Raw genomic sequence first — 49,745 nt, 5'->3', positions numbered from 1 at the left:
AAAAAAAATGGAGCGGGTGAAGGGAATCGAACCCTCGCGACCAGCTTGGAAGGCTGGGGCTCTACCATTGAGCTACACCCGCAAATAAAAAATGGTCGGAGCAGCAGGATTCGAACCTGCGACCCCCTGGTCCCAAGCCAGGTGCGCTACCAAACTGCGCTATGCCCCGTCATTAATTACTTTGCTATTATAGCAAACCCGGTAGTTGATGTCAACCACTACTCTTGCTGAGTTCTTACTCTCTTGAGTATCGCTCTGCAACGAAAATTATTATATCATTGATAGAAACTAGTGACAAGTACTTTTTTACAACTTCATTAATTTTTTTACTGATACATTAATACATTCTTTAATATATATCTATCCTTACTTCTATTATCCTATATGCCTACGCCTCTATATCATTTTAATCTATAGATTATTCGCCCTAATAGTATAAAGCCAATCATATACTTAATCGATCATATAAAAACATGCACCCCTTTCGAGGTGCATGTTGTATTGTTCTATGGTTATATAAGATTATAAAATGCTAGTAAATCAAATAAATTAACCTTCGTAGCTACCATCTTCTATTGCTTGAGGATTTTTAGCAATACCTTGTTTTACAGCAACTTCAGCAACTGCTTTAGCAACAGCTGGAGCTACGCGAGGATCGAATACGGATGGCATTACGTTTTCTTCGTTCAATTCACTATCAGGAATCAAGTGAGCCAAAGCGTCAGCAGCAGCTAATTTCATTTCGTCAGTGATTTGAGACGCACGAACGTCGATAGCACCGCGGAATACACCTGGGAATACTGCTACGTTGTTGATTTGGTTAGGAGCATCGGAACGACCTGTACCAGCAACACGGATACCAGCAGCTTTCATATCAGCATATGTTGCTTCTGGATTAGGGTTAGCCATTGCAAATACAATTGCATCGTCAGCTAAGCTTTCCAAAATTTCTTTTGTAAAAGCACCCGCTGCAGATACACCAAGAAGAATATCAGCACCTTTAGCATTTTCAGCCAAATCGCCATGTTTTTCTTCAAGTTTAAGTAAATCGATTAATTCAGCTTGTAAAGAGTCAAGACGTTTGTAGTCTTTATGCAATACGCCAGAGGATACCAATAATGTAATATCACGAGCACCTGCAAGGTATAATAAGCGAGCAATATTAGCACCTGCCGCACCAGCACCGTTTACAACGATTTTAGCAGTAGCTAAATCCTTTTTAACCAAACGAAGAGCGCCTTTTACACCTGCTAAGCATGCGATAGCAGTACCGTGTTGGTCATCGTGGAATACAGGGATTTCTAACTCTGCTTTCAAACGATTTTCAACTTCATAGCATTTAGGAGAGGAAATATCTTCCAAATTAATACCAGCAAAGTTTTTTTGCAACAATTTTACTGTATTGATCAATGTATCAGCATCTTTTGTATCTACAACCAATGGAATGCAGTCTACATCACCGAATTTTTTGAACAATAAGGATTTACCTTCCATTACTGGCAATGCTGCTGCAGCGCCAATATCACCAAGACCAAGTACACGAGTACCGTCAGATACAACGGCAACCATGTTGGAACGGCAAGTTAATTCGAAGGATTCTGCTTCATTATCTTTAATACGCAAACATGGTTCTGCTACACCTGGTGTGTAAGCTACAGATAAATCATGAGCGTCTTTTAATTCATATTTAGTTCCTACAGTAAGGAAACCTTTTAATTCACGTTTTTTTTGTACAGCTAATTCACGTACGTCCATAACAATTCTCCTTTGTGGATACACTCGGACTCTTTAGAGTCGGTAATTTATACCTTTAACTAATTGTATTATACAAAATGCTAAATCATAATTCAAGTTTTTTCGATATAGTTTCTCGAAAATTTTAAAAACAACTATCATTAAGCTCCTATAATAATAAAGATTAAGCTTCAACAGTGATAAAGTAAATTATAAAAAAGTAGATAAACCATATAAGGCTTATCTACTTCAAGTCTATCTTCGTATTATACGATAAAAGCTGTCACAACAATGTTATAAAAGCTGTCTTTAAGCTTTTACAGATGGCAAATTGCGTCCATAGAAGATTTCCATCATTTCTTGTTTTAATTGATGTTTAATTTGCTTGATTTCGCGATCGCTCAACTCTGACTCAGTAATGCCAAAAAGATAATTATCTAAATCAAATTCTTTTAACATCATCTTAGTATGGAAAATATTTTCTTGATATACATTTACATCAATCATATTGTACATGTTGCGGGTTTTTGCACTGATGTAATTTTGAATAGAATTGATACGATGATCAATATAAATTTTCTTACCAGACACGTCCCGAGTAAAGCCACGTACATGATAATCCAAGGTAAGAATATCAGAGTCAAAACTTTGAATTAAGTAATTAAGTGCATTTAACGGAGAGATTTGTCCACATGTAGACACTTCAATGTCGGCACGGAATGTACTAATCCCTTTGTGCGGATGGCTTTCAGGATACGTATGTACAGTAAGATGCGATTTATCTAAATGCATAACTACATCTTCTTTTTCAATTTCCTCTTCAGAAATTAAAATCGTAACAGAAGCACCTTGTGGATCATAATCTTGTTTCGCTACATTAAGGATATTAGCGCCGATGATATGGCTAACCTCCGTCAAAATAGCCGTTAAACGATCCGCATTGTATACTTCATCAATGTACTGAATGTATTGTTTTTTCTCTTCTTCCGTACGAGTATAACAAATATCATAAATATTAAAACTCAATGTTTTCGTGAGATTGTTAAAACCATATAACTTCATTTTAGGCTTTGCTTTAACTGGTGTATCCATGATATGTCATAACCCTTTCCATGCATAGACTTACTATTCCTTTTGAAAGTTTCAAAACCGAAGCTTTCACCATATAACTAAACAATATCTTGTTTATACACAAACTCTACATCAAACTGTCCATTATCGTAGGTAACGATGGCAAAGGTACCACCGGAGCGATCACGAGCCAAAGAAATACTACCAGGATTTACAAATACCGCATCACGGGCACGAACCTCCCCATGATGATGGCTATGACCGGACACGATGAGTCGTGCACCCATGTCAGTTCCTAACTCAATCAGTTTTTGTATTCGATTATAATATGATACCTCATGTCCATGTGTCATGTAAATATAGGTATCTTCAAGAGGAATTAATTGCTCTCGTGGTTCAAGCGGTTGCACACGGTCGTTATTCCCACGCACAGCATATACAGGAATATCCGTATGTTCCTGCATATAGCGTGCGTCATCTCCAAAATCACCAGCGTGAAGCCACATATCGATGTCTTGATCAGCCGTAGCAGCCAAGACGAGGTCGATATCCTCTAGATACCCATGAGTGTCACTTAAAATGCCAATTCGTTTCATTGTATTTAATCTCTAATGCCACTATATTATATATTTATATGAACTATACCATATAGTTCGAAAATATCAAAGCTTGTTAATTAATTCACGTAGTGCACGGCCACGATGACTAATCGTTTCCTTCTCTTCTATACTTAACTCTGCCATAGTCTTTTTAAACTCAGGCACATAGAAGTACGGATCATAGCCAAAGCCATTCTCCCCTTTTGGCTCATCTTGAACGAGTCCATCACAATAGCCTTCCGCAGTAACTTCTCGGCCATCAGGATATACAAGCGCTAAAGCGCATACATAATGACCTGTACGGTTACTTTTCCCTTGTAGTTCACGAATTAACTTCTCGTTGTTTGCATTGTCATCACCATGACGACCTGCATAACGCGCAGAATATACACCTGGTGCACCATTGAGGACATCAACCGTAATGCCAGAATCATCAGCAAGGCATGGGCGATTCGTAGCCTTCGCATAGTAACGAGCCTTCAACAGAGCATTTTCCATAAAGGTTGTACCAGTTTCCTCAGGCTCCTCAATGGAAATCACAGCTTTTACAGGTACACAATCGATAGATAAATGGGAAAAAGCCTCAGAGAACTCACGAATTTTTCCTTTATTGCCTGTAGCAAGCACAATTTGTTCCATTTTATACCTCCGGAGCTGTAGGATACTCTTTACCTACTTTATCTGCTGTCGCACCAAGTACTTCACGTTGTTTAGCCATGAGCTCATCTGTAGCAGCCTCTGCTAAATCAAGTAAAGCGTTGAGCTCATCACGATTAAATGTACCGTGTTCACCTGTACCTTGTACTTCAACCATATTACCAGAACCGGTACGGACTACATTCATATCTACAATGGCGGCACTATCCTCTTCGTAACAAAGGTCCGTAATAGGACCATCTGGACCAATACCTACGGAGATGGCTGCACAGAAGTCAGTAATTGGAAATTTTCCAGCTCCGCCAAAAGTGAAGTCCACCGCATCAACGAGAGCTACAAAGGCACCTGTAATCGAGGCTGTTCGTGTACCGCCATCCGCTTGAATCACATCGCAGTCGATAGTGATAGAACGCTCTCCTAATGCTTCAAGGTCCACAACAGCACGCAATGCACGACCGATAAGGCGTTGAATTTCTACAGTCCGTCCTGTTTGTTTTCCTTTTGCAGCCTCACGGCTCACGCGAGTTTGTGTTGAACGTGGCAATAATGAGTATTCCGCAGTTACCCATCCTTGCCCAGAACCTTTTAGCCAGCGTGGCACAGAATCTTCAACAGTAGCTGTACAGATAACCTTGGTCTTACCACACTCAATAAGTACAGAACCTTCTGCAAACTCTGTAAAATTCCGTGTTATTTTAATAGGTCGCAATTGACCCGCTGTTCTATTATCGCTGCGCATAGGAACCTCACCATTCTAAAACTAAATATTAGAACGCCCCTTACACAAAGGGGCGTTATTTCTTATATTATATCATAATTTTTCTATTTTTCAGCATTACAAATCATATTATAATTTACGATTCTAACATAATAACTCGCATTATCTACGGAGATTAACATTATAGTTCATATTGTCCGTCACCGAGTGGATCTACCACAACGTAACGACTAGCTCCCCCTTCTGCTTTAGCTCGTTTTGCTTCTGCAATAGCATCTTGACGCGTCCCTTCATCTGCTTGCCAAGGGATAAACATCGCATATACACTTTGCGGCCCATACGGGCCGTATTGTCCTCGTGAAAGCACGCTATGCCAGCCTACCTTGTCTTTGTACATGCGCACCCTTTCAAGGCGCTCCTCTTGTACGCCCGTTTCATCGTAATACACATTGTAACGATTTGACCAAATATCACCTACACCAGCACGTTCTTCTTCTGCTATACGATATCGATTAGCCCATTGTACCTTCCACTTAGCGATTAAATCATCTATGTAACTAGTTACATTTTGACTCTGTTTGTATTTAACAGGGTCAAAAGCAGGTTCTACGACCTTGCTGTAATCAAGGCCTGCCATGGATAAAATGATACCTGTATTCACATATGGCAATGCTTCCTGTACGGAATATCCCCCTTCTAAGACTGCTATATCTGCTTGTAATAAATCGACTAGCTCTGCATAGCCCTTTGCAGTTACCTGCATATTGGCTAATGGATCGCTAAAGTGATTATCTTGCCCAGCCGAGTTAATGACGATATCTGGATTAAACTCTTCAAGGATAGGCAATACAAGCTCACGCATGACCTTCATCAAGCCTTCGTCACCCGTACCAGGCGGTAGTGGAATATCGATGTTACCACCGATGGCCTGAGGTCCACCAAATTCATCCATAAAGCCTGTACCAGGATATAAAGTACGTCCATCTTGATGGAAGCTAATATACAACGTATCAGGATCATGGTAAAACACATCTTGAGAACCATCACCGTGATGTACATCGGTATCTACTACGGCAACGCGTTTGATTCCATAGGTTTGACGTATGTGTTGAATCATAACGGCTTCAATATTAATCGTACAGAAGCCACGAATACCATGAACCATAGCCATCGCATGGTGACCTGGTGGTCTTACTAACGCAAAGGCGCGATCTACTTCACCGCGCATGACCGCATCAGCTGCCGCAATAGCACCTCCAGCAGATACTCGATGAGCTTCAGTCACCCAAGACTCTAAATCTGGAGCACCAACATGAACCCGCTCTATTGTATCCCAATCAGCTACTATTGGATTATATTCTCTAATATTCGGTATATCTAACAAACCTTCTTCTACAATTTGATCACGCGTATAGAGTAAACGCTCTTGTCGTTCAGGATGTGTTTCAGAAATTTTCCAATCAAACGCAGGGAAAAAGACAAGACCTAAACTGTGATGATATTTAGCCTTATCAATAGTAGAATTCACGTCGTCATTCAGTTTCGTGTTCGTATCCTTTTCTATAAGGCCATGACGCTCTCGATAGGATAGTCCTTTATTCCACATAGTGTTTCACCCCCGCCGCTAGTTGTACTTTCACCGTAATTAAACGCTCCATAGATTGCCAGCCCTCTACCACAGGGAAATCTTCAATGCTAATAACCTCGATTTCTTGCGCCGTATCTAAACCTAAACGTAAAGCCTCTTCACTGAGAGCCTCTTTAGCTCGTTCTACAACTTGTTCCGCTCGTTTTAAAGTACAATTTTGCTGTTTAATACCTAATTCAGGAATGACAAACAAACGACATTTTGTATCTACATGAGCAATGAGCTCGATGGTAGATAGGGCTAGCGCAGCACCAATAGCATTCGCCACAGCTGCATTTTCTGGAATCGTAATAGGTAATTCCAAATACTCACCAATACTTGGACCTAAACTTGGCGCTGTGCCCCCTACTACAACAATATGTTCAGGCACAAATATATCAGGATTCACAATATCTGCCACCACATAAATAGGACGTTTATTCTCAGCCTCTACGACCTCATCAATACCATGTTGAATCGTTTTCAGTGCATTTTGTACGATTAGCCTTGCTACATCAGAGGCGGTCTTAATATGAGCTAGTTGATTGTTTGAGGTATTTACATTATTAAATTGCAACGTAGCCTGTATAGCATCCGTTAAATCTTGTAAAGCTCGTGATGCCAAATTAAAGTCGCCATAGTTTGCGTGACCGAGCACGATAAGTGCATCCCCCAAGGTAGGTTCTACACCACCTAGAGCTACCGATGGTCCCACTCGTTCAGGACCCACGGTAAGATTACCATTTTTAAGGCGAACTACAGATTCCCCACCAATACCGACCGAGGTAACGGCAAAGGATCGTACTGCACTTGGATACTCACGAATAGATACACCATTTTTTGTCATCAATTGTCTACCATGCTTCCAAAGGGATATATCCGTTGTAGTACCTCCAATATCTAGAGCCACTGTATGCTGATTACCTATAACGCCAAGAGCAGATAGTCCAAGAACTGTTGCGGCAGGGCCTGTAAAAGCTGTTTCTACGGGTCGACTTACCATATGTTCTATTGGAAGAGAGCCTCCATCTGCTTTTAAAATGTAAAGTGGGGCCACTATATCCCGTGCACTGAGAGCATCTTCAACATTTTTCTTAAACACCGTAAATACTGGTGTTACAGCGCTATTAAAATAAGCGCTAATAGTACGCCGAGGGAAATTTAAAGAACCACTTAATAAACTACCATTAGAAATTACATGATATGTGTTTTTCAATTCTTCTGTTATAGATAGTTCTTCTTGAGGATTCCGCACCCCAAATTTAGCGGACACAGCAGCCAAATCAGTACCACTACGTGCTTGAACCATGTTGGCTATACCACGTACAGCATCAGCAGGGGTATGCTCTACAACGATACCTCTATGATCTGTATAACCTTGAAGGTATATAGGTTTCACAGGGAATATATCATCTACATTACGGCCTGGACCTGTAACCACATAGAGATCTACTACTTGCTCCTTCTCTTCTACGATGGTATTCGTCACCACGGTAGTAGATAAGGTTACTTGTTCAATATTTGATGTATCATAACCCTCCAAAACCGCATCTAAGGCCTCACCTATACCATTCATTAGATTATCCTTTGTAGTCCGCCTCTTGGCAGTTGCCACTACACGATGGCCATCAATGATAACAGCATCGGTAAAAGTACCACCTACATCTAACCCTAGTAACATATAACCTCCTTATTAGTATTAATAAAGAATCTATACAAACTCAAAACAGAGTAAAGAAAACTCAATTTAAGCTAGCATATAATCTCTATTTGAACTAATATGCAATTCCTATTCAACCCTGCGTATAGTTCGTATTCAATCTCATTATATATAAAAAAGCTGTACCCATCTCTATGTGATGAGTACAGCCTTCTGTTATTTACCAGATACAGATGCGTAATTTTTGATGATAACAATCGGAGTCATTTGGCTATCATTACCAAATGGATTATCAATCAACAATTGTGCAATTTTTTTAGCGTCAATGCCACGACTTGTACCTAAAATAGCGGACCGTTTCAAGTCATTAACGTCAGCTACAACGGCACCATAACAACCTGTGCGAGATACAATTTTCTCAGCCACTTTATCAGGATCCTTTGGACCAAATACAATGTGCTTATCAAATGGAGGCATAGTCCCCGTTACATCATCGGTTAATGATGCAGCACGAGCAATTGCATAGAACACGCCAGGTTTACGGAAAATTTTAGCAATAGCACCTAAAATAAAAGCACCTAACACCTTCCATTTACCGTCCAAATTCATAGCCGATTGCATACCATAAATAGATGCCATAGAGCCATCTGGATGGATAAAACGATTAATTAAACGAGCTTGCCAGCACACATTTAACTCTTCAGGACGTGTAAAACGGCCTTGCGTAATAGCTACTACAGATTCAGCAACACATACGATATCTTCAGGTCCAATATTATGACCCCCAAATTCAACGATAGCATCAACGATGTCATCATTATCTGTAAGAATACGTGTTGGCACACATACTAACTCTAATTCTGCCATTGTTATGCCTCCTTATTGAACCATTGCTGCTTGAACTTCTTCAGCAGTCAAACGAATACGCTGTTTATCGATATGATAGTCTGTCCGACCTACGATTTGGTAGTAAATATCGATGTCCATATAAGGGAATCCCTTAATATCTTCTCGAATATTGCCAGTTTTACCTGTTAATGTAACATATACACGAATTGTGCCACCTTTGCGTGGTTTGATAATTATAGCTTCAAAGTATCCATCTTGACGCGGACGATTAATATCCATAGCCCAGGCATTTACCTTAACTGCATCAAAATGTTCTTCAGGTAATAATGGACGTGGAAATAAGTCCATTATTGTGCCCAATTGGCGCCCTTTATTTACAAATGGTATATCACAGAACAACGTAATGGACTCAAAATTACGATCAGATACTTGAAAGTTCGTTGCTCGTTTCGCTAATAAGACAATATTTTCATTACCTTGTTTCAATACAAACAAACGGAATAATAAGTACAGAGCTGCAACAGCCACAATAATAGCTATTACTGCACTGAGGATGTTATAAAACCACATAGGGTATCTCCTTTATAATGTAATATGTTCAATGGTACGACGGCTTGTATCAAGGAAGGATGCACTCAATGTATCACCAAGTTCGACATCCTTTGTAAAATACAATGTCACGGTGCCTACAGTATCTTGAGGATTGAAAAGATTTTTACGCTCAAGTCTGTGACGAACCAATTCACTTGTTTCAAAAGCAGGATCAATGAACTGAATGCGACATGATGTTAGTTTCTCTAGTAAAGGTTGTACAAATGGGAAATGAGTACAGCCCAAAACGACTACCTCAATTTCTCGAGATAATAAAGGTTCTAAATAATCCTTGCATACTTCACGAACAAAGTAATCATCTAAATGACCTTGTTCAATAAGCCCCGCCAACTCTGGACAAGGTTGTTCCCAAACCAAAACCTCATGATCAACTTCTAAAGCCACATGCTTATGAATATGACTATTTACAGTGGCTACGGTTGCCATAATACCGATAGTCTTGCTTTTACTTTTATTAATGGCTGTTTTCACACCTTGTGATACACCAATAACTGGCACAGATACAAGTTCACGGACCGCATCAAGAGCCACAACGGTGAAGGTGTTACAGGCAATCACCATCAACTTAACAGGCTGCTTTTCTAGCGTCTCCGCAATACGACACGCCAAATAAGTGATTTCATCATCACTGCGATTACCTACAGGATTATTCGCATTATCACCGATATAGATGAAATCTTCGTTAGGAAATTGTTCTTGTAACACCTTTAACACAGATAATCCGCCTACACCAGAGTCAAATACACCGATAGGCAATTGTTGTACATTACTCATGCGGCATCTCCTCAACAGCTGCTAACATAGGCAGATAAAAAGTATCGTCTAATCGCACAATTTTTCCTGTTAATTTTGACATAAAGGCGTTCTTAGTTTCCCCCGTAGCAAGTAACGCTCCATCACTAGCACGGCGCATGCGATAGCGAAACACCATTTGAGCCCTTGTCATCTTAACCAAATACGTTTCGATGTGAAGTTCATCATCGAAATTCGCAGGTTCTTTATAATTACAAGATACATTCATGATAGGAAATACAATATCCTCATTCATCATATCCCACAAAGTGACACCGATCTTACGAAGGAATTCAATGCGCGCCATTTCAAACCATCTAAAATGATTACTATGGTGAGCAATCCCCATCATATCAGTTTCATAAAATCGTACATTTACTGAAGCAATATGCATAAATTCTGTCCTTTTTAAATAGTATACAATTTTTATTCTATATCTATTACTTTAGTGTGTCAAATAAATAAAGGCAGTTCAATCACTGTGGATCAAACTGCCTAAAATGGTAAAAGTTAGCGACTGCTACCAAATGGAAAGAATTTTTTTGCCTCTTCTTGATGACTCGTTTTGATATAACGATTCGCAATCTTAAAGGCTAATCCGAGTACTGCCACATCATCTACCCAACCTAATACAGCAATCGCATCCGGCACAATATCAATAGGTAATACCAAATACCCTAAGGCACCTGCAATGACCGCTTTTACATATTTGGGAGTATCCTTGTCACGAAAACAAAGGAACAAGGTTACTGCTTGTTGTACAAAGGCAAGTTTCTTACCATATCGACCAAGAAACCCTAAAAATCTTGATTCGCTAAAATACTTACCATATTTAATAATATTAAATGGATTCATAGTAATAATAATCCTTCAGCGTTTATTTACGCAAACCGCCAATTTTTTCTTTCGCTGTATTAACAGTGTTTGTAGCAACATCTTTTGCTGTCTCTACGGCATCAGAAGCTTTAGTTTTTGCAGTTTCTACTGCTACTTGTGCAGAAGCTTTTGCCACTTCTACACCACCTTTTGCGAATTCTTTGGCTACTTCAATACCTTCTTTAGCAGAATCAATTTTTTCTTTCGCTGCATCAGAAACCTTTGCTACAACCTCTGCTGCGTTATCATGGATTTGGTATTTTGTTTCATTATTCCATTTATTGATGGCAGGTGTTACTTTTTCATCGTAAACTTGCTTTAAAGATTCTTTAGCAAGACCTGTTTCGTTAGCAATCCCAGCCCATACGTCACGTTGACCTTGAGTGAAAGGAATGCTAGCACTTGCATCACGAACGATTTCAGAAGCAATAGCTTTGCCATTTTCAAGGAATTCAGCAACCATCGGTTTGTAACGTTCGATATCAGAAGGCATGCCATCTTGAATCCAAATATGTGCAATTTTACCAATAGCATAAGTTAAACCGATAGCTACAGGAACGCGAACAGCTTTAATTGGAATTAAAAGGGATACTGCAGCTGTACCTACAGCTGTGCTAAGACCACCTACTAAACCAACTACAGCACCTGCTTGCAATTCTACATCATAAAGATGAGCAATGCGAGTTACCATGTACGTAGCATTGGCGCACAAAGCGACACTGCTGAATTTAGAGGATAATGCCAATGCTGCCGCACGACCTGCCCCCCAGAAGATAAATTGTTCAACTTGATAGTCACGATCTTGAGATCCATCCGTAAGGGGCTCAAGTGTTACGCCATTATATTCTGCCATAAGTATTCTCCTTTGTTGTGAACCAACTATAGGTCTTATTATTAGTATTATTATACCATTCTATTGATAGAAGTGAAATGAATTTTTCTAATTATCCATATATAATAGCTTCTAATATTTTCTATATTACCAACTTGTGAGTCCTCCATCGATTGTCCAGGCTGCACCTGTCACAAAAGACGCCTTATTACTCAACAAAAATACAATTACTTCTCCAATTTCATGAGGCTTAGCAATACGACCTAATGGGTAATGTTGGCCCATTTCAGCCTTAGCAGCCGCCGCATCTTGGTGGGCATTAGCAATCTGTTTATCTACTAATGATGTATCTACATCACCAGGACACACACAGTTTACACGAACACTGTGAGGTGCCATTTCAAGAGATAGAGATTTTGTAAAGCTCACTACAGCTCCCTTTGACGCACCATATACAGAACACGCTACATTACCTTGTAAACCTGCATCACTAGCGATTGTTACAATACTGCCCTTTGAGGCTCGTAAATAGGGAAGCGCCGCTTGACATAAGAATACAGTACCTTTTACATTGGTCCCAAACATTTCATCAAAAGCTGCTTCTGTAACATCAGCTAGTAACTCTTCTTCATAATAGCCTGCAGCTGTTACAAGAGCAGACACCCCACCAAATAAATCTACTGTTTCTTTTACAATTCGCTGACAGTCCTCAATTTTAGATACATCACCTTGAATATATTGTACCTTAGAGGAATAACGACGTAGCTTAGTTTTAGCCTTTTGACCAACTTTTTCATTTCGACCATTGATGACTACACACCAACCTTCTTTAAGTAAAAGCTTTGCCGTAGCAAATCCAATACCCGATGTACCACCACTAATCAAGGCCACTTGAACATCACTTTTATGAGGCATACCTTGCCCTCCTATAATGTTGAAATATAGTCATAGACTAATTTCAACAACATAACTGTCGTTACCGACAAGAATACAACTCGCACCAAAGATGAGCCCTTCGCAATTGCCAAATGCGAGCCTAAATAAGCACCTATAATTTGACCTGCCCCGGTGGCAAGACCATACTTAATATTGACGTGTCCTAAATATAAAAATACCAATAAAGACGCCAAATTACTAGTAAAATTCAATATTTTTGCATTAGCAGATGCATGTAAAAAATCAAAGCCTGTAAAGATAAAGCCCATAATCAGAAATGTACCTGTACCAGGACCAATAAAGCCGTCATATATACCAATGCCAAGAGCAAAAGCCATACAAATATATAGCGCTTTTCCTGTTACCTGAGATGTACGATTGATTTCACCCCAGTCTTTTTTGAACACCACAAAGAGTGTTACACAAACAAGTAATATGATAATAATAGGCTTTACATATAGCGGTGGTAAAGAAACAACCGCCAAGGTACCAAGCATAGAACCCACAAAGGTAAAAGGCAGTAATTTGCGAACTAGGGAAAAATCAACCATGTGATTTCTCAAAAATGTAATCGATGCACTGCCAGCACCAAAAATACTAGATAATTTATTACTGCCTAGAGCCACACTAGGTGGAAGATTTGTTAATAACATGGCAGGTACAGAAATGAGGCCTCCCCCGCCTACAATGGAGTCTACAAAGCCAGCAAACGCACCAGCTACGGCAAGTAAAACGAGTATAAGGATATCAAATGGTAAACCTGTTACCGCAATGAGCCACTCCATAATAAACCTCCTACAGATAGCACATCAACGGTCGCCAAAGGCCACCGTTGTCATGCTAATTTATTTTATTTTGCACCTAGACGATCGAGGGCCAATGTATAACCATCCGCACCATATACTAAACAGCGCTTTACACGACTAATCGTAGCAGTACTCGCACCCGTTTCTTCTACGATTTTCTCATAGCTATCCCCTGCGCGAAGCATTTTTGCTACTTGTAAGCGTTGAGATAATGCTTTTAATTCGTTAATCGTACAGATATCTTCAAAAAATGCATAGCATTCCTCTGTATTTTCAAGCGTTAAAATGGCGGTGAACAATTCGTCATTTTGTTGACTTCTCAATTTTTCATTGATACTCATAGGATCCTCCTACTTCTTATTCATCGCTTTAGACCAAGCATCACCAATCATTTGTACAACTTGTACCAATACAATCAAGATGATGATTGTAGCGATCATAATATCTGCTTGGAAACGTTGGTAACCATATCGGATAGCAATATCCCCAAGGCCACCACCACCAATAGCACCAGCCATCGCAGAGTAACCGATGAGGTTAACGATAAGAACCGTTACATTGTCAATAATTGTTGGCAATGCTTCTGGTAATAATACTTTCCAAATGATTAGTAATGGGCTTGCCCCCATAGATTGAGCCGCCTCGATAACGCCAAAATTGATGTCCTTAATAGACGTTTCTACAAGGCGTGCCAAAAACGGAATTGCCGCAATGGTCAACGGCACACATGCTGCAGTTGTACCGATGGATGTACCTACCACCATACGAGTAAACGGAATGATAGCAACCATCAAGATGATGAAAGGTACAGAACGTGTAGCATTGACAATGGCACCCAATACTTTATTGAGTGCTACATTTTCTAAGATATGACCTTTAGAAGTAACAACCAAAACAACACCAAGAGGAATACCTAATAACATTGCCATTACGGTAGAAATTATCGTCATTTGCAATGTATCAAGGGTACCAGTTATGAGTAGATTAATGATTTGCTCTGACATAACCGATCACCTCGCTTTCAATTGGTAATGTTTTGATGTAGTCCAAACCTTCTTGCGCATTTTCTGGGTCACCATTCAAGATAACGATGAGGCGACCAACGCTCGTATTTTGGATGTAATCAATGCCGCCAAAAAGGATGCTTACATCTAAATTAAAGCGTCTTACAAGGCCTGCTACTACAGGCTCATCTGTTGCTTGTCCTGTAAATTTGAGACGAACTAAGGGCGCGGTCCCTGCAATCCATTGATCATGCAACTCTAGATGTTCCAATGCTTCTGGAGGTAAGTTATCACTCACTACAGAGCTAATAAACTCTTTTGTCGTATTTTCGCGAGGATGTGTGAATACTTCAATAGTACTACCTTCTTCGAGGATGACACCACCTTCAATAACCGCCACGCGATCACAGATTTCACGGATAACGTGCATCTCATGTGTAATGAGCACAATAGTGAGCCCCATCTTCTCATTAATATTTTTCAACAATTTCAAAATAGAATCTGTTGTTTGAGGATCAAGGGCAGATGTAGCTTCGTCACAAAGGAGGACCTTTGGATTAGACGCTAAAGCACGAGCAATACCAACACGTTGCTTTTGACCACCAGACAATTGAGATGGATAGTTGTTCATCCGGTCTGTAAGGCCTACGATATCAAGAATCGGCGTAATGCGTTCCTTGATTTCAGATTTGCTCATTCCTTGTAGTTCCAACGGAAATGCCACATTGTCATATACGGTACGAGAGGACAATAGGTTAAAATGTTGAAAAATCATGCCAATATCTTTTCGCGCTTTACGCAAATCAGATTTGCTAAGTGTAGTTAAGTCTGTACCATTTACGATAACAGAACCAGATGTAGGTGCTTCGAGCATATTGATGCAACGAATCAATGTGGATTTACCGGCACCAGATTGGCCGATAATGCCAAAGATTTCGCCTTCTTTCACATTTAGGCTAATATCTTTCAACGCTTCCACACGAGTAGCGCCTTCATAGACTTTACTAATGTGTTCTAATTGTATCAAAATAATTTCCTTTCTTAAGGTAAATATGTATTATTTGATGAAAGCAGCTTATCTATCAAGGTAATCCTTCTTCCATCAATTTTTCTAGAGCTTCGCGTAGACGAAGTGTAATAGCACCTGGTTTACCACCAGATACTGGATTTCTGTCTAGCTTAGTAATTGGAATGACACCACCAATTGTATCGGTAAAGAATAGTTCGTCCGCTTCATCTACAAAGGTGCGGTCAAATTCTTTCTCAATAATGGTAATACCTAAAGATGGTGCTACACGGGTTAAGATCATTTGGCGCGTAATACCTTTTAAGATATGATTATCCGCTGGATGCGTGTACAAGATACCATCTTTAACAGCAAACACATTAGATGTAGCGCCCTCTGTACAAATGCCATCACGGAACAAGATGGCTGTATAGGCAAATTTCTTTTCTGCTTTTGTTTGCGCCAAAATATTCGGGATCAAGTTAGTAGTCTTAATATCTACATGTTCCCAACGTTCATCAGACAAAGCTATCGCTTTTACACCTTCACCCAATTTATTGACTTCATCTAAATCCAAGGTGCGGATAGACATAAGCATTTGTGGTTCTAATTTGGAGCGATCATAAGCATGATGACGTGGTGCTACACCACGAGAGATTTGTAAATAAATATAGCCCTCTTTGATTTCACTTTGCTCGATCAAAATTTCGTGCAATTCTGTCAAATCATCAGGGGTCATTTTTACAGGGATATCCATTTCACGCATAGAGCGATACAAGCGATCTTGGTGGTAAGACAAAGCGAAGCAACGGCCTTTTACGACGCGAACAACTTCATATACAGAGTCACCAAATAAATAGCCACGATCATCAATGCTGATAACTTTAGCACCTGGTTCGACGAATTCACCGTTAAAATATGTTAATTCTTGCATAGGAGCACCTCTTTTTCTATTCCGTTACTCTATCAAGTGGTAATCATCATGGACTTATTATAACACAATTACTTTCAAATTTTCACACTTTACTTTGTGAAAGATAATAATTCGATATACAAAAATCCGCTAGGATACCATAGTTAAAAACTATATCCTAGCGGATGTATAACAAATATTATGTTTATACTAAATCAGCACTACAAAACTAACTAAAACTACATACACCATTAACGTACTAGCACCAATTAGGTCTCTCAATATAATAGTTCTCATACTAAACTAATGCCCCAGTATAAATTTACGGATAGATTTAGGCACATAATTAAGGCCCACTGTAGTCAAATAAGATAATGCTAACGCCATACCATACATAATTAGCACGTTGGTCACCGTATACAAGAGATTATATTTAGCCATCACACCAGAAATGATTAACAACCAAAATGGATGCGCTAAATAAATACCATACGATTTATCGCCTATCTCAGACCAAATGGACTCCATAGTCACATTCATAGGTAGCCTTTGGAATAGGAATAAACTAAACATCGTTCCCAATCCTGTATAAAGAACGCCCATAGGACTCATTTGATGTACCGTGTAAATTGCTTCTAACACAGTATAATGCCATACGTCCATGACATAGTAATAAGAGCCAAGCATCAATAATATAGAGCTTACCGCACTGACGCCTAAAAGGTAACGATAACGCCACATATATTCGCAGACGATTTCATATCGTTCAGCACATACGGCACCTAAAAGGAAAATCCACACATAATGAATAACCCAATAGTTGAGTCGCATATCAAAAAGATATTTAAGAACTGGCTGATTGCTTAGATTTTCTGTTACCCAACGGCCAAGCATGTAAGACGAAACATAATCGATACCAACTTGGATGACAAATAGTAACACCAGCCAAAATACAGGCCGTTTTAAGATGACTTTCACCATGGCCCGCCATAATGGCATCATCACGTAGAACCATAGCAAAATAACCATAAAATATAGATGATACATAGAGGTACCAAAGAGTAGATTTATCGCCAACGGCCCTGGATGTAAATTGCCAAGGTTATGAGCTGTCATCCCTGTATATAGCAAGTAAAAGATGGACCACGTAATATATGGAAATAGCACCACCTGAATGCGGCGGTGCATAAATTCCTTATATGAGAATGGTCCCTCTACCGAGGTATGATAAAACAAGCCAAATGCAGAGAGGAAGAAAAACGCAGGCACTCCAAAGCGAGAGAGAATTTCTAACACGCTGATGAGTTCTAAATTTACAAAAGGATTTTGCAATGCGTAAGATCCTACATGAATGCCGATAACACCGAGCATACAGAGGCCTCGCATATAAGTAATTTCCGGTAAAAACGCTTTTTTCATAGCCATTGCCTATTCACTATTGACCAGGTGCCACTGTAGGTGTCGGTACCACACGTGGACCTTGAGACTCTGTAGCTGGTTGTTTAACTACAGGAGGTGTAGATGTAGGTGTTTGAGGCGTTGCAGCTTTTTCAGGTTGTGCGGCTTGTGCTGGTACAGCCTGACCATTTGCTTTAGCAGCCGCTTCTGCCTTAGCCTTAGCTTCTGCTTCAGCCTTAGATTTTGCTTCAGCTTCTCGTTTCAAGCGCAATTCTTTTTCAAGTGGTACCACTGGTTTGGCATAAACAGTGATATCCGTTTCAAATAGACGACCCCATGGGAATGTAGCTTTTACTGTACGAGGATTGATTTTAAGGTATTTTTCAGCGAAATCTTGAATGCGTTCACCTAAGTAACTTTCAAGACGTTCATTTAATTCACCAGAGTAACGAACATTGTCTGTTCTGATAGAATCTTGCATACGATAAATATCTTTACGAATATTTGCTTGATATGCCCAGTTATCCAAATATTGTTGCGTCAACATATCACGATGACCTTCTGGACTCATAGATTTAAGCAATAATCCTTGAGCAATAGCGTAACCTACTGTGTTACTTGCTGTATTCCAACCATTATACGCACCGATTTTGTACAACAAATCTCGTTTATACATAGCGGATACCAATGTATTATCTGCGCCATTATTGAAAGCAATATCTGCAACGCTTACGTTCACACCAGAGTCAACAGCTTGCTGAATGCGATCTACGAAAGCATTTGTAGAGTTAGAGATCATTGGGAAGTTTTCGAAGTTTTCAGACTCGCCTGTACTCGTAGTAAGAGGTGTATTAACAGCCAATAATACAGTTGGTTTACCTTGTGTCACCATTGTGCCACCTACAGCCTCAACGTGTTGAGCAATTGTTTTATCAATCGTTTGATCTTCGTAACCTGGCAATGTTTTACCTCCGCCACCGAGTGGATAAATTACGGAGAATGTAGGTTTTTCTGTGCTCACATCGGTACGGGAACGCGCCATCAACAAGAGACCAAGTTGGTCAGCACCAGGGAAGCTACCGTATTTTTCAACAGAAATATCCTTGGAATATTTGTTAAGGTAACGACCTTCTAGAGCGGATTGAGATAATTGAGATGTATCATCATGACCTAATGCAAAGTAGTCGAATACACCACTGCGAGTTTCATCAATCAACTCTTTGTTGATTTTCATATTTTTTTGACGGCGGTCAAACCAGTCTTGCAAGTATTCCACAGGAACAGAGGCTTGTAGGCTCATCAATTTTTGAGTTTCTTCTTGCGTTAAAGAGCCAGAATCTAATTTATCTTGTAATGCAGCGATTTGGAAGATAGTTGGGCCATATTCCGCATAGTAGGCCGGTTCAGTACCACCACCACTCGCGCGTGGGGAACGCATTACGGTACCAAATCCATAGATGCGTACATTTTTATTACGCGCTTTTAAACCTTCAATACGTTTCAAGCGATTTTGCAATGTGCTAAGAGGAATATTATGTTTACGAGAATCTACAAGACCTCCATAAATAAGAGTATCTGTACTTAATACCATAACATCAGCACGACCTGCATTTTGCTCTACCCAAGCCATAATTTGATCAGCTTGACCTTGGTACGTCTTACCAGAAATCAAGTGTTGAGGTGGTGTCAACACAGTCATACCCGCCTCACGAGCTGTATCAACTGTATATTGCAAACTTACAGGACGATCATCTTGAGGTACATATAATACGGTTTCTGCATCAATTTTGATGGATGTACCTGTAGCAATGGCTGTAACCATTAATGCTACTTTCAACCATTTATTTGTCATAAAGCAAATCTCCTTCTGTGTACACGAGTACTCTCGACTCGAAAATTAACTTTTATATAATACTCTTTTTTTCTGACACTTTTATGAAATACTTAATAGTATAATTATATCATTTACCTGTTATTTCTCAAATGCAGTGCCTTTAGCTTTAGCGCACTTTGGGTAAGCTCCAATTATATTTAATAGCTAGTAAACGGATAACTAGTACAACGGTAAACGCACCATATACAGCCTCTCCAACCCAGTTAGAAATAACCATTAAGTAATAAACGATGCCCCCAATAACACTAGGCAGAGCGTACACATCTTCTTTCAAAACAGACGGAATCCGTTGAGCCAGCATATCTCGGATAATACCACCTCCAACAGCAGTAATAGTTCCTAATAAAACAATGAAAATTGGCAACTCTGGATATAGTTTAAACCCTGCAGATGCTCCAGTTACTGTAAAAGATGCCAACCCAACTGCATCGGCTAATAAATAGCTTGCTCGGCTACGAGGGCCCATAGCATGCTTGCGATAACGGCTGTTATAGATAATAAATACGATAATTGTTACGGAAATAACCACAGTTACATATACAATATTGCGTAACGAATTCGGCGGAAAATACCCCAAGAGAACATCACGTACAATTCCACCACCGATTGCCGTGGCCAGTGCCAATACAGCCATACCAAATATATCCATTCTCCGCGCCACCCCAACAAGTGCTCCGGAGATAGCAAAGGCAATAGTGCCAATCATATCAAATATGTACCAAATAATATCCATAATACCCTCACACAATCTATTCGCATAACTTCGCACACTATGATAGACTTTATGTAAGATATTATACATTAAGAGGTATGAGAATGACAAAGAACATTACACCTATAGAGATTAAAAATATGGATGAGCGTAGCCGTGATGAATATTTTATGGGTTTTGCCCTAGAGGAAGCCCACAAAGCTTATGCCCTAGGAGAAATTCCTATCGGCGCCATTTTAGTTCAAAACAATACAATCATTTCACGCCACCATAATCGCCGTGAATTAGATCACGATGCAACGGCTCATGCAGAGCTGCTCGTCATCCGCGAAGCATGCGATGTACTCAAGCGCTGGCGGTTGACTGGTTGTACCCTGTATGTTACGATAGAGCCGTGTCCGATGTGCGCTGGAGCCATCATCAACAGTCGTATTGACCGTGTTGTATATGGTGCAAGTGATTACAAAGGAGGCGCTGTAGAGTCTCTTTTCAATGTACTCTCTCACCCTGGTTTAAATCATGAACCCGAATTAGCATCGGGGGTCCTTGGTGATGAATGTAGTCAAATCATGAAAGACTTTTTTAAAGAGCGCCGTAAAACACGGAGGAGTACCCAAGAGGCTGAAGGGTCCGCACTCGAAATGCGGTAGGTCGGGCAACCGGCGCGGGGGTTCAAATCCCTCCTCCTCTGCCATATAAAATATATAAAGCGCTAACCATGGTTAGCGCTTTTTTGCGAAGGGACCACTACTATGAAAAAATATTACCCTTATCTCATTACGGTGAGTCATATGATTAACGACTCCTGTCAAAGTGTATTACCTGCCCTCTTGCCATTATTTATCTACACTTATGGACTTAGTTTAGAGCAGGCAGGCTTTCTTATATTAGCCAATACAGCATTATCTTCATTGTTACAGCCATTATTAGGTTATGTCTCTGACAAGATCAATCAGCCACGGCTCATCGCCTTAGGTGTTCTGCTCTCAGCTTGTAGCACAGGTGCCATGGGGTTTGTAACCTCCTATGAAAGCTTACTTGTTTGTGCTACCTTAGCCGGTGTAGGCTCCTCTATCTTCCATCCTGAAGGAGCGAAAATCATGAATCGCCTTGGAGGTGGCAAAAAAGGTAAAGCCATGGGTACCTTCGCCATCGGCGGCAGCTCTGGTTTTGCCATCGGCCCACTCTTTGCTGGCTCTATTGCCTATACAGTAGGCCCTCATGGACTGGCAGCTTTCACCATAGTGGGGCTTATTATCTCAACAGTTTTATTCCTCCTCATGCCGCGCATAGTAACTTGTGCACGCACTATCGACCAAGCGGTAGCTATGGAAAACCCTACACTAGTGGCTAAGCCGCTAAAAAATTACTGGAAATACTTTGGTATCTTGTTTATTATCATCCTAAGCCAATCGGTAAACTTCCGTGTTATCAATGCATTTATTCCTATCTTCTGGACTCGTGAACTCGGCACTAGCCCAGAGCAAGGTAGCTTTGCATTAACCATATTCTTTAGTATCGGTATCTTCATGACATATATTGGCGGTCTATTAGGCGACAAATATGGCCCCATTAAAATCATTAGACTATCCCTATTGATTTGGTTACCAGCCATGTTCCTATTAACAGAAGTACCAACCTTCTCCCCTGTTATCATGATGCCTATAGCGTATATGTTACTACTCATGATTGGCGCTGCTAAAGCCCTTAGTTACAGCCCAGTTATCGTACTAGGCCAAACCTACCTCGCTAAAAGCATCGGCTTTGCGTCCGGTATCACCCTCGGGGTAAGCCAAACTATCGGCGGTATCATCGCACCTGTAGTAGGCAACCTTGCGGATACCTATCCTCTACCTGCCGCTATGATGACACTCGTACCATTCCTAGTAGTAGGTCTTGGGGCTTCATTGATACTTAAAGATCCTAAAAAATTACAGTAAACAAAAAAGAACCCTTCACGTGAACTGTACCCCCAAAATTGGACACAATTTTTGAAGGTACAGACCAACGAAGGGTTCTTTTTATATTCAGCTAACCACGTCACTTGCAGTTTAGTGTTTTAGCATTTCATTCAATATAACTACGTCCGTTTCTTTCATGCCTTGTGCCACAGCGCCAATACTGCGGATAGTTTCATCAACGGAGTATGCTACAAGTCCATCGCCTTTTTGGTAGTTTTTGTTAAGGCGAGCTTGTTTATATCCCATAAAAGCGCCATCAAGGGAGATTGCAATTTTTCCTGCACAGGATGGTTTCGCCCCATCACATACGATACCAGATAAACTTGCAAGACCATTTACAAGAGTGTTCTCGATTATATCTTTACTATCACCCTTCAAGAAGGCAATACCTGCTACACTTACCACACCGGCAGATACAACCCCGCAGTATGCGGATAGTTTACCAATACCAGATTTAACATAAAGCGTTAGCAAGTTAGCAAAGACGAGCGCTCGATACAATTCATCATCACTTTTACCAAGTTCCTCGGCAGTCGTAATGATTGGTACAGACACGGTTAAACCTTGATTACCAGAGCCAGAGCAAATAACAACAGGCAATGGACAGCCACTCATACGCGCATCAGAGCCAGCTGCGGCACGAGCCTTACATTTCGTTTCGAGAGATGGATTTTCTTCATCTAACAATAACAATTGTCCAATATTAGATCCATAATCATTGGACAGACCTTCCTTAGAAATTGCAGTATTATACTCAACTTGCTGTTTAATTTGAGGTAGGATACCAGAAATATCACCGGTTAAGACAAATTCGTAAATGCTATCGAAGGTCATGGCATATTCTGTTTTAGCCGCTTTCTTGATTTCATTGACTGTTTCAGAGACAATCTCACCATCTACTGATACATAGGTTACATTCGTATGGTCATTTTCAATGCGAACAACCGCTGTATGTTCATCTGTTTCTGCAGTGATTTCTATATATAGATTATCTACGCCTTCAGCAAGTGAAACGGTACAGAAGTTAGCATCAAGCAATGTACCAAGCCATTTGCGATCTTCGTCTGTAGCAGATTCCAACACCTCTAGTTCACGCTCTGGATGACCTACAATAGCACCCAGTGTAGCGGCCGCCGTTAGGCCTTTTCGCCCTCCAGAATTTGGAATGACTACAGATTTTACATTTTTGATAATATTCGCGCTGCATCTTGCGTGAATATGGTTAGGAAACTCATCTAAAACAGAGACTGCCTTCGCAGCCGCATAAGCCAATGCAATTGGCTCAGTACAACCGAAGGCAGGACGCATCTCTGACTGTAACAAAGAAATATAATCCATCTTATACTTCCGCAATAATTTCCACTTCTACAATAACGCCTAATGGAAGGTCTTTTACTGCTACACATGAACGAGCTGGTTTAGAAGTGAAATATTTAGCATACACTTCATTAAATGCTTTGAAATCACCAATATCAGCTAAGAAGCAAGTTGTTTTAACAACCTTGGAAAAGTCTGTACCAGCTTCAGTCAATACGGCTTCAATATTTTTGCATACTTGTTCAGTTTGCTCTACAATGCCCCCTTCAACAACTGTACCAGTTGTAGGATTGAGTGGAATTTGACCAGAAGCAAATAATAAACCGCCAACCACTTTAGCTTGAGAGTAAGGGCCTACTGCTGCTGGTGCTTTGTCTGTAGAAATTGTTTTCATGATAAATCTCCTTTTATAAATAAATATAAATTAATATGACTATATTTAAGGCGCGAAACTCATGTTGATGCCTCGATATATATGACTTACCTCAATATATCACATATAAAATAAAAGTACGTATATAACCAATTATTTAATTGATTTGAATGCATTGTCAAATATTGGTTTGAAATAATCACGTTGTACATCAGTTGTTATACCTACATACAACACTGGCTTTCCTGCCTTCAACACAAATGCAGCATTTGCATAGAGTGGAGTTTGTACACTTCCATCTGCATATAACAAGCGAGAGCTTGCTGCATATGTTTGATATTTTGTGCCACCCACCGGATGTACTTGTTCTGCATTTTCTACGGTTAGAGTTTTAAGTGTTTTAGGCATAATCGTTGCTTTTTGGGGATCACGACTAGACACATTAATAGGTCTATTCAAAGGAACTACTGTTGTGCTAGTGGGAATCTGTTTATTTATTGTTCCTAATAGAAGTTGCTCTGTTACAGGATCAATTTGACCTTTATCAAGAGCGGCCATTGTCGCTATAAACATAGGGTCATTAGCCTTTTCTTTAGCCACTTGTTGCGCTATTTGTTTAACATCTACAGCTACTACGAATGCATCTTTTTGACCAGTTTTATCTGCCCCTTGCAATTGGTATACATCAAAATTAGTACCAAAGTTTTGGAAAAATTCCTTTGCCATCATATTCGACATCGTAGATTTTGAAGGTTCTTCATTTAATTGTTTTTCTACAAAATCACGTGTATTTGTTTTGGATGCAGAAACAACAGTTACATTGTTAGGCACTACCATGGATCCTGCAATTGTTTGTACATCCTTAGCAAAACCTACGCCAGATACAGTACCCATTAAGCAAGCTGCACAAGCCAATACTTTCAAAGATTTCATATTATTTACCTCCCTTGAGAGATTGTGTTTGATACATATGATTCAACTCATTAGCCCAATAATCATAGCTAGAGTCATCAGACATTAAAAGCTGTAAAGATACACCTTTATCTGTAGGAACAGCATATCCAATTAAGGAGTACGTATTTCTAAAGCCATCATATTTTAGACTACCGCGTAAATCGCCTGCCACAGCTGTACCATAGCGTGTTTGCACAGGTTTATAGGCCACATGCGTTGCATCTAGGCTCACTTGTTTTGCCATAAAGTCTACATAAGAACGGACCTCTTCTATACTTTTAGGAGATGATTTCTTATCTGTGGCAAGCATTTTATCAAAGGTACCTATAATTTGAGAAGGTAACTTATCATTTATCGTTTTTAGATCTTTAGCTAATTTAGCACCTTCAATAGTATTGCTCTTCATGCCTTGTAATTGTTGTTGGGCCGTCTCTTTAGAGTAAGATTCTACATGTTTAGAGATAGAGTGCTTTAATGCAGCTTTTTCCGCATCTGACCCCTTCTCTAAAATAGTCTTATTCATACCTATAACTTGATCAATTGCATTTTTAGAATAGTTAATAACAATTAAACCACCTATATGATGTCCTTGTTTATCAGTACCTTGCAATTGATAGAAGGAGTAACCATCAAGAAAGTCCCCCTTCACTGGTTCAACAGCTACACCAGTCTGTACTTTCACAACATTATTAATAGTATCAACAGCAGATTTATTTGCTACTTTAAGAAATTTATCTTGTTCTTGATTACGCAATCTTGTATCAGTAGAAATATGCATAACTTCTACAGCTTTCACAGTTGGGGAAGTTGTGCCGTACATACCATAACCTAAATCTACCGTATCAGCACATGCCACTGCCCCCATACCCACAGTTAAACAGGTGGCACAAGCCAATGTCATCAACTTTTTATTGAGAGTTCTCATAAGACACCTCACCTTTTTAACAATACACTATGTATAGATTGTTAGATAATCTGTGCAGTATATATTAAGAGTTTAAAGGATAATCTATACTGCATATATTAATTATTATACTATATCGACATATATAACTGTATAGTATAATTTACAAGCTTACCTTTCTGCTATACAATACATAAATAGACATGTAAAGATGATATATGTATGAGAAATGGAAAGGAGTGCACACTCGGTGTGCTTTTAACATGATACAAGAATTAATTCCCCTCACTAGGCCTCGCACATTAGCTGCTGCATTGGGGCCTACCATTTTAGGTGCCGCCTTTAGTTATTACGCATTTGGTGCTGCTCAGGGTACAGGTCTTGCCATTTTCCATACAGTGCTCATATTTTTAGCTGTTGTAACAGCCCAAATTGTAGCTAATTTATGGAATGAATATAAAGACTTTAAATCTGGACTCGATGCTGGTCAAAAGGTAGGTAATGCTGGTTCTATCACACGTGGCGTTATAACACCAGAGCTCATTATAACGATGATTAAAGTACTCATGTTTGTACCCATTATTATTGGTCTTTATTTATCTGCTACTATAACTTGGTACTACATTCCTGTAGGCTTCTTATGTATTCTAATTAGTTTTCTTTACTCTGGCGGTCCAAAACCAATTTCTCGAACACCATTTGGAGAAATTTCCTCTGGTATCGCCATGGGTTTTGCTATCGTACTCATTACAGGCTATGCCTGGATACGAGAATTATCCTTAGCCCTGTTAATTCCTGCAATTCCATCTACATTGCTAGTTGGTTCCATCATGTTGACGAATAATATCCGAGATATTCGTAATGATGAAAGCCATGGACGTCACACGTTGCCAATCGTGCTTGGTCGTGAAAGAGCACTCAGCTTAATGAGTATCTCATATATTTTCAATTTTATTTGGATCATTGCTTGGATTATAGTAGGCCATATGACATGGTTCGCCTTATTAGCGTTCCTTGCAGCACCACTAGCTTTCAAAACAATTCATACATTATCTACCAATACAGATGAGTTCCAATTAGATAAGGCTATGGGTACTACCGCTGGGGCCGCTATGATTTATCAACTAATGTGGGCGATTGGACTTATCATGGGCAAATTATTTTAAAAATGAACATACTTATATTATAGGTTCTCCATAGTTTTTAGTTATGGAGAACCTATAATAATTCCTTCTTGATAGATAGGAAGTTATTTAGTACTATAGATTTAATATTTTATATGTAATTATTGTATAAGGAGTGTGTCTAATGAGAAAATTTTTAGCATTGGCAGCTACTGTAATCCTTGGCGGCGCTTTATTAATCGCAGGCTGTGGTAACGACAACAAACAAGCTGCTAGCGATGGCAAACAAGTATTAAAAATTGGGGCAACAGCAGTACCTCACGCAGAAATTTTGGAACAAGTTAAACCAATCTTAGCAAAAGATGGTATCGAATTAAAAATCACTGAATTTACTGATTACAACACACCTAACTTGGCTTTAGGGGACAAAGAGATTGATGCCAACTTCTTCCAACACGTACCTTACATGGAGGAATTCGCAAAAGCTCACAAACTTGACTTAGTATCTGCCGGTGGTGTTCATCTTGAGCCAATGGGTTTATACTCCCGTAAAATCAAAGATTTAAAAGATCTTCCAAAAGGCGCTAAAATCGCTATTCCTAATGACCCTACAAACGGTGGTCGTGCATTATTGTTGTTACAAAAACAAGGTCTAATTACATTAAAAGACTCCACTAACATCTTATCTACCGTACAAGATATTACTGCAAACCCTAACGAATATCAATTCGTAGAATTAGAAGCAGCACAAGTACCTCGTTCCCTTGACGATGTAGCCTTAGCCGCTATCAATACTAACTTTGCATTAAACGCAGGTCTTAACCCTGGCAAAGATGCATTGGCAATTGAAAATAACGATTCCCCTTACGTAAATATCGTAACTGTACTTAAAGGCAATGAAAATGACCCTCGCATCAAAAAATTGATGGCTGCACTTCATAGTCCTGAAATTATCAAATTCATCCAAGAAAAATACCAAGGTGCTATTGTTCCTGCATTCTAAGGTATACCAAAAAGAGACCACATCAACGTGGTCTCTTTTTTACATGTTATCGGCCCCAAATCTAAAAGGTAATAAACCTTCTAATTCAACAACTGTATAGTCCCCTCTTAAATTCGCCATTATAATACGAGGTATTTCAAATTCAGAAATCACCTGACGACAAGCACCACATGGTGCACAAGGCCCTTCCGTATCAGCAACTACGGCAAGGGCTTTAAATTTTGTTTGCCCTTCCGACACTGCCTTAAATATAGCAGTTCTCTCCGCACAATTAGTTAATCCATAAGAAGCGTTTTCTATATTACACCCTTCATAGATGGTTCCATCTTCGCAAAGAAGGGCTGCGCCCACACCAAAATGTGAATAAGGACTATAGGTTTTGTCGCGAGCCACAATAGCACGATCGATGAGCTTTTGAATATCCTTTTCTTTCATATTGCACTCCTCACTCTACAATATCAAGTATAGTATCCACTACTTTAGGTGCGGTATTACCAGTAGTAATCGCCGCTAAATAGGTCTGGGCCGCATTAGTGAATAAGCTTTCATCAGAAGCATATAGTGTAGCTATCCTTTCACCCATGCTAACGGCGTCCCCAGTTGTTTTGTGCATTACAATACCTGCACCATAATCGATAGGGCCATCTTTAACGGTCCGACCGGCTCCAAGCATAACGGATGCAATCCCGCATTGTTCTGTATTCATATGGGTAATATAACCGTCTTGAGGCGCTGTAACTTCATAGGTGAATTTGCCAATAGCTAATAGGCTTTCATCATCAATAACTTGGCTGTCGCCACCTTGAGCATCAATCATCATACGCAATCGTTCTAATGCGGCACCAGAGTCGAGTGCCTCTTGCACACGACTGAGAGCCGTTTCATAATCACACATATGGCTCAATACGAGCATATGAGCTGCCATGATAATACATTCATGCGTTAAATCCTCTGGACCATGACCTTTCAACGTATCAATAACCTCGCGAATCTCCAAAGCATTTCCAATAGCATGGCCTAGCGGTCGATCCATATTCGTCAAAATAGCCTTAACTGAACGGCCATTTTCCTTTCCAATCTCTACCATTGCTTTAGCCAATTCACGAGCATCCTCTATGTTTTTCATAAAGGCACCACTGCCAACCTTTACATCTAACAAAATTGCTTGAGCACCAGAAGCCAATTTTTTGCTCATAACAGAGGATGCAATAAGAGGGATACTATCCACAGTTCCCGTCACATCGCGCAAAGCATATAGCTTTTTATCAGCAGGTGCAAGCCCTTCCGACTGACCAATAACAGCAAGACCAATTTTATTAACTTGATTGATAAAAGCATCTTTCTCTAAAGATACCTTTAAATTTGGAATAGATTCCATCTTATCAATAGTGCCGCCTGTATGACCAAGTCCACGACCAGACATCTTAGCCACCTTGCCGCCACAAGCAGCTACGAGAGGCGCAATAATAAGTGTGGTCTTATCTCCTACGCCACCTGTACTATGTTTATCTACGGTGATCCCATCAATATTCGATAAGTCTACCATATTACCTGATTGAGCCATAGCCAAGGTCAAAGTTCCTAATTCGCGAGCATTCATACCATTAAAAACTATGGTCATCAAGAGTGCACTCACTTGGTAATCAGGGATTTCTCCATTTACATAGCCATCTATGACAAAGCGGATTTCCTTATCTGATAACGGCAAGTTCGCCCTTTTCTTCAGAATAATATCATACATACGCATAGTTACACCGCCATTCTAAGAAACCACCTAAGCATAGCCTAGGTGGTTTTCTATTATACTTCTTCGTTCAAGTGATTCTTTAATAACTCTACAGCTGCACTGGCTCCAATTCGGCTACAACCTTCTGCAATATAGGCTTTCATATCCGTAATAGAGCGAATACCCCCTGCGGCCTTAATCTGTACATTAGGACCAATATGCTTTTTAAAGAGTCTAATATCTTCAAGGCTTGCACCGCCGCTACCAAATCCAGTAGATGTTTTAATATAGTCTGCGCCACCATTTGTAATACATTTGCAAAGCGCCACCTTTTCAGAATCTGTAAGATAACAAGTTTCGATAATAACTTTTAAAATCTTATCACCACAAGCCTTCTTAAGCGCCTCAATTTCACTAGTTACCGCTTCAAAATCACCTTGCTTTACATCTCCAAGATTAATAACCATATCAATTTCAGAAGCGCCTTCTTCAATGGCCTGTTTCGTTTCTGCCACCTTTACCTCTGTTGTTTCATATCCTAAAGGGAAACCGATAACGGTACATATGTTAAGTTCTGGATATGCTTCATGGGCGGATGCTACAAAATCTGGAGGAATACAAACAGATGCAGTTTTATACCTTATACCATCCTCACAAACTTCTTTAATATCATCCCATGTAGCTGTAGGACGCAATAATGTATGATCTACATACGCTAATAATTCTTTCCCCAACATAGTACCTCTCCTTACTAAAAGAACGACATTTGTTCTGGTTCTGGCTCTTTATGTAATGCATCTTGAGCAGAGCGATTTTTATTATCAATGAATGGTTCTAACGGTACGCCTGTAGTCTTTAATAAATCTGGTAAACTATTAACGCCTTTCAACTTAGCAGCTTCTAATACAACCTTTGCACAAGTCTCTGCATCATCCAGTGCATAGTGATGTTTAAACTCAACTCCAATATATGCGGCCATTGTATTCAACTTATGATTAACTAAATCAGGCCATACCGCACGTGAAAGTTTAACTGTACATGCATAATCTAGTTCTGGCCAAGGGATTTTATAATAATCTAAAGTAGCACGCAATACGTTCATATCGAATTTCGCATTGTGAGCCACCATAATATTCCCTTTTAAATGGTTTTCATAAATGGCATTCCACAACTGATCAAAGGTCTTTTCATGAAGAACATCCTTCGGTTGGATACCATGAATTTCAATACATTCATCATCAAAACTCATAAACGGAGGCTTGATGAGGCTATATGCCTTTTTGGTAATTTGTCCGTCCTTTACGGTAATAACCGCCAAGGAGCATGCACTATTTTTAAATTTATTTGCTGTTTCAAAGTCTAATGCAACAAAATCTAACATAGGACTCCTTTCAAAATCTATATATAAGAATTATATTCATTTACTCTACTTATTATAGCATGAAATAGACTATAATCTACTGTTCAAAGGTGACCAATAATCACCTCATTCACACCAATTTTAATTGACAGATAGGCCCTCAGTATGTGAAAATTATTTAGATATGTATGTAGTATGGAGGTTGCAACATGGCAGATGACAGATTAATCGTTGCCCTTGACGTATCCACGATGGATGCAGTGAAAGAAATCGTATTATCCCTCGGTGATTCGGTTAGCTTTTACAAGGTCGGCATGGAGCTATTCTACGCCGAAGGAGCAAAAACAATTCGTTTTTTACAGGAGCAAAACAAACAAGTATTTCTTGATTTGAAATTGCACGACATTCCAAATACCGTAGCCCATGGCGTAGCTTCCTTAACACGTCTCGGCGCTAGTTTAATTACTTTACATGGTCAAGGTGGTCCTGTCATGATGAAAGCTGCTGTTGAGGCAGCTCGTGAGAGTGGCAAAGAACTTGGCGTGGAACGCCCAAAATTATTAGCCATCACCGCATTAACTAGCTTTGACGATGAATCTTGGACTGCTATTGGTGGTCAGCTACCTATTTCCGACCAAGTCATTCGCCTTGCAAAACTCGCTAAAGACTGTGGTATGGATGGTGTTGTATGTTCCGCATTAGAAGCTAAAATGATTCGTGAAGCATGTGGCGATGACTTCCTCATCGTTACCCCTGGTATTCGCCCTTCCTTTGCAACAACAGACGACCAAAAACGGGTTGCTACACCAGCTAGTGCTTTGCAAGATGGAGCATCTCGCCTTGTTATCGGTCGACCTATTACACAAGCCGAAAACCCTCGTGAAGCAGTTCATTTAATTATTGAAGAAATGGAGAAAGTATCCAAATGATGACAGAACAAGAAGTAAAACAATTATTGATCGACACTCAAGCTATTTTAGAAGGTCACTTCCTTTTGACATCTGGTCTCCACAGTCCAATGTACGTTGAAAAATTCAATGTATTGCAACATCCAAAATATACTGAAAAACTTTGTAAAGAATTAGCTGAACGCTTCCGCGATCAAAATGTAGAACTTGTTATTGGACCTATGACTGGCGGCATCTTACTTGCTCACGAAGTAGGTAAAGCGCTTGGCACCCGTGCTATCTTCACAGAACGCGAAAAAGGCGTTATGACATTACGTCGTGGGTTTAAAATCGAGCCAGGCACAAGAGTACTTATCGTTGAAGATATCGTAACTACTGGTGGTTCTGTACAAGAAGTAGTAAATGTGGTAAACCAATCTGGTGGCGAAATCGTAGGGGTAGGCCTTCTTGTAAACCGTTCTGGAGGCAAAGCAGAATTCGGTGTACCTCATGAAAAGGTACAAGCATTACTTAATCTTGAAGTTCCAACTTATAAACCTGAAGAATGCCCTCTTTGCAAAGACGGCGTAGCTATGACAGAACGCGGTTCTAAACACATCAAATAATTTTTTAACGACCTATATACATGCATAGGTCGTTTTTCATTAGGAAGTTAATAAAATATTCCCAGTCCATCAACTACTGTCTATATTTATAAATAGATACAAAAAGAGCTCCTTCACTGAGGAGCTCTTTTTGTTTGTGTGTAGTTATTGTGTGTAAGAGAGAGATTCTGATACGAATGTATCACATAGAGTATGTGGCTCTATGGTGGCCATGAATGCACTTTCATGACCACGTACTCCATAATCTTATAAGAGAAATGGACTCATAAAGTATCGTTAGTTTTGTGTAGCTTGTGGCACACCTTGTTCACTTTGTTGTTGTGGTGCATTACCATTAGTTTGTTGAGGTGGTTGGCCTTGCATAGGCATTTGACCTTGTGGAGGCATTTGACAATTTGAATGCATATGCTGGCCATTATTTGGTCCCATACCATCTTGAGGCATCATTTGGTTTTGACCATTTTGGTGCATATGCTGTCCATTATTTGGCCCCATGCCATCTTGAGGCATCATTTGATTATTTCCATCCATCATATGTTTATCCATATATTTATTAGGACCATCATGTCTATGTGGTTTTCTAAACTGTTGTTCATTTGTTTTCATCCATTCACCAAAATTAGGTAAATCATTTACTGCAAACGATGTACATGCCCCAACAGCACAAATTACGGTTAAAATCGCTGTTATTATAATTCGTCTCATAAATCCTCCTTAGTCCACATTGCGGAAGTAACGTTCACGCACACCACGAAGCTCTGTACCAACAAAGACGCACGTAAGTCCACCAAATAGACCTACACCACCAAGTGCCACTAAAGTTACAATGGACAATACTGGAAATGCAGTAACATTCTCAAATGGTTGCCATGAGCTACCTAGCAAGAACAAGATAGCCGGTGTAATAATGAATATAAGAGCACCTACAATATAGGATAAGGCACTTCCAATAGAGAGCAAAGTCTTAGATGCTTTTTTAGCCATCCCCGGTAATTGAGGTAAAAGACGCTCTTTATAATCATCAAATCGTGCATAAATTTCTTGCATATTAACGGATTTACTTTCACTACCATCTTGATTCATTGTGTCTGTAATGATACCTGCATCTACGTAGGATGCATATATTTCCTCTGGAGTCCCTAAGGATTTAATGATCTCACTATCGGTAAGCCCTTTTTCATAACCTACCGCAAAATGCTCTTCATAAACCTCTATGATACTCTCCACATCTGCAACACGCGCTTTTTTAAATATATTACGCAATGCATCCAAAAAGCTATTTTTGTTCATTATTATCGACTCCTTTCAACAGCATATTGATAACACCAGAAAAATCATCCCATTCTTGACGCATCTTGTTATATGCTGCACGGCCTTCGTTCGTGATATGATAATATTTCCGTGATGGGCCTGTAGAAGACTCCTTTAAATACGTTTCAACATACTTTTCTTTTTTCAGTCTGTTAAACAATGGATATATCGTTCCTTCAGATATTTCAATATATTCTGAAATGGTACTTACGATTTCGTATCCGTAGCGATCATTTTGTGTTAATAATGCTAGCACCAGCATGTCCATAACACCTTTTTTTAATTGAACTTGCATAGTTCCTCCCTTTTAGGCTGTGCTTGCCTGCCAATGTGAAAGCTCTCTTACGGTCACTATCATGTACTGACAAATACATAATAACATAAGGTACCTTGGAATGCAAGGTACCTTGTAAAAAAATATTAAAATTTAATATATTTTTTATTATTTCTAATCTATAAACACAGTTAATTTCTGAGTTTATAGGGAAAAATTTTTTCAAAAAAATTTTCTTATTTATGGTATTTTTTATACAAAATCTATTAAAGTACCCTATTATAACTAAAAATCCTCATCTAAAAGATGAGGATTTTCTAACACTACAAAAGAAAGTAGTGCATTATTGGAATACTTAATTAAGTTTTATTTACTAGATTCTAATTTGAAGACGCTTCCCCTAATTTAAGCTGTGTACTCTTCATTTTGCCGTTATGAGTATAGGATACCAAAATTGTATCTCCCGGGCTCTTAGCATCAATTTGTTCTTTTAATTCACGTAATGTAGTAATATCTTTACCATCAATTTGTGCAATCGTATCCCCTTCTACGAGACCAGCTTGTGCAGCAGGACCATTAGGATCAAGTTGAACAACAAGAAGTCCATCACCTTCATAGGTTACATTATTGCGCGCTGCAGTTTGACGGTCTACAGCCCACACCCCAATATAAGGGCGAATGACCTTACCATTTTTAATAATAGAATCAACAATTGTCATCGCAGAATTAATTGGAATAGCAAAGCCCATACCTTCAATTCCCTCTTTAGAGATTTTAGAGCTATTGATACCAATTAACTCACCATCTGCATTAATAAGCGCACCACCTGAGTTACCTGGATTAATGGCTGCATCAGTTTGAATCAATGGGAATCGTTGACCTTGATCATCAATTGTACGTGCTAAGGCACTAATAACACCAGCGGTAACTGAACCTTTAAACTCAAGACCTAAAGGATTGCCAATAGCAATAGCTGGCTCCCCTACTTGCAAGGAGTCAGAGTCACCAATTTTGATAGGTTTAATATCTTTTGGAGGTTTAATTTTTACAACTGCTAAGTCCGTCTGTGAATCTGAACCTATAACAGTCCCCGTCACCGTACTGCCATCAGACAATGATACTGTAACCTCCCCATTTCTAGCCCCCGCTACCACATGTTTATTTGTTATAATATGTCCGTCATTATCGATAAGCACACCAGATCCGACACCTTCTCCAGCATAGATAGTACGGTTAAAAATATCCTTTTGAAATACTTGTGTTGTAATCCCTACTACAGCTGGCCCAGATTCTTTAGCTGCTTGTACTACATAGGTATTACGCGTTTCAGTAATAGGCTTAGTCTGTTTAGTTTGTTCTCTCACGTTTGTTGGTTGCGTATTAACAGGGCTGCCAAAGAAATAATATCCTCCGCCTACCCCAATACCCAAAGCAAAAATACACGCAATTACTGTTTTCTTATATTTTGAAAATGTCATGTAGATCTCCTTATATTCTTCTTAATATTCTTCTACCTCACCCATAACGTCTTAATGATGATTATAAAAGGTAAAATAAGAACCAAATCATAAATCATATAATTATGATACTTTATAAATACGCCACGTCTCACAATAATTCAAATCATCTCAAAATTAATTTTATAAAATTGATTTTGATGAACCTATTATAGTACGCCTGCTTTTACAATGCAAGATATCAATTTATAACTTTTCTTATGGAAGTATAATTATTATAACCGTATATCCTCCACTAGATAAATACCTAGAACCCTGAAAGAAGCTGTATAGAATGTATTCAAATATCTAAAATCTAAAAAACATAAAGGGCATTCACTAGCCGTCGCTAGCAAATGCCCTTTATGCATATAGTTTGAGAGTGTAAGGACTGTTGAGAGAGAGAGTATATATAATCTAGATAAGCTTTAGAGAGAACTTATTAAGAGAGAGAAGTTAAAATATTACTTATCTAGAGTCATAGTCAGCCTTACTTAAATAAGTATACATGGAATATCTAAACTATCAAAGTAACTATATAAACAATTCTTAAACCTTTGATTATATCTCTATAATAAAATCTCTATAAAGTCATATCTAATCAACAACCACGAACAACGTGAGTATAATGTGAATGCATATTCTCGATACTAAACGAATTTATACCCTACACCCCACACTGTAATAATATGCTTACTATCAGATGGATTATCCTCAATTTCTTCACGTAAACGATTAATATGAACCGCTACAGTTGCATAATCACCATAGGAGTCAAGTCCCCATACACGAGAATACAATTCTTCTTTGCTAAATACAATATCACGGTTACGCATCAAGAACTCTAACAACTGGAATTCTTTCTTTTTGAGATGAACCTCTTTTTTATTCACCCATACTTTCATCATTTTAGGGTCGAGACGGATTTCACCGGATTGAATAGCGTTTGTTTCCATTGCATCGCGCTCTGTTAAACGTTTATATTGCGCCAACATAGCTTTAATCTTCGCAATCAATACAGATGGAGAGAATGGCTTTTCAATATAATCATCAGCGCCTACGCCTAAGCCACGGATTTTGTCGATATCATCAAGACGCGCAGTTACCATAACGATTGGTACACGAACTTTGTCACGAATTTGACGACAAACTTCAAAGCCATCCATTTCTGGCAACATAACATCAAGGATAATAAGGTCTACAGGAGTATTTAATGCTGCTTCAATGCCATCTATACCATTAGTCATAATCGTTACATCATAGCCCGCCACCATTAAATAATCACGCTCAATATTGGCAATATCCAAATCGTCTTCAATAATTAAGATATGTTCACTCATGATTCTTCTCCTTGCTTAGGAAACTCTAATATGATACGTAGACCATGTGGCCTTACATTTTCAATCATAACTCGGCCTTCAAAGATTTCCATAATTCGACGGATAATCGACAATCCTAGGCCACTACCTTCTTGAGGATTCGTACGAGACGAATCTACACGATAGAATGGGCGCATCAGACGCTCTAGAGATTCTGGCGGCACACCTGGTCCATCATCACTGATGACACAGTATACAAAATCATCATCACTCGTTACATCTATGATGCAGTGACCAATATCGGTCATTTTATACTTAGCACTATTGTTCAACACATTCTGCAAAACACGTTGTAACAATTGTGGGTTAGCATTGATAAAAGGTGTTTCCGTAGCTATACGGACCTTAATCTCAAGCCCCTTCGATTGATACGGAGCTAAATGATCTTCTACAAAGTCACGTACAAACTGACCTAATTCAATTCGCTCAGATGGACGAGATTCTTTTTTATAGTTCAATGTTGTTATGAGGAATAGTTCCTCTAACATAGAATCTAAATCATTGGCCCGCTTCAAAATAATCCCCATGTATCTTTTTTGTTGCTCTTCCGTTGGTGCAATACCATCACGAACACCTTCAGCGTAAGCTTTAATAGCCGTCAACGGAGTTCGTATATCATGGGATATACCAGCGAGTAACTCTTTTTGTTGTTCCTGTTCCATTTCAATCTGACGATTTGCCATTTCTAACGACTTTGTCATGTTCTTAACGTGAATCATGATAAATCGTGTAACAAATCGGTTAATAGCAAAAAATGTAACAATAAAGAGCAATATGGAAACTACGATAATATAGAAAGATACGGATTCTATTAAGCTATCACTACCATGAGTAGCACGCCTAATCGCAATATGGTATACATAGGAATGACGTCCATCGTACTTTCTCATTTCATAAACGAAAGTATTATTGGATTGATATACGATACCCTGTAATTCAGGGTTAACATCAATAAGACCAACAATGGCAGAAGCACTATAGATTTGTGGATTACCGTAGTTATACACCATACTTCCTTGATCAAGTACTTCAACATATACTTCCTTTGGATCAAGTAAGCTATAGCTAGGCTTAACCAAGCTATTAATTAGATCATTTTCTAACCCATAAAAGGTAATGGTTTCAGTTATTCGACTGACACTTTTAAACTGTTGTTCCTGCTCAATACGCAAATAGTAACCGGCATTGGCCAATATGCGCAAACCTGTAAAATATAGCAAAAATAAAATAATTGCTATTAAAATAGGTACAACAAACAGCACAACATTGGATATCCAAATTCGTATTTGTAAATTCACAGGATTACCTCAATATCATAAATAGTAGATACTCTCTATAGTTTACGCTATTTTTAATACTTAACGCAAGTAAAACACGCAAATATCCAACATATTATTCACTATTCTTTCATACGTAGTTTATAATTGACCGATTATTCAAAGGTATCTCGACCCTTTTAATATCTAATACTTTTCGTAAAAATTATATTTTCACACGCACCCATGTATCTTATGGCGATATGAAAATTGGTAATATCTAATATTTCATAGTTCCTTAGTCTCCCCTTTTAATAGGAACTTGTCTATACTGTTTATAAAAAATCTAAAATATAAAAAATGAAACAACTATTGAATCTCTTCATTTAATAAAACAAAATATATACTGGATTATACTATTTCTCTATGAGGATAGATTAAATATGGTCAAAAAAAAGAGGATTCCTAAGAATCCTCTTTTAAAATTTGGATTAACGACGATTTGCATCGAAGAAGTTAATAGCAACTTCTGGGAACATAGCGTAAGTCAATACGTCTTCGTCAGTGATGCCATTGTAGCCTTTAGAAGCTAAATCTTGACGGTAACCTTCCAATTCAGGTTCGATAAGATCTGCTGGACGGCAAGTAATAGGTTGTTCATCACCAATGATAGTTTGACGAATTTCATCAGAAATTGTACCAGGTAATTGACCATATTTACCACGAACAAGATCTTTAACTTCGTTAGGAACCATTTTGTAACGGTCGCCCATCATAACGTTCATCATAGCCATTGTACCAACGATTTGGGATGTTGGAGTTACCAATGGAGGGTAACCCAAGTCTTCACGAACGCGTGGCATTTCATCCATAACGTCAAAGAAGCGATCGCCCATACCCATTTCGTTCAATTGGTTTTGAGTATTGGACAACATACCGCCAGGAATTTGGTAACGACGAACAGCAGGGATTACATCACTAGCTGGTTTCAAGTTGAACTCTTCAGCGATTTGTTGTTTTACTTTACGGAAGTGGTCAACTAATGGAATGTATTTATCAAGGTCAAGACCAAGATCCCATTCAGTACCTTTGAACATTTCAATCATAGTTTCAGTAGCTGGTTGGCTAGTTGCATGAGCAAATGGAGAGATAGCAGTATCGATAATATCTACGCCAGCTTTAGCAGCTTCCCAGTATGTAGTACTAGCAAGACCGCAAGTGAAATGGCTATGCAAATCGATTGGCAATTCGCCAAAACGTTTTTTGAAAGTAGAAACCAAATCATATGCATCAGCAGGTCCTAACAAACCGGACATATCTTTGATACAAAGGGAATCAGTACCCATTTCTACCAAAGTTTCAGCTACTTTCAAGAAGCTTTCAGTTGTGTGAACTGGAGAAATTGTGTATACCATAGCGGATTGAACGTGTGCACCAGCTTTTTTGGAGTACTTAATAGCAGCTTCCATATTGCGTGGGTCATTCAATGCGTCGAAAATACGGATACGGTCGATACCATTTTTTACAGCCGCATTACAGAATGCTTCTACTACGTCGTCGGAGTAGTGTTTATAGCCCAACAAATTTTGACCGCGAAGCAACATTTGCAATGGGGTATTTTTCAAATTAGCTTTCAATTTGCGAAGGCGTTCCCATGGATCTTCATTCAAGAAACGAAGACAGCTGTCATAAGTAGCGCCGCCCCAACATTCAAGAGCTTCATAACCAATATCATCTAAAAGGCCGAGCACTGGTTCCATTTGTTCGTAGCGCATACGTGTTGCCAAAATAGATTGATGACCGTCACGAAGAACGGTTTCGCAAATTCTTAATTTTTTAGCCATGTTAATCCTCCAAATCGAAATAGTCTGTGTATGTAACTTTATACACTCATTAAACAACTATCTCATACCTATTTTTTTTACGATTTTTTCGATGTCTGCTCACACTAGCCAAACGCGCTAAAATCGTAATACATACTTATATTAGACTACTTATAAAATTCTTTGTCAACAACCACATTATGCTATTTACTCATAATCTCATGTATTCAAAGATGATTTTTTCGTGATGAATATCACAAAAAACTGCAGAAGAACTAGAGTTTAGCATGTATGTTTAATCAAATTAATTTTTTTGTAATTGCTCATTTTAATGAGAAACTAAAAATTATATCGTAATAATTTTTGGTTATTATTAAATACTTTTCAAAATATATCGGTATTTATAAATGTAGTAATTCGATAAACGTCGGTATGCTTATAAGCTCATCAATTTTATTAATAACTAAGCCGATATTTTTAAATGCATAAACATGCAAAAGAACCTGCCCATTTACGAACAGGTTCTGACCTAATCTTTAAAATTTGAGAGTCCCCATTATACGGCTTACTTCTCAGGCTTAACCTTTTTAGGCGCAGTTTCAAGGACAATATTTTTACCTTCCCGTTTCACCTGAATAGAGAAAGCCCCTTCCCCTTCTTTAAAATACTCCATCTTGATATCAAGGAGCATTTTACCAATCATAGTCTCTACTTTTTCAGTTAAGAAATCACGGTAAAAAGCATCTTCTTTTTGCTTTGGACTTTGATGAACTACTGGTTTCTTAGCATCTCGCTCCTTATTGAGCATAGTATCTTCGAAATTTTCTGTATCCTTAAAATTTTTCATCATATCCGCATCGGATAAACCTTTTTGAATTTTAAACTTTGCCATGTGTATCTCCTATCAGTTCAAAAATTGCTTTCTTTACACGTACTGGATCAATACCAGACATACAATATTGATCTGGCTTAGGACAACGTCGTTTTCGACACCCCAAGCAATCTAATTCGTCATTTACGAGCACCTTAAAGGTCCCCGTCAGAGGGCCCCATAATTTAGGGTCCGTAGGGCCAAAGAGTGCTACTACAGGCTTATTTAAAGCTAACGCAATATGCAGAGCTCCCGTATCTGCAGTAACTACTACATCACAACTTTCAATTAAAGCCCCTAATTCTTGAAGTGTCGTTTCCCCTAACATATTCAGAACAATTTTATCAATACCCTCATCTCTCAAAGAGTCCAGCAAGGGTTTGTATTGAGCAGCCTCTTTAGGGCCACCTAAACAAACAAATTTCGCTCTATATTGAAGGGATTTAATGAGAGAATACCATTTTTCCTGAGGCCACTCTTTCGTTGCCCAAGAGGTACCTAATACCAGCCCAATGCGTAACGGAGTTTCTACCACGCCTCGATGTAAAGAAACGTCATTATCAATCGACTTCCATTGATTTTCTGCCCAACTATGTAAATTTGTTGGCACCTGAAAGTCCATGTGGTACAACGTATTAACATTAGATTCATTTAGCGGACAACTGCTCTCAATACCGTATTTATCAATGTTAAGCGATGTATCTAAATTTGCATGTTCAGTAATAGCCTTTGTTAACAACTGAGCTACCTCTACATAGCGTTTAATCACGTGTTCTGTACTAGGCTTCGTTTTATAGTTAGTAAACAGCCAATTCAACTCTTTTGTGCCACCAAGGCCAAGTCTAATGGGGGCTCCTGAAGCTAATAGTACTAGCCCTGTTATGAGTCGCCCTTGCACATCAACGGCTACATCAAATTTATAAGGCTCTAATTTGGCCTTAAGATCCCACCACATGCGCCACATTGTAGGAATATGTAGTTTTTTAGAATGTGCCTCGTATTCATCCCGTTCCCAGGGAATTATTTTATCTACATAGGGATTGCCCTGCAGGAGCTCTACCATACTAGGCGTTACAATCCAATGCAACTTAGCATCAGGATACTGTTCCTTAATCCACCGCGCAGCAGGTGTAGCATGCAAAACATCACCTATGTAACTAAGGCGTACAAATAATATATTCATAGATATCCTTAGGGTACATACTATTATAGGAATAAAGCCTTTATAATGAAAGAACATTATAAAGGCTTTTTCTTAAGATTTCTTTTTACTACCACTACTATTTGATGATTTAGAAGATGTAGTATCTTCTGTTACCTTAGTAGTTTCTTCACTACCATTCTTAATGATGTTTTTTACATCTGATAATGTCAACTCATTAAATGTAGTAGGGTGGTTGTATTTGTAAACTGGATTGAATCCTACACCTAATTTACCAGTGTAAACAGTCAATGCATTATTGTCCTCATCAACACGGGCGATGTAAATGGTTTTGTCCATATCAACACCGATAAAGCGGAAACGCCCTTCAGGGTTGATAACACGCCATCCCCCTTCAATGCCGTTGAACATGAATACATCCCCAGTTCTCACATTATCGTAGAAGAAGTTATCTTCATCATAGAATACACCGATATGACCGATATCAGTAGCTTGCATGTAAACGCGACGTGTATCGTAGTTAGCATCGGTACGATAAATGCGATATGTGTGTTCTTGAACTTTTACCTTCATATACACCACATTTGTCGCTTCAGAGTACGCAGCATCTACAATTTTACTGCCCCGAGGCAAGTCTTCAAGTTTCGTATCAACTTCGTGTTCTGGATCATCCGCATTGAGGCGTGCCATGACAACATCTCTGGAGTCATATAAACCCATGACAGCATAGTTACGGTCTGGCATCCAGTTGAAGTAACTAATCGAACGGCCCTTCAAATCGATATTTGTAGGCTTACTTTCATTAGCCTTGTAAATTTTCAAAGAGTTTTCTGTAACAACGGCCATAAATTGACGGTCATAGGACACATATTTAGTGCCTTCCTTCACATCAGGGAAGTTTTTAGTATCATCTTTTGATGCGCCTGCTACGTTAAACTCTGTAGTCGGTGCAAACATATATTGATCAAGGTATAGGTATACCCCACCTTGCAGAAGAATACCTACCGCAAAGGCGCTCAGTACACGCGTAAAAGGTTTCATCTGTCCTCCTATTTCACGATAAACGCCGTTGGGATCATGCGTTCCCCTAACAAATCGGCAGGTTTATTTACGACTTTACCATTTAGGTACAAAGTTGAACTAGAACCGCCATCTAAATTTGCTGCAATGTAGCAACCTTTTTCAAATAGAATATCTTGTACGTCACGCAAGGTAGCACCAATGGAATACCCTGGTTGACGACCATCGATTACGAGGAATAGCACTGTACCATCTTTCTTTTGACCGATAGCAGTACGAGGACCTACGCCCCAGCCACCATCACCTTCGGTAATCATCTTCTTGCCATCAACGATAAGAGGCGGACCAAAGGTAATACCTTCCATGGCCTTCATATCACTGAGCTGAGTTTTATCATAGTTACCAGCGATAAGATTACCAGATTTAGAGAAACCTACAAAGTCTACGTCTTCATCAGGGCCTACATCCTTACCGATAACGTACTCACCGTCATGCAAGATGAAACCATATGGCAAACGGCCTGTACCAGTACCATTAGGGTCGTGGAAACCACCACCATTAATCGCTGCTACAGCATTATTCATTTTTGCAATATTACTTGTAGTATCGCCTTTTTCTTGAATATTAGCCGCTGTACCTACTTGAATACGACGAGGATCAGGAATTTCTAAAATATAGCCTACATAACGAGCAGACTGGATTTTTTCAAGATTTAAAGTCTTATCTTCACGAGCATTAAACTTGAACAAATCTTGGCTTTTAACAACCCCTACAGTCCCCAAAATAGATTGTAACTCGTCTTCATTAAACAACCATGTAATGTAATGAGGATGGCGAGATTGTAAGATAGCACCAATTACAGCGCGCTTTACATTATTAAATGGTCCAAAGAGCACCACGAAGGGTGATGTGACAACGGTAAATAAGAACACCATAATGATGAACTTTACCCAATTCTTTTTGAACAATGTATTTCTCCTTATAAATCAGTGAAATGTTCGGTGCTAATGCGTTCTTCAAAATGCTTGATATCCACCGCATTGCCTACCCAAACACGCAAAATATTATATGGATTATCACCAGTATGAGCCCAGCCAGATTTCATAGCCATCCCCATTTTAATGCCAGCTTTCTTAGATGCTGAGTCGGTGAATTCATTTTTATCTCCATATGGATAGCAGAACCAAGGATTATCCTTAATGCCTACTTCTTTAGCAAGTGCCTCTTGGGCCTTTGTTATATTTTCAATTTGTTTTGCTTCCGACAATTGACCCATTTCTATGTGTTGGAAACCATGGTTTGAAATAGTAATACCATTTTTGTGCATTTCACGCACTTGATCCCAAGTTAGACGCGTCCCAACATCGCCAGGATTGATAAATACAGTCGCCGGGAATCCATATTCTTTCATAATTGGATATACGATAGAATACGTATCTGCATAACCGTCATCAAAGGTTAACACAACAGGTTTTTCAGGCACCGCAGCACCATTTACAACATAATCATACAATTGATCCATCGTCAATGGATTATAGCCATTATCCTTGAGAAACTTCATTTGTTCTCTAAACAAATCCTCCCGAATAACTGCATCATTATCTTTGTCGTCGCCGACTTTATGATACATAAGAACAGGAATACCCGTTGGATGTACCATCTTAACTTCTTTTGCAGGCGGTACTGAACTAGTAGGTTCTGTTTTTTGTGAAAGCAATCCACAACCTGCCACCACCATTGCCAATACCAAAACTAACAGTGTTACCAACGGAATCCGTTTCATAGGTCCTCCTCTATTAGAACACAATTATATACAGAATATTATAACATTTCCATGAAGAATAGTAAAAATTAACGCTTTATTAGTACTTCATCAATCGATTTCCGAGGTCTAGGATACATGGACTCATCTGGAATACCTATAGCAATGATTGCCTGTACATCGTGAGGAATATTTAAAAAGGCTTTACTTTTACTTTGCATAAAATACACATCATTCATCCACAGTGTGCCTAACCCAATCGCTTTAGCTCCCAGTAGAATATGCTCTACAAAAGCACCAATAGCTTGTAGATCACTTTTCTCCCACACGCGAGTATAGTCAGGCAAGTGATCATAAGGATTAACTACAAAGAGTAAATCGCTAGCTGTTTGCATAGCCTTAAGGCTAATTTCTAAGCTGCCAAAATGTTCTTTTCGCTCTTTATATTGCTCTAACACCTGAAAGCCTAAATTCACAAAATGTTCTTTCTCCACTGCCGTCACATGAATAACCTGCCAGGGCTGACGATTTTTAGGCGATGGAGCTCGCATTCCGAGGGCTACCAAATTTTGAATTATGTCTTCTCCAACCGAAGAAGATTTTTTATACCGACGTACGCTAGTTCGCGCATTTATAACATCTATTATTTCCATATTTTCACCAAAAGATCTAACATTATCTAAAGTAATAACCTATATCTCCATAAATAGTATGCAAACTATTATTATCAAAAGATTGTAAAAAAATTAAACTAGCTTTATCGACTCTTATATTGTAATACACTCAATAATGCTTTAATATTCTAATTATAATACACATTACTAGAATTATACTCATCTAATAGATAAAGGATTCTCTATGAAAAAACGCTTAAGCCTTATACAAATGGACGTCCATGTAAACGAAGTGGAATACAATTATGTGCGCGTCCAAGAATTACTTTCACAAGCCCTATCAGAAAAGCCTGACATTATCGTCTTGCCCGAAACATGGAATACAGGATTTCATCCATCTAAGGATTTAATCAATATTTCTGACAGAAATGGAGAAAGAACAAAAGCTTTATTAAGTACATTCGCAAAAGAACACAATGTAAACATTGTGGGCGGTTCTGTAGCCGTAGCAAAAGAGGATTTAGTATTTAATACCTCCTATGCTTACAACCGTGAAGGTACGCTCGTAGGAGAATATTCTAAAATGCACGGATTTAGCCCTGCTAAAGAGGATACCTATTTTGCTAGCGGTACCCATACTACGCATTTTGAACTAGATGGAATCACTTGTAGCACCGTCATCTGTTACGATATTCGCTTTCCTGAGCTCGTAAGAATGGCTGCATTATCAAATACAGAGTTATTATTTGTACCTGCTCAATGGCCTACTATGCGTTTACGCCACTGGCAAGTATTAAACGAAGTGCGAGCTATTGAAAACCAACTCTTCTTATGTGCTGTCAACGGCTGTGGTACAGTAGGTCGAGTTCAAAGCACTGGTCACTCCGCTGTATACGATCCATGGGGTACAAACCTCCTCGAAATGGACACTAGGGAGGGCATCTCATCTGTAGATATCGACCTCACCGTAGTAGAGGATATTCGCAATAAAATTAACATTTTTAGAGATCGCAAACCTGAACTCTACAAACTATAAAACAAAGGCACATTGTATTGAACACCCATCTAAAATTATTTCATTGTTAGATAGCCTATTCATATGACAATGTGCCTTTTTATTTTATTTATGGAATTCATATACATTAAAACTCAATAAGCTTCCACATATCCTCTGGAACCTGTTCTAGAGGTTTATTTTTTGCAATTGCTTCTTTTAGAATATCAATAGTATCCTGCACATCTTGTTTATCCTTTGTATTAGGATCATGAAGGATGACACGATTTAAAGAGTCTTCACCAAATTGTTTTACATATTCTTTTTCTACTTGATTAAGTTCACGGCGTAAATATTTCATAGATATCACACCTCCTATATAAAAATCTAAAATATTTATCTACCTTTTATATTATCAACCTTGTTGACAAAAATAAATTATATAATCTTTATTAGGACTGACTGCAGCTCCCAATGCATATGGATGATTCCAACTTTTACCAAAATCAAATAGATAAATCACATACTCATCAGGTATTTTTACAGAGTCTTCGTTAAAGGATAATCTATGTAAATATTGTTTCTGAAGTCTTCGATTCTCAGTTTCCGTATAAGTTGGATATGATTTATCCTTAGATAAACTAGTTTGGTTTATTTGTTTAGGTTTTAATTTATCTCGCTCAGCTTCTATGCGCTTACGAGTCTCGACATACCGTTTAAACTTTGCATCCCGATCTTCACCATCAATCTTAACCTTATTAAATTCACTCAAAATTTGATTTTCTAACTCATATAATTCATCAACAGTTTTATCAATAGGATTATCCAATCTATTTTGAATAAATTTCCCCATAGGAACCGTTGTACTTTCAACAAGCACCATGGATTTAGGCAACAATTGTGCTAAAGTATCTGCATGAGTCATATCCGAATCAATATATTGTTTTACATATACATTTTCTAAATCAGATTTGGAAATAACTAATTTGGAATTTATACGTGCTTCATCAATATATGACTTTAATTGCTCAGACGTACCACCAAATGCAAGTTGTATATGTGAACCGCCTTGCAAAAATCCTGGATTACTATGCATATGAATATTCTTAGCAAAACTTGGTATTCTTTTAGGAAAACCAGGAATTGTAGAAATCACTTTATAATTCTTAGGATCATTGATAGGATACTCAATAAACTCTATGGGTTTAAGGAAACTTTCTAAGAAATCTTTAATCTCAGCTTTAGATCTAGCCGTATATAAATCGTGCCCTTTACCTTTATTTTTATCTAAATATTCTCGAAGTTTCTTTTCATCTGCTACTTTTTTCTCCGAACGTGTCCGATAATTGAGTGTATCAACTAAATTTGTTAATTTAACTTCCCCCTGACCATTCTTTTTCATATATGGACTTACGACACGTAATGGTTTATCTCGACCTCCGATGAAATAGCCTTGACTACGTGTTTTTTCATTATTATAGTTATTGATTTGTTTGAGCGACTTTTCATCCTTATCATTGTAAAAAGGATCAAACGTCTTATACTGATTTCCAAAATCTGCTTTTTGTGATACTTTTAGTCTCTGAGCAGAATGCTCCTGTTCTTGCGCATTTAATAACACCAGTTCTTCAATTGAAAGTTTCCTTGGATTTCCTGCACTATCTTTTACTATATTTCTGATAGCACCAGGAATCACCTCAATCCGCTCTAATTTTAAATTTTCTGTTGAGTTTATATCATTTACAATACCTACATTTATATTTTTAACTGGTTCTTGTAGGTTTGCAGCAGAACCAAGTTGAACTGAAATCGCTAGCGAAAGTATCGTTAATGATATATTTTTCTTTTTCATGTATTCCCTCTATAAAAAACGGCGTATTAACGCCATTTTTGTCGCTTCTATATATTAATCAATAATAATAGAGTATTACCAAACTGTATCGCCCGAAATATAGGAATTAATAGCACCTATGATGAGCTTATAGATCAGTGGACAGCCCTATCGTCAACAATGATAATCGATATGTAATTACATCAACGGATAATTCTTCTAATAATAAGGACAGATATCACAATGATACCAAGGACTATACTCCCAGCTACTATATAAGGCCATATAAGTACATCCCGTACATCATTCAATATTTTTATATCAAAGATTGGCATATAAAGTAGTAAGTTCCCCAAAATCCAACCGATTGGTCCTATGAACTTTAGCTTCTTAATCGTATCCATTTTATCTAGAATAGACTCGGTTACCTCTGAATCCTTTTCGACAGATACGTATTCTTTATTAACGTAAAAGCCTTTTGAATATTCCGTTTCAAAAGCCCACTCTTGAACAGAAAATGTAGCAGTACCATCAACATTTTCATACTCTTTATATTTAGCAGTATCAGTAGTACCTACGTCTACCTCACCCCAAGTGCCTGTTACCATCTCATAACCACTATCTAAGAGTTTCATATCGGCTGGTAGCGCTTTTCCACACAACTTGGAAAACTGGTACGCATCTCGCTTCTTATCCCAACTGAGCCAAAACTCTGCATTATTCTTATGTCTAACTAACTTATACTCATACCCAATTTTTCCATGAGTATCAATATAGCGTATCTTGCCTAAGATCGTATATAAATCCCTTCGAATACGTAATGTCTCACCATAATTAAAAACCATAATCTTCTCTCATACTGAAAACTACACACATAAATGTATATTACTAATTACTATGATTGTACACGGATTGTGAAAACCTGCCAACACTTCTCAGATTTAAAAGGAGAAGATAAACTCATTAAATATATTTTAATATCAAAATAAATCATAACCACCCGTAGAACGGGTGGTTTGCT

53 protein-coding genes and 3 tRNA genes are annotated in these 49,745 nt (G+C 38.7%); 8 read left to right on the top strand and 48 right to left on the bottom strand.

What is annotated here, in order from left to right; genetic code table 11:
• Nucleotides 1-8 precede the first annotated feature (8 nt).
• From HMPREF1865_RS05975 to HMPREF1865_RS05860, 24 genes are all read right to left on the bottom strand, one after another.
• Nucleotides 9-82 (bottom strand) — tRNA-Gly (locus HMPREF1865_RS05975).
• A 10-nt stretch (nucleotides 83-92) separates the two neighbouring features.
• A tRNA-Pro gene (locus tag HMPREF1865_RS05970) sits at nucleotides 93-169 on the bottom strand.
• A 380-nt stretch (nucleotides 170-549) separates the two neighbouring features.
• Nucleotides 550-1,755 carry an NAD(P)-dependent malic enzyme gene (locus HMPREF1865_RS05965; RefSeq protein WP_004693580.1) on the bottom strand — a complete coding sequence of 402 codons (1,206 nt, stop codon included), beginning with the start codon at nucleotides 1,753-1,755 and terminating at the stop codon, nucleotides 550-552.
• A 288-nt stretch (nucleotides 1,756-2,043) separates the two neighbouring features.
• A complete protein-coding gene (gene speD / locus HMPREF1865_RS05960; protein ID WP_008715652.1) occupies nucleotides 2,044-2,826 on the bottom strand; it encodes an adenosylmethionine decarboxylase in 783 nt (260 codons plus the stop codon).
• 77 nt (nucleotides 2,827-2,903) lie between these two features.
• Nucleotides 2,904-3,401: a metallophosphoesterase family protein gene (locus HMPREF1865_RS05955; RefSeq protein WP_004693585.1), complete on the bottom strand. Its 498-nt coding sequence runs from the start codon at nucleotides 3,399-3,401 to the stop codon at nucleotides 2,904-2,906.
• A 66-nt stretch (nucleotides 3,402-3,467) separates the two neighbouring features.
• Complete coding sequence (locus tag HMPREF1865_RS05950; protein ID WP_004693587.1) at nucleotides 3,468-4,043, bottom strand: XTP/dITP diphosphatase; 576 nt, start codon at nucleotides 4,041-4,043, stop codon at nucleotides 3,468-3,470.
• A gap of 1 nt (nucleotide 4,044) precedes the next feature.
• A complete protein-coding gene (gene rph / locus HMPREF1865_RS05945; RefSeq protein ID WP_060919530.1) occupies nucleotides 4,045-4,800 on the bottom strand; it encodes a ribonuclease PH in 756 nt (251 codons plus the stop codon).
• Between the two features lie 160 nt (nucleotides 4,801-4,960).
• Nucleotides 4,961-6,385, bottom strand: a complete 1,425-nt coding sequence (locus HMPREF1865_RS05940; RefSeq protein ID WP_060919529.1) for a histone deacetylase family protein — start codon at nucleotides 6,383-6,385, stop codon at nucleotides 4,961-4,963.
• The gene (locus HMPREF1865_RS05935; protein WP_060919528.1) at nucleotides 6,375-8,087 is read right to left on the bottom strand and encodes a hydantoinase/oxoprolinase family protein; all 1,713 of its coding nucleotides are present in this window, start codon (nucleotides 8,085-8,087) and stop codon (nucleotides 6,375-6,377) included. Before HMPREF1865_RS05935 ends, HMPREF1865_RS05940 begins: the two co-directional genes overlap by 11 nt.
• A gap of 195 nt (nucleotides 8,088-8,282) precedes the next feature.
• Nucleotides 8,283-8,933 (bottom strand): coenzyme F420-0:L-glutamate ligase, encoded by a 651-nt coding sequence (locus tag HMPREF1865_RS05930; RefSeq protein ID WP_004693597.1) that lies wholly within the window; start codon nucleotides 8,931-8,933, stop codon nucleotides 8,283-8,285.
• Nucleotides 8,934-8,945: 12 nt separating this feature from the next.
• Nucleotides 8,946-9,485, bottom strand: a complete 540-nt coding sequence (locus HMPREF1865_RS05925; protein WP_060919527.1) for a hypothetical protein — start codon at nucleotides 9,483-9,485, stop codon at nucleotides 8,946-8,948.
• A 12-nt stretch (nucleotides 9,486-9,497) separates the two neighbouring features.
• Nucleotides 9,498-10,301, bottom strand: a complete 804-nt coding sequence (gene murI / locus HMPREF1865_RS05920; RefSeq protein WP_060919526.1) for a glutamate racemase — start codon at nucleotides 10,299-10,301, stop codon at nucleotides 9,498-9,500.
• Complete coding sequence (locus HMPREF1865_RS05915) at nucleotides 10,294-10,713, bottom strand: acyl-CoA thioesterase (protein WP_004693602.1); 420 nt, start codon at nucleotides 10,711-10,713, stop codon at nucleotides 10,294-10,296. The genes murI and HMPREF1865_RS05915 overlap by 8 nt, the downstream gene beginning before the upstream one ends.
• A 116-nt stretch (nucleotides 10,714-10,829) precedes the next feature.
• Nucleotides 10,830-11,174 (bottom strand): YkvA family protein, encoded by a 345-nt coding sequence (locus tag HMPREF1865_RS05910; RefSeq protein ID WP_004693603.1) that lies wholly within the window; start codon nucleotides 11,172-11,174, stop codon nucleotides 10,830-10,832.
• Between the two features lie 22 nt (nucleotides 11,175-11,196).
• Nucleotides 11,197-12,048, bottom strand: a complete 852-nt coding sequence (locus HMPREF1865_RS05905) for a hypothetical protein (protein WP_004698348.1) — start codon at nucleotides 12,046-12,048, stop codon at nucleotides 11,197-11,199.
• 126 nt (nucleotides 12,049-12,174) lie between these two features.
• Nucleotides 12,175-12,942 (bottom strand): SDR family NAD(P)-dependent oxidoreductase, encoded by a 768-nt coding sequence (locus tag HMPREF1865_RS05900; protein ID WP_004693607.1) that lies wholly within the window; start codon nucleotides 12,940-12,942, stop codon nucleotides 12,175-12,177.
• An 11-nt stretch (nucleotides 12,943-12,953) separates the two neighbouring features.
• Nucleotides 12,954-13,748, bottom strand: a complete 795-nt coding sequence (locus tag HMPREF1865_RS05895) for a TSUP family transporter (RefSeq protein ID WP_060919525.1) — start codon at nucleotides 13,746-13,748, stop codon at nucleotides 12,954-12,956.
• A 65-nt stretch (nucleotides 13,749-13,813) separates the two neighbouring features.
• Nucleotides 13,814-14,110 carry a YerC/YecD family TrpR-related protein gene (locus tag HMPREF1865_RS05890; protein WP_004693609.1) on the bottom strand — a complete coding sequence of 99 codons (297 nt, stop codon included), beginning with the start codon at nucleotides 14,108-14,110 and terminating at the stop codon, nucleotides 13,814-13,816.
• Between the two features lie 9 nt (nucleotides 14,111-14,119).
• Nucleotides 14,120-14,773 (bottom strand): methionine ABC transporter permease, encoded by a 654-nt coding sequence (locus tag HMPREF1865_RS05885; protein ID WP_060919524.1) that lies wholly within the window; start codon nucleotides 14,771-14,773, stop codon nucleotides 14,120-14,122.
• On the bottom strand, nucleotides 14,754-15,800 hold the full coding sequence (locus HMPREF1865_RS05880; protein ID WP_021147815.1) for a methionine ABC transporter ATP-binding protein: 1,047 nt from the start codon (nucleotides 15,798-15,800) through the stop codon (nucleotides 14,754-14,756). The genes HMPREF1865_RS05885 and HMPREF1865_RS05880 overlap by 20 nt, the downstream gene beginning before the upstream one ends.
• A gap of 55 nt (nucleotides 15,801-15,855) precedes the next feature.
• On the bottom strand, nucleotides 15,856-16,713 hold the full coding sequence (locus tag HMPREF1865_RS05875) for an aminotransferase class IV (protein WP_060919523.1): 858 nt from the start codon (nucleotides 16,711-16,713) through the stop codon (nucleotides 15,856-15,858).
• Between the two features lie 282 nt (nucleotides 16,714-16,995).
• A complete protein-coding gene (locus HMPREF1865_RS05870) occupies nucleotides 16,996-18,117 on the bottom strand; it encodes an acyltransferase (RefSeq protein ID WP_060919522.1) in 1,122 nt (373 codons plus the stop codon).
• Nucleotides 18,118-18,127: 10 nt separating this feature from the next.
• Entirely contained in the window at nucleotides 18,128-19,942 is a 1,815-nt protein-coding gene (locus HMPREF1865_RS05865; RefSeq protein ID WP_060919521.1) for a DUF4127 family protein, read from the bottom strand.
• A gap of 148 nt (nucleotides 19,943-20,090) precedes the next feature.
• On the bottom strand, nucleotides 20,091-20,717 hold the full coding sequence (locus HMPREF1865_RS05860) for a trimeric intracellular cation channel family protein (RefSeq protein ID WP_004693621.1): 627 nt from the start codon (nucleotides 20,715-20,717) through the stop codon (nucleotides 20,091-20,093).
• A gap of 83 nt (nucleotides 20,718-20,800) precedes the next feature.
• Here HMPREF1865_RS05860 and tadA point away from each other — a divergent pair, with 83 nt between their 5' ends.
• From tadA to HMPREF1865_RS05845, 3 genes are all read left to right on the top strand, one after another.
• Entirely contained in the window at nucleotides 20,801-21,346 is a 546-nt protein-coding gene (gene tadA, locus HMPREF1865_RS05855) for a tRNA adenosine(34) deaminase TadA (RefSeq protein WP_196484508.1), read from the top strand.
• Nucleotides 21,300-21,390, top strand: a tRNA-Ser gene (locus tag HMPREF1865_RS05850). Before tadA ends, HMPREF1865_RS05850 begins: the two co-directional genes overlap by 47 nt.
• 58 nt (nucleotides 21,391-21,448) lie before the next feature.
• A complete protein-coding gene (locus HMPREF1865_RS05845; RefSeq protein WP_060919520.1) occupies nucleotides 21,449-22,636 on the top strand; it encodes an MFS transporter in 1,188 nt (395 codons plus the stop codon).
• 111 nt (nucleotides 22,637-22,747) lie between these two features.
• Here HMPREF1865_RS05845 and HMPREF1865_RS05840 read toward each other — a convergent pair whose 3' ends face one another.
• The 4 genes from HMPREF1865_RS05840 to HMPREF1865_RS05825 all read right to left on the bottom strand — a co-directional run bounded on the left by HMPREF1865_RS05840 (nucleotide 22,748) and on the right by HMPREF1865_RS05825 (nucleotide 26,226).
• The gene (locus HMPREF1865_RS05840) at nucleotides 22,748-23,995 is read right to left on the bottom strand and encodes an L-cysteine desulfidase family protein (protein WP_060919519.1); all 1,248 of its coding nucleotides are present in this window, start codon (nucleotides 23,993-23,995) and stop codon (nucleotides 22,748-22,750) included.
• A 1-nt stretch (nucleotide 23,996) separates the two neighbouring features.
• Entirely contained in the window at nucleotides 23,997-24,368 is a 372-nt protein-coding gene (locus HMPREF1865_RS05835) for a RidA family protein (protein WP_060919518.1), read from the bottom strand.
• A gap of 132 nt (nucleotides 24,369-24,500) precedes the next feature.
• Nucleotides 24,501-25,280: a hypothetical protein gene (locus tag HMPREF1865_RS05830; RefSeq protein ID WP_060919517.1), complete on the bottom strand. Its 780-nt coding sequence runs from the start codon at nucleotides 25,278-25,280 to the stop codon at nucleotides 24,501-24,503.
• Between the two features lies 1 nt (nucleotide 25,281).
• The gene (locus HMPREF1865_RS05825) at nucleotides 25,282-26,226 is read right to left on the bottom strand and encodes a hypothetical protein (RefSeq protein WP_060919516.1); all 945 of its coding nucleotides are present in this window, start codon (nucleotides 26,224-26,226) and stop codon (nucleotides 25,282-25,284) included.
• 242 nt (nucleotides 26,227-26,468) lie between these two features.
• Between HMPREF1865_RS05825 and menA the strand changes: the two genes are divergently transcribed.
• Both menA and HMPREF1865_RS05815 read left to right on the top strand, forming a co-directional pair.
• Nucleotides 26,469-27,371 carry a 1,4-dihydroxy-2-naphthoate octaprenyltransferase gene (gene menA, locus HMPREF1865_RS05820; RefSeq protein WP_060919515.1) on the top strand — a complete coding sequence of 301 codons (903 nt, stop codon included), beginning with the start codon at nucleotides 26,469-26,471 and terminating at the stop codon, nucleotides 27,369-27,371.
• 142 nt (nucleotides 27,372-27,513) lie between these two features.
• Complete coding sequence (locus HMPREF1865_RS05815; RefSeq protein WP_004698373.1) at nucleotides 27,514-28,332, top strand: MetQ/NlpA family ABC transporter substrate-binding protein; 819 nt, start codon at nucleotides 27,514-27,516, stop codon at nucleotides 28,330-28,332.
• A gap of 39 nt (nucleotides 28,333-28,371) precedes the next feature.
• Here the strand turns inward: HMPREF1865_RS05815 and HMPREF1865_RS05810 are convergent, their stop codons facing one another.
• Genes HMPREF1865_RS05810 through HMPREF1865_RS05795 form a run of 4 tightly spaced genes read right to left on the bottom strand, consistent with a single transcriptional unit; the run spans nucleotide 28,372 to nucleotide 31,439 of the window.
• A complete protein-coding gene (locus HMPREF1865_RS05810) occupies nucleotides 28,372-28,767 on the bottom strand; it encodes a cytidine deaminase (protein WP_060919514.1) in 396 nt (131 codons plus the stop codon).
• A 10-nt stretch (nucleotides 28,768-28,777) separates the two neighbouring features.
• A complete protein-coding gene (locus HMPREF1865_RS05805; RefSeq protein WP_060919513.1) occupies nucleotides 28,778-30,079 on the bottom strand; it encodes a pyrimidine-nucleoside phosphorylase in 1,302 nt (433 codons plus the stop codon).
• A 53-nt stretch (nucleotides 30,080-30,132) separates the two neighbouring features.
• Nucleotides 30,133-30,795 (bottom strand): deoxyribose-phosphate aldolase, encoded by a 663-nt coding sequence (gene deoC, locus HMPREF1865_RS05800; RefSeq protein ID WP_004698377.1) that lies wholly within the window; start codon nucleotides 30,793-30,795, stop codon nucleotides 30,133-30,135.
• A 14-nt stretch (nucleotides 30,796-30,809) separates the two neighbouring features.
• Nucleotides 30,810-31,439 (bottom strand): 3'-5' exonuclease, encoded by a 630-nt coding sequence (locus HMPREF1865_RS05795; RefSeq protein ID WP_060919512.1) that lies wholly within the window; start codon nucleotides 31,437-31,439, stop codon nucleotides 30,810-30,812.
• Between the two features lie 188 nt (nucleotides 31,440-31,627).
• Between HMPREF1865_RS05795 and pyrF the strand changes: the two genes are divergently transcribed.
• Together pyrF and pyrE are read left to right on the top strand one after the other, a co-directional pair.
• The gene (gene pyrF / locus HMPREF1865_RS05790; RefSeq protein ID WP_060919511.1) at nucleotides 31,628-32,347 is read left to right on the top strand and encodes an orotidine-5'-phosphate decarboxylase; all 720 of its coding nucleotides are present in this window, start codon (nucleotides 31,628-31,630) and stop codon (nucleotides 32,345-32,347) included.
• Nucleotides 32,344-32,931: an orotate phosphoribosyltransferase gene (gene pyrE / locus HMPREF1865_RS05785; RefSeq protein ID WP_008602774.1), complete on the top strand. Its 588-nt coding sequence runs from the start codon at nucleotides 32,344-32,346 to the stop codon at nucleotides 32,929-32,931. Before pyrF ends, pyrE begins: the two co-directional genes overlap by 4 nt.
• A 276-nt stretch (nucleotides 32,932-33,207) precedes the next feature.
• Here pyrE and HMPREF1865_RS05780 read toward each other — a convergent pair whose 3' ends face one another.
• The 13 genes from HMPREF1865_RS05780 to HMPREF1865_RS05720 all read right to left on the bottom strand — a co-directional run bounded on the left by HMPREF1865_RS05780 (nucleotide 33,208) and on the right by HMPREF1865_RS05720 (nucleotide 45,938).
• Nucleotides 33,208-33,636: a hypothetical protein gene (locus HMPREF1865_RS05780; RefSeq protein WP_060919510.1), complete on the bottom strand. Its 429-nt coding sequence runs from the start codon at nucleotides 33,634-33,636 to the stop codon at nucleotides 33,208-33,210.
• A gap of 9 nt (nucleotides 33,637-33,645) precedes the next feature.
• Entirely contained in the window at nucleotides 33,646-34,221 is a 576-nt protein-coding gene (locus tag HMPREF1865_RS05775; RefSeq protein ID WP_008602778.1) for a DUF1700 domain-containing protein, read from the bottom strand.
• Nucleotides 34,208-34,537: a PadR family transcriptional regulator gene (locus tag HMPREF1865_RS05770; protein ID WP_004693657.1), complete on the bottom strand. Its 330-nt coding sequence runs from the start codon at nucleotides 34,535-34,537 to the stop codon at nucleotides 34,208-34,210. The genes HMPREF1865_RS05775 and HMPREF1865_RS05770 overlap by 14 nt, the downstream gene beginning before the upstream one ends.
• A gap of 359 nt (nucleotides 34,538-34,896) precedes the next feature.
• Nucleotides 34,897-35,994, bottom strand: coding sequence for a S1C family serine protease (locus HMPREF1865_RS05765; RefSeq protein ID WP_060919509.1), 1,098 nt, complete (start codon nucleotides 35,992-35,994; stop codon nucleotides 34,897-34,899).
• Between the two features lie 668 nt (nucleotides 35,995-36,662).
• Nucleotides 36,663-37,352, bottom strand: a complete 690-nt coding sequence (locus HMPREF1865_RS05760; protein ID WP_060919508.1) for a response regulator transcription factor — start codon at nucleotides 37,350-37,352, stop codon at nucleotides 36,663-36,665.
• The gene (locus tag HMPREF1865_RS05755) at nucleotides 37,349-38,689 is read right to left on the bottom strand and encodes a sensor histidine kinase (RefSeq protein ID WP_060919507.1); all 1,341 of its coding nucleotides are present in this window, start codon (nucleotides 38,687-38,689) and stop codon (nucleotides 37,349-37,351) included. The genes HMPREF1865_RS05760 and HMPREF1865_RS05755 overlap by 4 nt, the downstream gene beginning before the upstream one ends.
• Before the next feature lie 449 nt (nucleotides 38,690-39,138).
• Nucleotides 39,139-40,491: a pyruvate carboxylase subunit B gene (locus HMPREF1865_RS05750; protein WP_008602782.1), complete on the bottom strand. Its 1,353-nt coding sequence runs from the start codon at nucleotides 40,489-40,491 to the stop codon at nucleotides 39,139-39,141.
• A gap of 544 nt (nucleotides 40,492-41,035) precedes the next feature.
• On the bottom strand, nucleotides 41,036-41,362 hold the full coding sequence (locus HMPREF1865_RS05745; protein WP_060919506.1) for a hypothetical protein: 327 nt from the start codon (nucleotides 41,360-41,362) through the stop codon (nucleotides 41,036-41,038).
• On the bottom strand, nucleotides 41,349-42,524 hold the full coding sequence (locus tag HMPREF1865_RS05740; protein WP_060919505.1) for a glycosyltransferase family 9 protein: 1,176 nt from the start codon (nucleotides 42,522-42,524) through the stop codon (nucleotides 41,349-41,351). Before HMPREF1865_RS05740 ends, HMPREF1865_RS05745 begins: the two co-directional genes overlap by 14 nt.
• A 72-nt stretch (nucleotides 42,525-42,596) precedes the next feature.
• Nucleotides 42,597-43,544 (bottom strand): hypothetical protein, encoded by a 948-nt coding sequence (locus HMPREF1865_RS05735; RefSeq protein WP_060919504.1) that lies wholly within the window; start codon nucleotides 43,542-43,544, stop codon nucleotides 42,597-42,599.
• 8 nt (nucleotides 43,545-43,552) lie between these two features.
• Nucleotides 43,553-44,491 (bottom strand): phosphodiester glycosidase family protein, encoded by a 939-nt coding sequence (locus HMPREF1865_RS05730; protein WP_004693677.1) that lies wholly within the window; start codon nucleotides 44,489-44,491, stop codon nucleotides 43,553-43,555.
• An 11-nt stretch (nucleotides 44,492-44,502) separates the two neighbouring features.
• Nucleotides 44,503-45,306 (bottom strand): polysaccharide deacetylase family protein, encoded by an 804-nt coding sequence (locus HMPREF1865_RS05725; RefSeq protein ID WP_004693679.1) that lies wholly within the window; start codon nucleotides 45,304-45,306, stop codon nucleotides 44,503-44,505.
• Nucleotides 45,307-45,374: 68 nt separating this feature from the next.
• The gene (locus tag HMPREF1865_RS05720; RefSeq protein ID WP_060919503.1) at nucleotides 45,375-45,938 is read right to left on the bottom strand and encodes a nitroreductase family protein; all 564 of its coding nucleotides are present in this window, start codon (nucleotides 45,936-45,938) and stop codon (nucleotides 45,375-45,377) included.
• Between the two features lie 205 nt (nucleotides 45,939-46,143).
• On the opposite strand from HMPREF1865_RS05720, the gene HMPREF1865_RS05715 reads away from it, so the two are divergent.
• Nucleotides 46,144-46,935, top strand: coding sequence for a carbon-nitrogen family hydrolase (locus tag HMPREF1865_RS05715; RefSeq protein WP_060919502.1), 792 nt, complete (start codon nucleotides 46,144-46,146; stop codon nucleotides 46,933-46,935).
• 106 nt (nucleotides 46,936-47,041) lie between these two features.
• Here the strand turns inward: HMPREF1865_RS05715 and HMPREF1865_RS05710 are convergent, their stop codons facing one another.
• From HMPREF1865_RS05710 to HMPREF1865_RS05700, 3 genes are all read right to left on the bottom strand, one after another.
• Nucleotides 47,042-47,254 carry a hypothetical protein gene (locus HMPREF1865_RS05710; RefSeq protein ID WP_060919501.1) on the bottom strand — a complete coding sequence of 71 codons (213 nt, stop codon included), beginning with the start codon at nucleotides 47,252-47,254 and terminating at the stop codon, nucleotides 47,042-47,044.
• Between the two features lie 54 nt (nucleotides 47,255-47,308).
• Nucleotides 47,309-48,745 (bottom strand): hypothetical protein, encoded by a 1,437-nt coding sequence (locus HMPREF1865_RS05705; protein WP_060919500.1) that lies wholly within the window; start codon nucleotides 48,743-48,745, stop codon nucleotides 47,309-47,311.
• Nucleotides 48,746-48,927: 182 nt separating this feature from the next.
• Complete coding sequence (locus HMPREF1865_RS05700; RefSeq protein ID WP_060919499.1) at nucleotides 48,928-49,569, bottom strand: hypothetical protein; 642 nt, start codon at nucleotides 49,567-49,569, stop codon at nucleotides 48,928-48,930.
• Between the last annotated feature and the right edge of the window lie 176 nt (nucleotides 49,570-49,745).

Source organism: Veillonella parvula (assembly GCF_001553335.1).
Classification (GTDB): Bacteria; Bacillota; Negativicutes; order Veillonellales; family Veillonellaceae; genus Veillonella; species Veillonella parvula_S.
Note: the sequence above shows the minus strand (reverse complement) of the source record. Positions and strands in the feature narration are given on the sequence as shown.

What these genes read in the sequence shown, in the direction of transcription:
- HMPREF1865_RS05840 (WP_060919519.1), bottom strand. Translation starts at nt 23,995, where the DNA reads ATGGATTATATTTCTTTGTTACAGTCAGAGATGCGTCCTGCCTTCGGT.
- HMPREF1865_RS05765 (WP_060919509.1), bottom strand. Translation starts at nt 35,994, where the DNA reads ATGACATTTTCAAAATATAAGAAAACAGTAATTGCGTGTATTTTTGCT.
- HMPREF1865_RS05940 (WP_060919529.1), bottom strand. Translation starts at nt 6,385, where the DNA reads ATGTGGAATAAAGGACTATCCTATCGAGAGCGTCATGGCCTTATAGAA.
- murI (WP_060919526.1), bottom strand. Translation starts at nt 10,301, where the DNA reads ATGAGTAATGTACAACAATTGCCTATCGGTGTATTTGACTCTGGTGTA.
- HMPREF1865_RS05795 (WP_060919512.1), bottom strand. Translation starts at nt 31,439, where the DNA reads ATGTTAGATTTTGTTGCATTAGACTTTGAAACAGCAAATAAATTTAAA.
- deoC (WP_004698377.1), bottom strand. Translation starts at nt 30,795, where the DNA reads ATGTTGGGGAAAGAATTATTAGCGTATGTAGATCATACATTATTGCGT.
- HMPREF1865_RS05890 (WP_004693609.1), bottom strand. Translation starts at nt 14,110, where the DNA reads ATGAGTATCAATGAAAAATTGAGAAGTCAACAAAATGACGAATTGTTC.
- HMPREF1865_RS05760 (WP_060919508.1), bottom strand. Translation starts at nt 37,352, where the DNA reads ATGAGTGAACATATCTTAATTATTGAAGACGATTTGGATATTGCCAAT.
- pyrF (WP_060919511.1), top strand. Translation starts at nt 31,628, where the DNA reads ATGGCAGATGACAGATTAATCGTTGCCCTTGACGTATCCACGATGGAT.
- tadA (WP_196484508.1), top strand. Translation starts at nt 20,801, where the DNA reads ATGACAAAGAACATTACACCTATAGAGATTAAAAATATGGATGAGCGT.
- HMPREF1865_RS05885 (WP_060919524.1), bottom strand. Translation starts at nt 14,773, where the DNA reads ATGTCAGAGCAAATCATTAATCTACTCATAACTGGTACCCTTGATACA.
- HMPREF1865_RS05745 (WP_060919506.1), bottom strand. Translation starts at nt 41,362, where the DNA reads ATGGCAAAGTTTAAAATTCAAAAAGGTTTATCCGATGCGGATATGATG.
- HMPREF1865_RS05705 (WP_060919500.1), bottom strand. Translation starts at nt 48,745, where the DNA reads ATGAAAAAGAAAAATATATCATTAACGATACTTTCGCTAGCGATTTCA.
- HMPREF1865_RS05720 (WP_060919503.1), bottom strand. Translation starts at nt 45,938, where the DNA reads ATGGAAATAATAGATGTTATAAATGCGCGAACTAGCGTACGTCGGTAT.
- HMPREF1865_RS05770 (WP_004693657.1), bottom strand. Translation starts at nt 34,537, where the DNA reads ATGCAAGTTCAATTAAAAAAAGGTGTTATGGACATGCTGGTGCTAGCA.
- HMPREF1865_RS05735 (WP_060919504.1), bottom strand. Translation starts at nt 43,544, where the DNA reads ATGAAACCTTTTACGCGTGTACTGAGCGCCTTTGCGGTAGGTATTCTT.
- HMPREF1865_RS05925 (WP_060919527.1), bottom strand. Translation starts at nt 9,485, where the DNA reads ATGTGGTTTTATAACATCCTCAGTGCAGTAATAGCTATTATTGTGGCT.
- HMPREF1865_RS05810 (WP_060919514.1), bottom strand. Translation starts at nt 28,767, where the DNA reads ATGAAAGAAAAGGATATTCAAAAGCTCATCGATCGTGCTATTGTGGCT.
- HMPREF1865_RS05865 (WP_060919521.1), bottom strand. Translation starts at nt 19,942, where the DNA reads ATGACAAATAAATGGTTGAAAGTAGCATTAATGGTTACAGCCATTGCT.
- rph (WP_060919530.1), bottom strand. Translation starts at nt 4,800, where the DNA reads ATGCGCAGCGATAATAGAACAGCGGGTCAATTGCGACCTATTAAAATA.
- HMPREF1865_RS05740 (WP_060919505.1), bottom strand. Translation starts at nt 42,524, where the DNA reads ATGAATATATTATTTGTACGCCTTAGTTACATAGGTGATGTTTTGCAT.
- HMPREF1865_RS05805 (WP_060919513.1), bottom strand. Translation starts at nt 30,079, where the DNA reads ATGCGTATGTATGATATTATTCTGAAGAAAAGGGCGAACTTGCCGTTA.
- HMPREF1865_RS05700 (WP_060919499.1), bottom strand. Translation starts at nt 49,569, where the DNA reads ATGGTTTTTAATTATGGTGAGACATTACGTATTCGAAGGGATTTATAT.
- HMPREF1865_RS05825 (WP_060919516.1), bottom strand. Translation starts at nt 26,226, where the DNA reads ATGAGAACTCTCAATAAAAAGTTGATGACATTGGCTTGTGCCACCTGT.
- HMPREF1865_RS05725 (WP_004693679.1), bottom strand. Translation starts at nt 45,306, where the DNA reads ATGAAACGGATTCCGTTGGTAACACTGTTAGTTTTGGTATTGGCAATG.
- HMPREF1865_RS05780 (WP_060919510.1), bottom strand. Translation starts at nt 33,636, where the DNA reads ATGAGACGAATTATAATAACAGCGATTTTAACCGTAATTTGTGCTGTT.
- HMPREF1865_RS05905 (WP_004698348.1), bottom strand. Translation starts at nt 12,048, where the DNA reads ATGGCAGAATATAATGGCGTAACACTTGAGCCCCTTACGGATGGATCT.
- HMPREF1865_RS05930 (WP_004693597.1), bottom strand. Translation starts at nt 8,933, where the DNA reads ATGGCAGAATTAGAGTTAGTATGTGTGCCAACACGTATTCTTACAGAT.
- HMPREF1865_RS05965 (WP_004693580.1), bottom strand. Translation starts at nt 1,755, where the DNA reads ATGGACGTACGTGAATTAGCTGTACAAAAAAAACGTGAATTAAAAGGT.
- menA (WP_060919515.1), top strand. Translation starts at nt 26,469, where the DNA reads ATGATACAAGAATTAATTCCCCTCACTAGGCCTCGCACATTAGCTGCT.
- HMPREF1865_RS05875 (WP_060919523.1), bottom strand. Translation starts at nt 16,713, where the DNA reads ATGCAAGAATTAACATATTTTAACGGTGAATTCGTCGAACCAGGTGCT.
- HMPREF1865_RS05710 (WP_060919501.1), bottom strand. Translation starts at nt 47,254, where the DNA reads ATGAAATATTTACGCCGTGAACTTAATCAAGTAGAAAAAGAATATGTA.
- HMPREF1865_RS05715 (WP_060919502.1), top strand. Translation starts at nt 46,144, where the DNA reads ATGAAAAAACGCTTAAGCCTTATACAAATGGACGTCCATGTAAACGAA.
- HMPREF1865_RS05950 (WP_004693587.1), bottom strand. Translation starts at nt 4,043, where the DNA reads ATGGAACAAATTGTGCTTGCTACAGGCAATAAAGGAAAAATTCGTGAG.
- HMPREF1865_RS05955 (WP_004693585.1), bottom strand. Translation starts at nt 3,401, where the DNA reads ATGAAACGAATTGGCATTTTAAGTGACACTCATGGGTATCTAGAGGAT.
- HMPREF1865_RS05900 (WP_004693607.1), bottom strand. Translation starts at nt 12,942, where the DNA reads ATGCCTCATAAAAGTGATGTTCAAGTGGCCTTGATTAGTGGTGGTACA.
- HMPREF1865_RS05845 (WP_060919520.1), top strand. Translation starts at nt 21,449, where the DNA reads ATGAAAAAATATTACCCTTATCTCATTACGGTGAGTCATATGATTAAC.
- HMPREF1865_RS05910 (WP_004693603.1), bottom strand. Translation starts at nt 11,174, where the DNA reads ATGAATCCATTTAATATTATTAAATATGGTAAGTATTTTAGCGAATCA.
- pyrE (WP_008602774.1), top strand. Translation starts at nt 32,344, where the DNA reads ATGATGACAGAACAAGAAGTAAAACAATTATTGATCGACACTCAAGCT.
- HMPREF1865_RS05870 (WP_060919522.1), bottom strand. Translation starts at nt 18,117, where the DNA reads ATGGCTATGAAAAAAGCGTTTTTACCGGAAATTACTTATATGCGAGGC.
- HMPREF1865_RS05815 (WP_004698373.1), top strand. Translation starts at nt 27,514, where the DNA reads ATGAGAAAATTTTTAGCATTGGCAGCTACTGTAATCCTTGGCGGCGCT.
- HMPREF1865_RS05915 (WP_004693602.1), bottom strand. Translation starts at nt 10,713, where the DNA reads ATGCATATTGCTTCAGTAAATGTACGATTTTATGAAACTGATATGATG.
- HMPREF1865_RS05750 (WP_008602782.1), bottom strand. Translation starts at nt 40,491, where the DNA reads ATGGCTAAAAAATTAAGAATTTGCGAAACCGTTCTTCGTGACGGTCAT.
- speD (WP_008715652.1), bottom strand. Translation starts at nt 2,826, where the DNA reads ATGGATACACCAGTTAAAGCAAAGCCTAAAATGAAGTTATATGGTTTT.
- HMPREF1865_RS05835 (WP_060919518.1), bottom strand. Translation starts at nt 24,368, where the DNA reads ATGAAAACAATTTCTACAGACAAAGCACCAGCAGCAGTAGGCCCTTAC.
- HMPREF1865_RS05895 (WP_060919525.1), bottom strand. Translation starts at nt 13,748, where the DNA reads ATGGAGTGGCTCATTGCGGTAACAGGTTTACCATTTGATATCCTTATA.
- HMPREF1865_RS05830 (WP_060919517.1), bottom strand. Translation starts at nt 25,280, where the DNA reads ATGAAATCTTTGAAAGTATTGGCTTGTGCAGCTTGCTTAATGGGTACT.
- HMPREF1865_RS05935 (WP_060919528.1), bottom strand. Translation starts at nt 8,087, where the DNA reads ATGTTACTAGGGTTAGATGTAGGTGGTACTTTTACCGATGCTGTTATC.
- HMPREF1865_RS05775 (WP_008602778.1), bottom strand. Translation starts at nt 34,221, where the DNA reads ATGAACAAAAATAGCTTTTTGGATGCATTGCGTAATATATTTAAAAAA.
- HMPREF1865_RS05860 (WP_004693621.1), bottom strand. Translation starts at nt 20,717, where the DNA reads ATGGATATTATTTGGTACATATTTGATATGATTGGCACTATTGCCTTT.